We start from the raw sequence: 54,892 nt of genomic DNA on the forward strand, positions 1-54,892 counted from the left end.
CGAGCGCGCAACCACCCTCACGGCCGCGAGGTGCCCGCAGGCGCGAGGACGAGGAGACGCCCCACCGGGACACCGCGCAGAACCCGCACAGCCAGCACCCCGCCCGGGCAAAACCCGGACCCGCGCAGGACCCGAAGGGTCAGAAGCCCGCCCGGGCAAAACCCAGCCCCGCCGGCGATTGAGGCGCGGGGTCCGGGGCAGCGCCCCGGCAGCGCAGCCGCCCCGCGCAACGGCGGAACCCGGGCAAAACCCAGCCCCGCCGGCGATTGAGGCGCGGGGTCCGGGGCAGCGCCCCGGCAGCGCGGCCGCCCACACAGCGGCGGGACGCCCAGGGCGTCAGCCCTGTTCGCGGTAGGCCGCCGCCTCCTCCAGGTCCAGCCGCCGCAGCAACGCCCTCAGCATCTCGTCGTCGATCCGCCGAAGGTCCCGCAGCGACACGAACACCTCCCGCTCGGCCTCGATCATCTCGCCCGCGAGCCGCCGGTAGATGTCGTCCGCCGACTCCCCCGTCTCCGGGTTGACCTCCCCCAGCCGCTCCCACACCGCGTTGCGCCGCCGTTCCAGCACCGTCCGCAGCCGGTCCGCGAGCGGCGGCGGCAGGGTGCTGTTCTCCGGCTGTTCCAGGAGCTCCGCCAGGCGTTCCTCCGCCGCCCGCGAGGCCTCGCTCTGCGCCTGCGCCTCCGCCAGGGTCTCCGCCTGCACGTCCTTCGGCGGCAGCTTCAGCAGTCTGATCAGCGGCGGGAGGGTGAGGCCCTGGACGACCAGGGTGCCGATGACCGTCGTGAAGGTCAGGAAGAGGATCAGGTTGCGGTGCGGGACGGTGATCGGGATGGAGAACGCGATGGCCAGCGAGACCACCCCGCGCATCCCGGCCCAGCCCACGATCACCGGCGCCTTCCAGTCGGTGTCGGGCTCCCGGCTGCGGATCCGCTCGGAGAGCCTCGGCAGGAAGGTCGCCGGGAACACCCACACGAACCGGGCGACGACCACCGCGAGGAACACCGCGACCGCGTACCAGGCCGCGCTCAGGCCCTCGTACTCCGTCAGCCCCTTGAGGACCACCGGCAGCTGGAGCCCGATCAGCGCGAAGACCACCGACTCCAGCACGAAGGCGATCACCTTCCACACCGCCTCCTCCTGGAGCCGGGTCGCGAAGTCGACCTGCCAGTTGCGGTGCCCGAGGTACAGCGCGACGACGACCACCGCGAGCACCCCCGAGGCGTGCACCCGCTCGGCCGCCGCGTACGCCACGAAGGGGATCAGCAGCGACAGGGTGTTCTGGAGCAGCGGCTCCTTCAACCGGGTGCGCAGCTGGTGGATCGGCACCATCAGCAGCAGGCCGACCCCGACGCCGCCGACCGAGGCCACCAGGAACTCCGCGATCCCGCCCGCCCAGCCGGCGCTCGTGCCGATCACGGCCGCCACGGCGACGTTGTACGCGGTGATCGCGGTGGCGTCGTTGACCAGGGACTCGCCCTGCAGGATGGTCGTGATCCGGTTCGGCAGGCCGAGCTTGCGTGCGATCGCGGTGGCGGCGACGGCGTCGGGCGGCGCGATGACCGCGCCGAGCACCAGGGCGACCGGCAGCGAGAGCGCGGGCATGACCAGGTACGCGGCGTAGCCGACGGCGAGCGTCGCGAAGAGCACGTAGCCGACCGACAGCAGTGCGACGGGGCGGATGTTCGCCCGCAGGTCCAGGTAGGAGCTGTCGACGGCGGCCGTGTACAGCAGCGGCGGCAGCAGCAGCGGCAGCACGATGTGCGGGTCGAGGGCGTACGAGGGGACGCCCGGGACGTACGCGGCCACCAGCCCCACCGCGACCAGCAACAGCGGCGCCGGCACCGGCGTGCGGCGGGCCGCCCCGGCTACGGCGGCGCTGGCCGCGATCAGCGCCACCAGCGGCAATACCTCCATCGAAGATCCATCCTCATCCGTCGTGCGGCCGCGCCCTGGTCGTACGCTGGCCATCATGAGCGAGTGCACCCACGTTGCCGAACTGCCGCGCCCCGAGCCCATCCCCTCTGCCCTGACCTGCCCGGAATGTCTGGCGCTCGGCAGCCACCCCGTCCAGCTGCGGATGTGCCTGGCGTGCGGACACGTGGCCTGCTGCGACTCCTCGCCCCACCGTCACGCGACGGCGCACCACCAGCAGACCGGCCATCCGGTCATGCGGAGCTTCGAGCCGGGCGAGACCTGGCGGTGGTGTTTTGTGGACGGTTCGATCGTCTGAGGCGGGGTAGGTCAACCCTCCGCCGGTTCCCTTGATTTGGACCCCGCAGACCCCTAGCCACTGTGTGTACCCATGGGCTTACCATCAGTCACTGGGCAGCGGCATGTCGGCCGGGGTGTTCCAGCGGGGCCACAGGGGTGCCGCGACACGATCGCCCGGATCGCGATAGCGTCACCGGCGAACAGAGCTCGTACCACCTTGGAGGTGAGGGTGTCCCAGATCGCAGGCGAGCCCGGGACCCAGGACTTCGTGGAAGTCCGGCTGCCCGCTGCGGGTGCCTACCTGTCGGTGCTGCGAACGGCCACGGCCGGTCTCGCGGCACGTTTGGACTTCACCCTCGACGAGATCGAGGACCTCCGCATCGCGGTGGACGAGGCCTGCGCGATCCTGCTCCAGCAGGCCGTGCCCGGCTCCGTCCTCAGCTGCGTCTTCCGCCTCATCGGGGATTCGCTGGAGGTGACCGTTTCCGCGCCGACCACCGACGGTCGCGCGCCGGAGCGCGACACGTTCGCGTGGACGGTCCTGTCGGCCCTGGCCGGCAAGGTCGAGGCCACGGTCGAGGAGAACCGGACGGTGAGCATCAGCCTCTACAAACAGCGCGGCGCGGGACCAGGCCCGGCGTGAGCGGCGGGGAGATCCCGGTGCGGGGCGGGGATCGGCCCCGGGTACGGCACGAGGTCGACGGCGGCATCCCGGAACAGCAGCACGCCCGGCCGCACCCGGCTGAAGCGGATGCGGAAGACGGCTTTTTGGACTCGGCGGAGCGACGGGCGGGCCCTATGAGCGAGAACCAGCACGATCAAGTACAGCCGCCGGAGGCCGCTGCCGAGCCCCCGGAGGCCTTCCCCGGCGCCCCGGAGGGCATCGGGGCGCCGGCGCCGCCGGGGCTCCCGGTGCCGCCGGCCCTGCCGGACCCGCGCGACCGCAGCGGTGCGCGGGCCCTCTTCATCGAGCTGCGGGCGCTGCCCGACGGCTCGCCGGAGAAGGCGGAGCTGCGCAACCGCCTCGTGCGGATGCACCTGCCGCTGGTGGAGCACCTGGCGCGGCGGTTCCGCAACCGCGGTGAGCCGCTGGACGACCTGACGCAGGTCGCGACGATCGGCCTGATCAAGTCGGTGGACCGGTTCGACCCGGACCGCGGGGTCGAGTTCTCCACGTACGCCACGCCCACGGTGGTCGGCGAGATCAAGCGCCACTTCCGGGACAAGGGCTGGGCGGTACGGGTTCCCCGGCGCCTCCAGGAGCTGCGGCTCTCGCTGACGACGGCGACCGCGGAACTGTCCCAGCAGCACGGCCGCTCCCCCACCGTGCACGAGCTGGCCGAGCGGCTGGGGATCTCCGAGGAGGAGGTGCTGGAGGGGCTCGAATCGGCCAATGCCTACAGCACGCTCTCGCTGGACGTCCCGGACACCGACGACGAGTCGCCGGCGGTCGCCGACACCCTGGGCGCGGAGGACGAGGCCCTGGAGGGCGTCGAGTACCGCGAGTCCCTCAAGCCGCTGCTGGAGGGACTGCCTCCCCGAGAGAAGCGGATCCTGCTGCTCCGGTTCTTCGGGAACATGACCCAGTCGCAGATCGCGCAGGAGGTCGGCATCTCCCAGATGCACGTCTCGCGCCTGCTGGCCCGCACCCTGGCCCAGCTCCGCGAGAAGCTCCTCGTGGAGGAGTAGGAGGTACGAGGGCTATCGGGCCTGCTCGCCGGGCCCGATGCCGAGCGCTTCGGTCGCCGTGGGGTTCACCAGGAGCACCAGGACGGCCACCGCCGCCACGGCCAGCGCCACGGCGGCCGCGATCATCGCACCGCCCGTGCTGTACAGGGTGTACGCCACCGGCAGTGCCATCAGCTGCGTGATCAGTGCCGGGCCGCGGCTCCAACGGCGGCCCAGGCGCAGGCCGCGCGCGCCGATCAGCGGCAGCGCGGCGAGGACGAGGAGGGTGATCCCGCCGGTCTCGGCCTGCTGCGGGGAATCGGGGTCTCCCGCGATGCCCACGAAGAGCATGTAGACGCCGAGTCCGGCCAGCGCCAGCCCCTCCAGGGCGGTGAGCGCGGCGGCGGCGGTCAGCCGCCGGGGCAGCGCGGAGACGGTGACGGGTGCGGCGGCGGGTGCGGCGGCGGGGGCCTTCTCGGGCTGCTTCTTACTCACCCCAGCAGGGTAGCCGCGCACCCCGGGCCGCCGAGGGGACGGGCAGTAGGGTCGGCATATGCGGGGGTGGGTAGGCTGGCGCTCATGCGTGCACTTCTCGTGGCCAACCCAGCAGCGACGACCACCAGTGCGCGCACGCGCGACGTCCTGACCCACGCCCTGGCCAGCGAGATGAAGCTGGAGGCGGTGACCACCGAGTACCGGGGGCACGCCCGGGACCTGGGGCGCAAGGCCGCACACGAGGGGCTCGACCTCGTGGTGGCGCTGGGCGGTGACGGCACGGTCAACGAGGTGGTCAACGGGCTGCTGCACGACGGGCCGGATCCGGACCACCTGCCCCGGCTGGCGGTGGTGCCCGGCGGGTCGACCAATGTGTTCGCACGTGCACTCGGCCTGCCCAACGACGCGGTCGAGGCGACCGGCGCCCTGCTGGACGCGCTGCGGGAGCAGCGCGAGCGGACGATCGGCCTGGGCCTGGCGGCCGGCGCCCCAGGCACGGAGGACGAGTCGGTTCCGGCGCGCTGGTTCACGTTCTGCGCCGGCTTCGGATTCGACGCGGGCGTGGTCGGCCGGGTCGAACAGCAGAGGGAGCGCGGCAAGCGTTCGACGCATGCGCTCTACGTACGACAGCTGATGCGCCAGTTCTGGGAGGAGCCCAACCGGCGGCACGGCACGGTCACGCTGGAGCGCCCCGGAGCCGATCCTGTGACGGATCTGGTGCTGTCGATAGTGTGCAACACCTCACCGTGGACATATCTGGGGAATCGTCCGCTTTACGCCTCTCCGGAGGCCTCGTTCGATACTGCGCTTGACGTATTGGCACTGGACCGTTTGTCAACTCCAGCGGTCGCGCGGTACGCGACACAGCTCCTGACCTCGACTCCTGAGCGGGGTCCACACGGCAAGCACGCGGTGTCTCTGCACGATCTGACCGACTTCACCTTGCATTCGAAGGTTCCGCTCCCGTTCCAGATGGATGGCGATCACCTGGGCCTGCGCACCAGCGTTCGGTTCGCAGGCGTTCGGCGAGCACTGCGTGTGATTGTGTGAGTAGAAGGGCCCAAAGTCCTTTCACTCGAACGTTTACACGCCGGTCCACCCTCACGATGTAGGGCTGTGACCTAGTAGACACCGACGAATCAAAAAAAACTTTCCGGAAGGGGTTGTATCCCCGTCCGAGGTTTGCGAATCTCTTCATGGCGATCGGGACAGCCCGCAGAACCCGGCACCCACACAGAGCGCCAGAACCCCTCCACGAATCTTTGACTGATCACCCGGGAAACCAGGCGGTCGACCTTCCCTCACGGGGGGATTCGTGAAAGCGTTCACATTCACAAGCAACCTGCCCGCAATACAAGGAGATGGAGCAGCCATGGACTGGCGTCACAACGCCGTTTGTCGTGAGGAAGACCCGGAACTCTTCTTCCCCATCGGCAACACCGGTCCTGCGCTGCTGCAGATCGAGGAAGCCAAGGCCGTCTGCCGCCGTTGCCCCGTCATGGAGCAGTGCCTGCAGTGGGCGCTCGAGTCCGGTCAGGACTCCGGCGTCTGGGGCGGTCTCAGCGAGGACGAGCGCCGCGCGATGAAGCGCCGCGCCGCTCGCAACCGGGCGCGCAACGCCAGCGCCTGACAACGACTTTCGAGCCTCGACGTGCAGCGCGTAGTACCCGAATAAGCGCTTGGCAACGTGCTCTTGAACCCCGGACCGATCACCCTCGGTCCGGGGTTCAGTGCTGTCCGGGGCGTGCGGCGTCACATTGCGTGACGGACCGAGCGCTACTTCTGCGGGCTGGACGGGATGTCGAGGACGACCTTCGTGCCGTGCGGCTCGGCCGGGACCATGTCGAAGGTGCCGCCCAGCTCGCCCTCCACGAGGGTCCGTACGATCTGCAGCCCGAGGTTGCCGGCCCGCTGGGGGTCGAACCCCTCGGGCAGGCCGCGGCCGTCGTCGACCACGGTGATGAGCAGCCGGCCGTCCGCCCGGCCGGTGCCGGAGCGGACCGCCGAGACCTCCACCGTGCCCCGTTCGGCCGGGGCGAAGGCGTGTTCCAGGGCGTTCTGCAGGATCTCGGTCAGCACCATCGACAGCGGAGTGGCGACCTCCGCGTCCAGGATCCCGAAGCGGCCGGTGCGCCGGCAGTCGACCTTGCCCGGGGAGATCTCCGAGACCATCGCGATCACCCGGTCGGCGATCTCGTCGAACTCGACCCGCTCGTCCAGGTTCTGCGACAGCGTCTCGTGCACGATCGCGATCGAACCGACCCGGCGCACGGCCTCGTTGAGCGCCTCCCGGCCCTGCGGGGAATCCATCCGGCGGGACTGGAGCCGCAGCAGTGCGGCCACGGTCTGGAGGTTGTTCTTCACCCGGTGGTGGATCTCCCGGATGGTCGCGTCCTTGGTGATCAATTCACGTTCGCGACGGCGCAGTTCCGTGACGTCGCGGCAGAGCACCAGGGATCCGATGCGGGTCCCCTTGGGCTTCAGCGGGATCGCGCGCAGCTGGATGACCCCGCCGTTGCCCTCGACCTCGGTCTCCCGGGGGGCCCAGCCGCTGGCGAGCTTGACGAGCGCCTCGTCCACCGGGCCCCGGGAGGGGGCGAGTTCGGTGGTGGTGGTGCCCAGGTGCTGGCCGACCAGGTCGGAGGCGAGGCCGAGCCGGTGGTACGCGGAGAGGGCGTTCGGGGAGGCGTAGGTGACCACGCCGTCGGCGTCGAGTCGGATCAGGCCGTCACCGACGCGCGGGGAGGCGTCCATGTCGACCTGCTGGCCGGGGAACGGGAAGGAGCCCGCCGCGATCATCTGGGCCAGGTCGGAGGCGGACTGGAGGTACGTCAGCTCCAGCCGGCTCGGTGTACGCACAGTGAGCAGGTTGGTGTTGCGGGCGATCACTCCGAGTACCCGGCCTTCGCGGCGGACGGGGATCGATTCGACGCGGACGGGCACCTCCTCACGCCACTCCGGGTCGCCCTCGCGCACGATGCGGCCCTCGTCGAGCGCGGCGTCGAGCAGCGGGCGGCGGCCGCGCGGCACCAGGTGGCCGACCATGTCGTCCTGGTACGAGGTCGGGCCGGTGTTCGGGCGCATCTGCGCGACCGAGACGTACCGGCTGCCGTCGAGGGTGGGCACCCACAGCACGAGGTCGGCGAAGGAGAGGTCGGAGAGCAGCTGCCACTCGGAGACCAGCAGGTGGAGCCACTCCAGGTCGGTTTCACCGAGAGCGGTGTGCTGGCGTACGAGGTCGTTCATGGAGGGCACGTGGCGAGCGTACCCCGGGTACGCCGCATGACTTTCCCCACGACGGTACTCAGGAGTATCCAGAATGCCCGGGGGCCGCGTACTGTTGGAGGAACTGACGGGATTCATCCCCCCGTCATTGGATGGACAGAACAGAATGGTCTAGTCCACAATTGCCTTCAAGCTTCCGCCCTCCCCGCACAGGAGGACGGATCGAGGTAAGCCGCGTGATCTGCCCTGACCGCGCCGGCACCTCTCCACGGCCGCGGGAACCGCACACCCGTCGGCCGTAAGTACTCCGGGCTACGGTGCCGGGCGGGTTGAGGGTCCCGTCAGGCACCGTGGCCCAGAGGAATGACGCGGCGGCCCCGAGGAACGAACCGGTGGCCGCGGACTACTCCGGCCAGGCCAGCAGGGCCCGGGCCGCCACCGCCTCCAGCTCCTCCCGGCTCGCCCCGTCGCGCGACTGCTGGGACATCCCCTGAAGCACGGCTCCGGCGTACCGGGCCAGCGCCCGCGCGTCCGTGTCGGCGGGCAGCACGCCGGCGGCCACGTCGGCCCGGATCCGGCGCTCGAACATGTCCAGGTTGGCGTTGCGCCGTTCGCGCAGCGCCTCGGCCACCTCTTCCGACGTCGTGTTGACCGCCGCGCTGATGACCATGCAGCCGGGCGGGTGCGCCGGGTCGGTGTAGATCTCGGCGGCCTCGCGCAGGATGCGGCCGACCGCCGCGCGGGCGGTGGGCTCCTCGGCCAGGGCCACGCCCGCGAAGTCCGCGTACCGCCCGCCGTAGACCGCCACGACCTCGTCGAAGAGCGTGCGCTTGTCCCCGAAGGCCGCATAGAGGCTGGGCGCGCCGATGCCGAGCGAGGCGGTCAGGTCGGAGATCGAGGTCGCCTCGTAGCCGCGCTCCCAGAAGGCGAGCATGGCCTTGTCGAGGGCCGCTTCCCGGTCGAAGGAGCGGGGTCTGCCGCGCTGTCCTGTCACCATGCGCCGATTCTATAGCGGTCGCTATCGAATCTGATACGGTCCTTTCTGTAGCGACCACTAGCGAATTGCGAAGGGGGGCGCGTCATGGGCGTGCTCAAGGGGAAGACGGCGCTGGTCACGGGCGGCAGCCGGGGTATCGGACGGGCCGTCGCGGAGCGGCTGGCGCGGGACGGCGCGCTGGTCGCGGTGCACTACGGACGCGACGCGGCGGCGGCGCAGGAGACGGTGGCCGCGATCGAGGCGGCCGGCGGGGCGGCCTTCGCGATCCGGGCGGAGCTCGGCGTGCCGGGCGACGCGCAGGCGCTGTGGGCGGCGTACGAGGCCCATCCCGCGCACACGGAGGGCGTGGACATCCTGGTCAACAACGCGGGGGCGGCGGCCTTCGCCGGCATCGGGGAGATCGACGAGGAGACGTACGACCGGACGCTGGCCCTCAACGCGAAGGCCCCGCTCTTCGTGATCAAGTACGGGCTGGCGCGGCTGCGGGACGGCGGCCGGATCGTGAACGTGACCGGCACCCCGGACCTGGCCCTGCCCGCGATCCTGGCCACGGTCACGGCGAAGGGCGCGACGAACGCGCTGACCCGCTCGCTGGCCGCGGAGCTCGCGCCGCGCGGGATCACGGTGAACTCGGTCGGCCCCGGCATCACGGAGACCGACCTGAACGCGGGCCTCCTCGCGGACCCCGCGACCCGGGCGCACCTGGCGTCCCGGTCGGTCTTCCACCGCGTCGGCACGGCGGAGGAGGTCGCCGACGTGGTGGCGTTCCTGTCCTCCCCGGACTCCCGCTGGCTGACGGGCCAGCACCTGAACGCCACGGGCGGCCTCCAACTGGCCCTGATCTAGCCCCCGGTCTCCCCGCGCCCCAAGCACCGGCGGGGCCGATTTCGGGCCGGGGCCGCCCGCCCGTGCGGCTCAAAGATCGGGGCGCCGCGCCTGACATCCGGCGGCAGCCGAATCCAGCCCCTCCGGCGTGCGAGGAGCGGGTCTGGGCGGAGCCCAGGGTGCCGCGCAGCGGCACCTCGGTGCCGCCGGCGTCCGGGGCCCGGCCCGGGAGGCCGGACGGGGTCGGGCGGATCACCATGGGACTGGGCGGAGCCCAGCGGGGAGGGGCACCCTTCTGGTAGATTGGTCTATACCACCACCCGCACTCGAGATCGGCAGGCCCCGCGTGGAAGTTGTCATCGTCCCGAACGCCAAGGCAGGCGGCGAGCTCATCGCGGAGGCCATGGCCGCCCTGGTCCGCCGCAAGCCCGACGCCCTCCTCGGCGTGGCGACCGGCTCCACCCCGCTGCCCGTCTACGAGGCCCTCGCCGCCAAGGTCAGGGCCGGCGAGGTGGACGCCTCCAGGGCCCGCATCTGCCAGCTCGACGAGTACGTCGGCCTGCCGGCCGGGCACCCGGAGTCCTACCGGGCCGTCGTGCTGCGCGAGGTCGTGGAGCCCCTCGGCCTGTCCGAGGCCTCCTTCATGGGCCCCGACGGCTCCGCCGAGGACATCGTCGCGGCCTGCGAGGCGTACGACCGGGCGCTCGCCGCGGCCGGCGGCGTCGACCTCCAGCTGCTGGGCATCGGCACCGACGGGCACATCGGCTTCAACGAGCCCTGCTCCTCCCTCGCCTCCCGTACCCGGATCAAGACGCTGACCGAGCAGACCCGCGTGGACAACGCGCGCTTCTTCGACGACGACCTCGACCAGGTGCCCCACCACGTCATCACCCAGGGCATCGGCACCATCCTCGACGCCCGCCACCTGGTCCTGCTGGCCACCGGCGAGGGCAAGGCCGAGGCGGTCGCGCAGACCGTGGAGGGCCCGCTGTCCGCGCTGGTCCCGGCCTCCGCCCTGCAGCTGCACCGGCACGCCACCGTCATCGTGGACGAGGCGGCCGCGTCGAAGCTGAAGCTGGCCGACTACTTCCGCCACACGTACGCGAACAAGCCGGCCTGGCAGGGGCTGTAGCCCCACGAAGGTCTCACGAACGCGGACGGCCGGACCCCCACAGGCGGTGGGGCCCGGCCGTCCGTCACATACGGCCGGGGCCGGGCTTCCCAGAGGGGAGGCCCGGCCCCGGCCGTACCCGCAGCGCCGGCGCTCAGGCCCCCTCGACGGCCCCCGCGATGACCTCCGCCGCCGCCCGCCCGCAGACGCGGGAGGCGCCGTGGGTGGCGATGTGCAGCGCCCCGCGGGGCTCCGCGCGCGGCAGGCCCATCTCGACCACCACCGTGTCCGGCCGGGCGGCGACCAGCGCGTCCAGGGCCCGCGTCATCCACGGGTGCCGGTGCGCGTCGCGGACCACGGCGACGACCGTACGGTCCCCCGCCGCCGCCAGGACGTCCGCGGCCGTGGCGCCCTGCGGGTAGACGCCCGCCTCCGTGCCCGGCAGCAGCGAGGCCAGCTCCGCGGCGACCCCCCACGGGGTCTCGTCCCCCACCGCGATGTTCGCGACGGGCGCGAGCGTGGCGACGTACGGGGTGTCGAGCGGCTTGGGTGCGCCGGTGACGACCAGGGCGCGGCGGGCGGCCGTCAGCCCGATGCCGGACGCGCGGCTCCCCTCCTGCCGCGCGTCCGGCCTGGCCCGGCGGGTCCACTCGGCGAGCGCGCGCACCCGGGCCGCGGCGTCGGCGAGCCGCTCCTCGGCGAGCGTGCCCTCGCGGACGGCCGTGACCAGCGCGTCCCGCAGCCGCAGGACGGTCGCCTCGTCGGCGAGTCCCCCGCCGACGCAGATGGCGTCCGCGCCGGCCGCGATGGCGAGCACGGAGCCGCGTTCGATCCCGTACGTCCCGGCGATGGCGTTCATCTCCATGCCGTCGGTGACGATGAGGCCCTCGTAGCCGAGCTCCCCGCGCAGCAGGCCGGTGAGGATCTGCGGGCTGAGCGTGGCCGGGCGGGTCGGGTCGAGGGCGGGCACCAGGATGTGCGCGCTCATCACGGCCTTGGTGCCGGCCTCCATCGCGGCCTTGAACGGGACCAGCTCGCGCGCTGCCAGAGTGTCGAGGTCGACGTCGATGCGCGGCAGCGCGTGGTGCGAGTCGACGCTGGTGTCGCCGTGGCCCGGGAAGTGCTTGGTGCAGGCGGCGACTCCGGCGGCCTGGAGCCCCTCGACGTAGGCGGCGGTGTGCCGGGCGGCGAGGTGGGTGTCGGCGCCGAAGGACCGTACGCCGATCACCGGGTTGTCCGGGTTGGAGTTGACGTCCGCGGACGGGGCCCAGTTGAGGTTGACCCCGCACTCGGCGAGCCGGCGGCCGAGCTCGCGGGCCACCTCGCGGGTCAGCGCGGTGTCGTCGACGGCGCCGAGGGCCAGGTTGCCGGGGAAGGAGGAGCCGGCCCGCACTTCGAGGCGGGTGACGTCGCCGCCCTCCTCGTCGATGGCGACGAGGACGTCGTCGCGCTCGGCGCGCAGCTGCGCGGTGAGTGCGGCGAGCTGCTCGGGCGAGGCGATGTTGCGGCCGAAGAGGCCCACGGCGGTGAGGCCTTCGCCGACCTGGCGCAGGAGCCAGGCGGGGGCGGTGGTGCCCTCGAAGCCGGGCTGGAGGACGGCGAGGGCGTCCCTGGTCAGCCCTCCGTCTCCATTGGACGCAGTCGTGTGGTGCGCAAGGACAGTCATGGTGCCGTTATCCCTTCACGGCGCCGGAGGTCATGCCGCCGACGGCCTTGCGCTGGAGGAAGATGAAGATCAGCAGGACGGGGACCGCGAAGAGCGAGGACGCGGCCATGGTGGCGCCCCAGTCGTTGCCGAAGGCCGTCATGAACTCGGTCAGCCACAGCGGCAGGGTCTGGGCGGCCTTGTCCTTGTTGAGGATCAGGACCATCGCGAACTCGTTCCAGGCGGTGATGAACCCGAAGAGCGAGGTGGACATCAGGCCGGGGGCGAGCAGCGGGAAGATCACCTTGCGGAAGGCCTGGCCGCGGGTGCAGCCGTCGATCTGGGCGGCCTCCTCCAGGGTCACCGGGACGGCGGCGATGAAGCCGCGCAGGGTCCAGATGGTGAAGGGGAGGATCATCACGAAGTAGATCGCGGTGAGCAGCGGCAGGCTGTTCAGCATCTCGCTGTCGCGGGCGATCATGTACATCGCGATGACCATGACCTCCCAGGGGGCCATCTGGGCCATCATCACCGTGAGGACGAGCCCCTTGCGGCCCCTGAACTTCATCCGGGCGATGGCGAAGCTCGCGGCGAGGGCGACGAGCAGGGCCAGCAGGACGGCGCCGACGGTGACCAGGACGCTGTTGGTGACGTACGTCCAGAAGTTCTGGACCCCGGTGGCCTTGGCGAAGTTGTCCAGCGTCGGCGTGAAGACGAAGACGGGGTCCTTCGTGAGCATCTGGTCGGCGGGCTTGAGCGCCGAGGAGAACATCCAGTAGACGGGGAAGACGAAGACCACGGCCAGCAGGAGCGCGCCGAGGTTCTTGGCGACGGCTCCGGGGCGCAGCGGTCGGCGGGTGCGGAGCTTCTGCGCGGGCTGCGGGGCGGCGGGCCGGGAGTCGGTGGCCTTCGGGGCGGTGGTCGTGCTCACTGCTCCTCCTCCTGCTTCAGGATCAGGCGGAAGTAGAAGGACATGACGATCACGAGGATGAGGATCGTCAGGACGGAGATCGCGGCGGCGAGGCCGTAGTGGGCCTGGCTCTGGCCCTCGACGTAGGCGAAGACCGGCAGGATCTCGGAGGCGCGGTCGGGGCCGCCCTTGTTCATCGCGTAGACCTGGGTGAAGGCCTTGAAGACCCAGATCACCTCGAGGAACGTGGTGATGAGGAAGAAGGGCTTGAGGTTCGGGAAGACGATCTTCCAGAAGGTCTGCCAGCCGTTGGCGCCGTCCATCCGCGCGGCCTCGTACAGCTCGGCGCCGACCGTGGTCAGTCCGGCGTACATGTTGAGGGCGACGAAGGGGATGGAGCCCCAGACGACCAGGATGGTGACGATCACCAGGGTGGAGAGGCCGGTCGCCATCCAGTTGTGCTGTTCGTAGCCGGAGAATCCGGCGGTGCGCATGACCCAGTTCATGACGCCGAACTGCTCGTCGAACAGCCACTTGAAGACCTGTACGGAGGCGACGATCGGCATGGCCCAGGCCATCACCAGCGCCATCGACAGGACCAGCCGCATCCACGTGCCGAGCTTGTTCAGCAGGATGCCGATGAGGCTGCCGAGCACCATGATCAGTGCGACGTTGGCGAGGGTGAAGGCGAAGCTGCGGACCACGACGGTCCAGAAGTTCGAGTCGCCGAGCAGTTCCGTGTAGTTGGCGAAGCCGGCGAAGGGGTACTTCCGCTGGATGAACTCGATCTTGTTGATGTCCTGGAAGGACAGGATCACGTTCTTGATCAGCGGGTACAGCAGGAGGGTCGCGAGGCTGAGCACCGCGGGCCCGATCAGCAGGTAGGGCAGCCATCCCGAGGGGATCGGCTTTCTGCCCCCGCGAGGAGACGTGCCCCCGGCTGGACTGGGGCCGGTTCCGGTGGCGTGCGCCTTGGGCCGTCCGGCGGACTCGAGTGGTGCGTCCTCTGGAGCGCTGGTCGCCGCTCCCTGGGAGTGCACGGTCATGGCTGGCTTCCTCGCGGTTGACTGTGGAGTCAAATGCGCGACCGGGGGCACGGCAGGCGTCTGGGCGCCTGCCGTGCCCCCCGGTGCGTTCGCACTGCTGGGTGGTGCTTGCGGCGGTGGTGCGGGGTGTTACCGGTGCGGGGTGTTACTTGTTGATGCGCTTCGCGATCTCCGCGTCGGCGGCCGCACCCGCCTTGGCGGCGTCCTCACCGTTCAGGACCTTGGTCATGAACTCCTTGATGGGGTTCGGCTCGGTCTCGACGTTCGCCCAGCCCGCGGTGACCGGGGTGATCTTGCCGTTGGCGCCGGCCTTGGCCATCGACTCGGCGAAGGAGCCCGCGGCGGGAGCGAAGTTCGCACCGGCCTGGTTCGGGAGCAGCGCGCCCTTGGTCTCGGCGGCGTACTTGGTCATCTGGTCCTTGCCGGCGGCGAGGGCCAGCCACTCCTTGGCGAGCTCCTTGTTCTTGGAGCGCTCGGCCACGGCGAGGTTGGAGCCGCCGAGGAAGACGGTGCCGGGCTTGTCGGCGGTCTTGCCCGGGATCGGGAAGTAGCCGAAGTCGGCTTCCTTGCCCGCGTCCTTCAGGGCCTTCTCCGCTCCGGAGGCCTCCCAGCCGAGACCGATCCAGGAGGCGACGCCGCCCTTGGGGATGATGTCGGTGGACTGCTGCGGGGTGGCCTCGTCCTTGTCCTTGGGGGCGGTGGAGAAGGACTGGAGCTTCTTGTAGAAGTCCATCGCGGAGGCGGCCTGCGGGGTGCTCAGCTGGCCCTTCCACTTGCCGCCGTCCTTGACGGCCAGGTCGCCGCCCTCGTCCCAGACGAAGCCGGCGAGGACGTACCAGCTCTGGCCGGGGAGGTAGATCGGCTGCGTGGCCGGGTCGGCGGCCTTCAGCTTCTCCAGGCCGGCCACCCACTCGTCGCGGGTCTTCGGCGCGGTGACGCCGGCCTTCTCGAAGGCCTTCTTGTCGTAGACGACGACGCGGTTGGCCGCGTACCAGGGGGCGGAGTAGAGCTTGCCGTCGATCTCGGACGAGGCCATCATGCCCTTCGCCCAGGCGTCGGCGCCGAGCTTGGCCTTGTCCTTCGTCAGGTCGGCGAGGCCGCCGGTGACCGCGTAGCCGGCGGTCTGGGTGTTGCCGAGCTCAAGGACGTCCGGCGGGTTGTTCTCGGAGAGGGCCGTGGTGACCTTCTCCTGGATGCCGGTCCACTTCTGCTCCTCGACCTTGACCGTGACACCGGGGTGCTTGGCCGAGAACTCCTTGTTGACCTCGTCGAGCCAGGCCTTGGGCGCGGAACCGTCCATCACCCAGACGGTGATCTCCTTGGCGCCACCCGCGTCGGTCTTCCCCTTGTCGTCGCCGCCGTTGCCGCACGCCGCGACTCCGACCATCATGCCCGCGACACCGACCGCCGCTATGAGCTTGCGCTTCACGCCACCCTCCTCAGGGATGCTGCCTGCAACTTCCCTCGCCCACCGCGGTGACGTACCAAGTACTGCCCGTGGGGCCGGGATCTGATCCATATTGGTGTAGACCAGTAGCTGGAGCTTGGCCTAGACCTTTAGGGGTGTCAAGGGTCTAATGAGCGGGTGTCCGGTCCGTTATCGGACCGACACCTGGGGAGAGAGAAGGCCTGTCCCCCCGCACGTGTCACGATGTGACCGCACATATCGGAGGAGCCGGTGACGGCAGCGAAACTGGAGTCGGGAAGGCGGGCGGCGATGGCCACCGAAGGGGCGATGGCGGAGCCGGAAGGCGGGGCGGCCACTCGCACGGCGCGTGTACCCAAGTACTACCGACTCAAGCGGCACTTGCTCGACATGACCGAGACACTGCCGCCCGGCACCCCGGTCCCGCCGGAGCGCACGCTCGCGGCCGAATTCGACACCTCGCGGACCACCGTCCGGCAGGCCCTGCAAGAACTGGTCGTAGAGGGACGACTCGAGCGGATCCAGGGCAAAGGCACCTTCGTCGCCAAGCCCAAGGTCTCCCAGGCGCTGCAACTCACCTCGTACACGGAGGACATGCGGGCCCAGGGACTGGAACCGACCTCGCAGCTCCTGGACATCGGCTACGTGACGGCCGACGACACCCTCGCCGGGCTGTTGAAGATCAACACCGGCGGGCGGGTGCTGCGCATCGAGCGGCTGCGCCTGGCCAGCGGCGAGCCGATGGCCATCGAGACCACCCACCTCTCGGCCAAGCGCTTCCCCGCGCTGCGCCGTTCGCTCGCCAAGTACACCTCGCTCTACACCGCCCTGGCCGAGGTGTACGACGTGCACCTGGCCGAGGCCGAGGAGACCATCGAGACCTCGCTGGCCACCCCGCGCGAGGCCGGCCTGCTCGGCACCGACGTCGGCCTGCCGATGCTGATGCTCTCCCGGCACTCCCTGGACGCCGACGGCGAGCCGGTGGAGTGGGTGCGGTCCGTGTACCGCGGGGACCGCTACAAGTTCGTCGCCAGGCTGAAGCGCCCCGCGGTCTGACCACGGCCGTCCGGCAGACGGCTCCTCCGTACCGTTATGCGGACGGGGTCTTACGCCGACCGGTCAATTCCCCGTAGATTCCCTGCGCTTACGCAGATGATCGACGAGGGGACGAGGGTCATGCCTGAACCGGAAGCAACAGGGACACAACGGGGCGTGGCGAGTCCGGGCACCACGCCCGGCTCGCCCTCTCCGAAGTCCATCGCCGCATGGGTGCTCGTCGCACTCGTCGGCGCCATCGGCTGGGGCGTGCTCGCCCTCTCCCGCGGCGAGGAGATCTCCGCCGCCTGGCTGCTCGCGGCCGCGATCGGCTCGTACGCGATCGGCTACCGCTTCTACGCCCGCTTCATCACGAACCGCGTGCTGAAGGTGGACCCCACCCGGGCCACCCCCGCCGAACGCCTTGACAACGGTGTCGACTTCCACCCCACCGACCGGCGTGTGCTCTTCGGCCACCACTTCGCCGCCGTCGCCGGCGCCGGCCCGCTCGTCGGCCCCGTGCTCGCCGCCCAGATGGGCTACCTGCCGGGCACGATCTGGATCGTCGCGGGCGTCATCTTCGCCGGCGCCGTCCAGGACATGGTCACGCTGTTCTTCTCCACCCGCCGCGACGGCCGCTCGCTCGGCCAGATGGCCCGTGACGAGATCGGCCCGGTCGGCGGAGCCGCCGCCCTGGTCGCCGTGTTCACCATCATGATCATCCTTCTGGCGGTGCTCGGCCTGGTCATCGTGAACGCCCTGGCGCACTCCCCGTGGGGCGTCTTCTCCATCGGCATGACCATCCCGATCGCCCTCTTCATGGGCTTCTACCTGCGCGTGCTGCGCCCGGGCCGGGTCACCGAGGTCTCCGTCATCGGCGTCGCGCTGCTGCTCCTCGCCATCGTCGCGGGCGGCTGGGTCGCCGAGTCCTCGCTGGCGTCCGCCTTCACCCTGGAGAAGGAGACGCTGGTCATCTGGATGATCGGCTACGGCTTCATCGCCTCGGTGCTGCCGGTGTGGATGCTGCTCGCGCCCCGCGACTACCTCTCCACCTTCATGAAGGTCGGCACCATCGCCCTGATGGCACTGGGCGTGGTCATCGCCATGCCGACCCTGAAGATGCCCGCGGTCACCGACTTCGCGGCCCGCGGCGACGGCCCGGTCTTCGCCGGGTCGATGTTCCCCTTCGTCTTCATCACCATCGCGTGCGGCGCCCTGTCCGGCTTCCACGCGCTGGTCTCCTCGGGCACCACCCCGAAGATGATCCAGAAGGAGACCCAGGTCCGGGTCATCGGCTACGGCGCGATGCTCACCGAGTCGTTCGTCGCCATCATGGCGATGATCGCGGCCACCATCATCGATCCGGGCCTGTTCTTCGCGGTGAACTCCCCCGGCGGCGTCATCGGCACCACGGTCCAGAGCGCCTCGGAGGCGGTGACGCACTTCGGCTTCGCCATCAGCCCGGAGGCCCTCGCGCAGGCCGCGAAGGACGTCGAGGAAGCCAGCCTGCTCTCCCGTACGGGTGGCGCACCGACCTTCGCACTCGGAATGTCGGAGATCTTCTCGTCCGTGATCGGCGGCGCGGGGATGAAGGCCTTCTGGTACCACTTCGCCATCATGTTCGAGGCGCTGTTCATCCTGACGACCGTCGACGCGGGCACCCGCGTGGGGCGCTTCATGCTCCAGGACACCCTCGGCAACGTGCACAAGTCCTTCAAGGACGTCAGCTGGAAGCCCGGCGTGTGGATCGCGAGCGCCGTCGTCGTCGGCGGCTGGGGCTACTTCCTGTGGGTCGGCGTCAAGGACCCGCTGGGCGGCATCAACCAGCTCTTCCCGCTGTTCGGCATCGCGAACCAGCTGCTCGCGGCCGTCGCCCTGGCCGTCTGCACCACGCTGCTGGTCAAGTCCGGCCGGCTCAAGTGGGCCTGGGTGACCGGCGTTCCGCTGGCGTGGGACGTGGCCGTGACGCTCACCGCGAGCTACCAGAAGGTCTTCTCGGACGACGTGAAGGTCGGCTTCTTCGCGCAGCGCGACAAGTACCAGGGCGGCATCGACGCGGGGAAGGTGCTCCCGCCCGCCAAGACCATGGACGACATGCACACCGTGGTCACCAACGCCACCGTCGACGGCGTGCTGTCGGCGCTGTTCGCGGTGCTGATCATCATCGTGCTGGCCGACGCCGCCCGGACCTGCCTCAAGGCCATCGCCGACCCGGAGTCGGTGCGGCTGGCCGAGGTCCCCTGGACCGAGTCGAAGATCATCGCCCCGGCCGGGCTGATCCCGACCGCGGCCGAGCGGGCCGAGCTCGCCGCGGCGGGCCTGGACTCGGGCGGCGGACGGGCCAAGGAACCGGCGGCGTCATGAGCCTGCGCGACGCGCTGGCCCGCGCCCGGTACTTCGTACGGGAGTTCTCGGGCGAAGCGGCGTACGACCGGTACGTCGCCCACGCCCGCTCGCACGACCCGGACGCGGACGTCCTGACCAGGCGCGCCTTCGAGCGGGCCCGCACGGACTCGCGCGAGGCGGACCCGCGGGAGGGCTTCCGCTGCTGCTGAGCGCACACGAAGGGCCCTGCCGTGCCTGGCGGGGCCCTTCGCCGTTCGTCAGCGCACCCAGTCCTTGAGGCGCTCGGTCTGGAGAGTGATCCCGACGGGGTCGGGGAGCGTTACCTCCCTGCCGAAGGGAACGGTGCGTACGGTCTCGTAGCCGCTGCCATCCGGCTCGCTGTGGACGACGACCTGGCACTTGAGCCGGTCGATGAGCAGGTAGACCGGGATACCCGTCTCCGCGTAGGCACGTGGCTTTTCGATCCGGTCGCGCCGCTCGGTGTCGGAGTCCCACGAGGTCACCTCGACGGCCATCAGGATCGGGCCCGGATCGACCCAGTCGCCTTGTCCCACGAAAGCGTCCTCGTGCGCCAGAACCCCGTCCGGAATGGCGCGACCCTCCCGGTACTGCTCCGCCTTGATCCCCTGTCCCGGGTGCAGCCAGAGGTCCGGGTGATGCTGCATGCAGATCCGCGTCAGCCACTGGATGATCCGCCCGTGGTCCCCGTCAGGCATGGCCTTGCTCCTCAGCACCCCACCGATGAACTCCAGTCGCAGCCCCTCCTCCTCGCGGGCGGCTATGCGGGCCAGGTGTTCGAAGCGCTCGGTCGACATGTGGGGACGTTCGGTCATGACGCTCATGCCTCGCTCGCCTTCCTCGACGGTGCTGATTCCGACCATAGCGCCGGGCACCGACGGCCGTGGCGCACACTCGTCCACATGGACATCGTCATCAGGGCGGCCCGACCCGCCGAATACGAAGAGCTGGGCGAGATCACCGCGCAGGCCTACGTGGGCGACGGGCTCCTCGGCTCCGGTGAGGCGTTCTACGCGGGCGTGCTGCGCGACGTCGCCGGGCGGGCCGCCCACGGCGAGGTGCTCGTGGCCGTCCACGAGGGGGCCGTGCTCGGCGGGGTGACCTTCGCGCCGCCCGGGAGCCCGCTCGCCGACATCGCCGGGCCCGGCGAGGCGGAGTTCCGGATGCTGGCCGTCTCCCGCGAGGCGCGCGGCCGGGGCGCCGGCGAGGCCCTGGTGCGGGCCTGCACGGCCCGGGCCCGGGAGCTGGAGGGCGTCACGCACCTGGTGCTCTCGACCCAGCAGGGCATGAAGGGCGCCCAACGGATCTACGAACGGCTCGGTTTCGTCCGCACGCCGGAGCGGGACTGGGCGCCCGTTCCCGGGCTGACCCTGCTCACCTACCGCCTGGAGCTGTAGCCGCGCCGACACAACATGTGGGGGGTCGCGCATCCGCGGCCCCCCACATGTATGCTCATCCTCGCTGTCGCCGCAGGGGAATCCGGTGCGAATCCGGAACTGTCCCGCAACGGTATGAAAAGTCCGAGGACCTGCCGACGGTGCATCCGGGTCGACCGAACCGGGTGCCGATACGTCCGGGCCTCGAGGTTGGGCCGGTGGACGCCGTGCGGTGTTACGCGTACTTGCCACGCCCGCATTGCGCTCCCCGTGCCCGCCCGCCGTCGACCGGGCCGAGCGAGGGAGAGCTCCCGCCGTGACCATCGCGCCTTCCGCACCGCGCGCCGAGTCCGTTTCTGGCGACAACACCGAGGGCCCGGGGGCCGCGCTGCTGCGTACCCTCACCGAACTGACCGCGGACCTCCCCGACACCGACCCCGGCCGGGTCGCCGCTGCCGCGCTGCGCGGCCGCAGCTCCGGCGCCGACGAGGCCGAGCTGCGCGGTCTGGCCACCGAGGCCGCCGCGGGCCTGATCTCCGAGGACCCGGCGTACTCGAAGCTCGCCGCCCGGCTGCTGACGCTGGCCGTCCGCGACGAGGCCGTCGGCCAGGGCTCCACCTCCTTCTCCGTCTCCGTCGAGGTCGGCCACCGCGAGGGGCTGATCGCCGACCGCACCGCCGAGTTCGTGCGCACCCACGCGGCCCGGCTGGACGCGCTGGTCGAGCACTCCCTCGCCGAGGGCGCGGACGACCGCTTCGGCTTCTTCGGCCTGCGCACGCTGCACAGCCGCTACCTGCTGCGCCACCCCATCACCCGCCAGGTGATCGAGACCCCGCAGTACTTCATGCTGCGCGTGGCCTGCGGTCTCGCCGCGGACACTGCGTTTGATTCGAACACTGCGGTCCAGGCCGTGGAGGAGGTCACCTCCCTCTACCGGCTGATGAGCCGCCTCGACTACCTGCCGTCCTCCCCCACGCTCTTCAACTCGGGCACCCGGCACCCGCAGATGTCCTCCTGCTACCTGCTGGACTCCCCGCTGGACGAGCTCGACTCGATCTACGACCGCTACCACCAGGTCGCCCGCCTCTCGAAGCACGCCGGCGGCATCGGCCTGTCGTACTCCCGCATCCGCGCCCGCGGTTCGCTGATCCGCGGCACCAACGGCCACTCCAACGGCATCGTGCCGTTCCTGAAGACGCTGGACGCCTCCGTCGCCGCCGTGAACCAGGGCGGCCGCCGCAAGGGCGCCGCCGCCGTCTACCTGGAGACCTGGCACGCGGACATCGAGGAGTTCCTGGAGCTCCGCGACAACACCGGCGAGGACCAGCGCCGCACCCACAACCTGAACCTCGCCCACTGGGTGCCGGACGAGTTCATGCGCCGCGTGAACGCCGACGCCGACTGGTCGCTGTTCTCCCCGGCCGACGTCCCCGAGCTGGTCGACCTGTGGGGCGACGAGTTCGACGCCGCCTACCGCAAGGCCGAGGAGTCGGGCCTGGCCCGCAAGACCATGCCCGCCCGCGACCTGTACGGCCGGATGATGCGCACCCTCGCGCAGACCGGCCAGGGCTGGATGACCTTCAAGGACGCCTCCAACCGCACGGCGAACCAGACCGCCGAGCCGGGCACGGTCGTCCACTCCTCCAACCTCTGCACCGAGATCATCGAGGTCACGAACGACGGCGAGACCGCCGTCTGCAACCTCGGCTCGGTCAACCTCGGCGCCTTCGTCGTGGACGGCGGCATCGACTGGGAGCGGATCGACGAGACCGTCCGCACCGCCGTCACCTTCCTCGACCGCGTGGTGGACATCAACTTCTACCCGACCGAGCAGGCGGGCCGCTCCAACGCCCGCTGGCGTCCGGTGGGCCTGGGCGCCATGGGCCTCCAGGACGTCTTCTTCAAGCTGAAGCTGCCCTTCGACTCGGCCGAGGCGAAGGCCCTGTCCACCAAGCTCTCCGAGCGGATCATGCTGGCCGCGTACGAGGCCTCCTGCGACCTCGCCGAGCGCAGCGGCCCGCTGCCGGCCTGGGAGCAGACCCGCACCGCGCGCGGCGTCCTGCACCCGGACCACTACGAGGTCGAGCTGAACTGGCCGGAGCGCTGGGAGGCGCTGCGCGCCCGCGTCGCGCAGACCGGCATGCGCAACTCGCTGCTCCTCGCGATCGCGCCGACGGCGACGATCGCCTCGATCGCCGGCGTGTACGAGTGCATCGAGCCGCAGGTCTCCAACCTCTTCAAGCGCGAGACCCTGTCGGGCGAGTTCCTCCAGGTCAACGGCTACCTGGTGGAGGAGCTGAAGCAGCTCGGCGTGTGGGACGCCCAGACCCGCGAGGCCCTGCGCGACTCCTCCGGCTCGGTCCAGGGCTTCGGCTGGATCCCGGCGGAGGTCCGCGAGCTGTACCGCACGGCCTGGGAGATCCCGCAGCGCGGCCTGATCGACATGGCGGCGGCCCGTACGCCGTTCCTCGACCAGTCCCAGTCGCTGAACCTGTTCCTGGAGACGCCCACCATCGGCAAGCTCAGCTCGATGTACGCGTACGCCTGGAAGCAGGGCCTGAAGACCACGTACTACCTGCGCTCGCGCCCGGCGACGAAGATCGCCCGCGCCGCGCAGGCCGCCACCGCCGCCCCGGTGGCGCTCCCGCAGGCCGTCGACGCCGACGCGCTGGCCTGCTCCCTTGAGAACCCCGAGTCCTGCGAGGCCTGCCAGTAATGAGCACCACCCAGTCCGACAAGAACCTCCTGGACCCGGGCTTCGAGCTCACGCTCCGCCCGATGCGCTACCCCGACTTCTACGAGCGCTACCGGGACGCGATCAAGAACACCTGGACCGTCGAGGAGGTCGACCTCCACTCGGACGTCGCCGACCTCGCGAAGCTGACCCCGGCCGAGCAGCACATGATCGGCCGTCTGGTCGCGTTCTTCGCGACGGGCGACTCGATCGTCTCGAACAACCTGGTCCTGACCCTCTACAAGCACATCAACTCCCCGGAGGCGCGCCTGTACCTGTCGCGCCAGCTGTTCGAGGAGGCCGTGCACGTCCAGTTCTACCTGACGCTGCTCGACACCTACCTGCCCGACCCGGACGACCGCGCCGCGGCCTTCGACGCGGTCGAGGAGATCCCCTCCATCCGCGAGAAGGCGCAGTTCTGCTTCAAGTGGATGGACTCGGTCGAGAAGATCGAGCGGCTGGAGAACGCCGCCGACCGCCGCCGTTTCCTGCTGAACCTGATCTGCTTCGCCGCGTGCATCGAGGGCCTGTTCTTCTACGGCGCCTTCGCGTACGTGTACTGGTTCCGCTCCCGCGGTCTGCTGCACGGCCTGGCCACCGGCACCAACTGGGTGTTCCGTGACGAGAGCTGCCACATGGACTTCGCCTTCGCGGTCATCGACACCGTCCGCAAGGAGGAGCCGGAGCTCTTCGACGACGAGCTCCAGCAGCAGGTCACCGACATGCTGAAGGAGGCCGTCGAGGCGGAGCTCCAGTTCGGCCGGGACCTGTGCGGCGATGGCCTGCCGGGCATGAACACCGAGTCGATGCGCGAGTACCTGGAGTGCGTCGCCGACCAGCGCCTGGTCCGCCTCGGCTTCCCGCCGGTGTACGGCTCGCAGAACCCGTTCTCCTTCATGGAGCTGCAGGGCGTCCAGGAGCTGACGAACTTCTTCGAGCGCCGCCCGTCCGCCTACCAGGTCGCGGTCGAGGGCACCGTCGACCTGGACGAGGACTTCTGAGTCCTCCGGACCTTCTCCCGTGATCGGCCGGCGGCTGCTTCGTGCAGCTGCCGGCCGATCCTGCGTTCCCGGGCCGCTCCGTACAGGGCGGGGCCGGCGAGGAGGGCTGCGACGGTGAGGACGACGAGGTAGTTCACGATCGTGGTCATGGCTCCACTTTCGCGAGTGCGGCGAAAACCGGACAGTGGCAGGACTGTCATGAAAGAGCGAATTACTGCCACACTGGAGCCATGCCTCTGAACAATGTCGCCGTGGCCGTGGTCAACGGGGTCGCCCCCTTCGAACTGGGCATCTTCTGCGAGGTCTTCGGGATCGACCGCAGCGCGATGGGCCTGCCGGTCTACGACTTCGCCGTCTGCGCGGTCGAGGCCAATCCGCTGCCCGTCGGCGACGGCCACTTCAGCCTCACCCTCCCCCACGGGCCCGAGCGGCTGGAGGAGGCGGACCTGATCTGCCTGCCCGCCGACCGGGAGGCGCCCACCCGGGAGTACCCGCAGGCCCTGCTGGGCGCCCTCCACCGGGCCGTGGAACGGGGTGCGCGGGTACTGAGCGTGTGCAGCGGCGCCTTCATGCTGGGCGCGGCCGGGCTGCTCGACGGGCGGCGCTGCACCACGCACTGGATGCACGCGCCCGCCCTGATGCGCCGCTACCCGCACGCCCTGGTCGACCCCGACGTGCTGTACGTGGACGAGGGCCAGGTCATCACCGCGGCCGGCACCGCCTCCGGGATCGACGCGTGCCTGCACGTCGTGCGGCAGGAGCAGGGCGCCGAGGTGGCCAACACCATCGCGCGGCGGATGGTCGTACCGCCCCACCGGGACGGCGGCCAGGCCCAGTTCATCCAGCGGCCGCTGCCGCGCACGGGCTGCGACACGGTGGGCGGGGTGATCGCGTGGATGGGCCGCCACCTGGAGGAGGAGATCACCGTCGAGCAGCTGGCCGAGCGCGCGCACATGTCGCCGCGCACCTTCGCCCGCCGCTTCCTCCAGGAGACCGGCACCACCCCCTACCAGTGGGTGCTGCGCCAGCGGGTGCTGTTCGCCCAGGAGCTGCTGGAGACCACCGACGAGACCGTCGACGCGATCGCCGGCCGCTGCGGCTTCGGCAACGCGGCCGCCCTGCGCCACCACTTCCTGCGCACGCTCGGCACCACCCCGAACTCCTTCAGGCGTGCCTTCCGCGGCCCGCGGGCCGTCGCCTGACCCGATTCCGGCGGCCCCGAGTTGGCTTGAACCAGACCCGTGCGTAGCCGGGCGGCGGCGTACGGTGATTGCCCCCGGCCCGGCCGCCCCGTGCGGCGCTCCGGGCCCCGTTTCCCACACAGCCCTGGGGGGCCGCCATGTCCCGCATCGCCCGCACGATCACCGCAGCCCCGGCCTCCGACACCGGCTGGGGCCGGCGAAGCGTCAGTCGTTCGGGACGGTCTCGTAGCGCGGGGTGCCCTCCGCCATCTGCTTCAGGGCGTCCTTGCGGTCCCGCTTCGAGAGCCGGTCGATGTAGAGGTAGCCGTACAGGTGGTCGGTCTCGTGCTGGAGGCAGCGCGCGAAGTAGCCGGTGCCGCGCACCTTGATCGGGTTGCCCTGGGCGTCCTGGCCCTCGACCTCGGCGTAGTCCGGGCGGGCCAGCGAGGCGTAGGCGGTCGGGACCGACAGGCAGCCCTCGTTGGAGTCGTCCAGGACCCGGGCGCCGGCCGGCAGCTCGACGAGCTTGGGGTTGACCACGACACCGGTGTGGCGCACGCCGTCGTCGTCGGGGCAGTCGTAGACGAAGACCTTGGCGTCCACGCCGATCTGGTTCGCGGCCAGGCCCACGCCCTCGGCGGCCTTCTGGCTGGCGAACATGTCGTCGATCAGCTGCGCCAGTTCGTCGCCGAACTCGGTGACGTCCTTGCACTCGCGGTGCAGGACCGGGTTGCCGACGACGGTGATCGGGCGGGCGGTTCCGCGCTCACGGTGGGCGAGCTCGCGCTCGGCACAGTCCTCCGTGTCCACGACGTACCCGTCGTTCACGATCTCGACAACCTCGTTCTCCTGCTGCGACATGTCCGCCGTACGCCTTCCGTAAGTCCAAGTCACCGGTGGTCGCCGATGGCCACCGATGTGCCCGTACAGCCTACGGCCCCGGTTCAGCAGACTTCTTCGAGATCCCGCCACTCCCGGGTGTCCGGGCTGTCCGCGACCCAGCCGTCGAGCAGGCCGCGCACCAGGCCGGGCGGGGCCGCGATCCCGCATTCCCGCTCGGGCACCCACAGCGAGCCGGAACCGGCCGTACGGTGCCCCAGCGGACCGGGGTGCCCCGGCTCGCTGTGGTCGTGCGGATCCAGGTGTTCGCCGTCGCCCTCGTCGCTCGGCATCTCGCTCTCCGAGCAGGTCCGGCACAGCAGCCGCACCGACGAGGACCAGTCCTCGGCGGCGAAGCCGGCGTCCGCGGCGAGCTGCTCCAGCGCGTCCCGGTCGGTCTCGCTCGCCGCTTCCAGGAGCACCACCCAGGTGGGCACCGGCGACGGCGCCCACAGCTCGATCTCGTCGAAGACGGGGTACGAAGGTCCGGCCGCGGTGATCCGCTCGCCGTGCGGGACCCCGTCGTGGAGCACGACCTCGCCCCAGCGCCGCCCCGAGGAGGGCAGCGGGATGGAGAGGACCTCCAGCCGGGCCGGGTCCAGCCTGCGGCCCCAGACCACCTCGGCCTCGCCCTCGGGCGAGAGGCGGACCGCGGCGCTGCCGAGCTCCATGCCGACCGGTTCTCCGCCGTGCTTGCCGCTGCCCGTGCTGCCGTGGGGGTCGCCGGGCACCTTCAGCCCGTACGCCTGCCAGGCCCGCCGGGCCAGCGGCCAGTCCTGGAGCGCGGTGGCGGCGATGCCGACGTTCCACCAGTCCGGGGCGCCCGTCTCGCGGTCCAGCAGGGCCACGGCGCGCAGCCCGGCGGCCCGGGCCTGCTCCCAGTCGTGCCGGAACTTGTGCAGCAGGGCCAGGTTGAACCAGGACTCGGACAGCCAGGGTTCCAGGTCCGCCGCCCTGGTCAGGAGCGCACCCGCGTCCTCGTACCGACCGTCGCCGATCAGCGTGAACGCGCGGTCGGTGGCCTGCCGCCACGAGGCGGAGGGCCTATGCCGTACCTTCCCGAAGATCCTCACGATTCCCGCCTGCCTGGGGGCACCTCCCAGCGGGTGGCTGGGGTCTCTGGTGCAGCCTTGCGGACACTCTCACGGTCACTCTTACTGGCATCCAACCATGCCCACTCGGACGGCCGCTCATTACCCATGGGTTACCCCGGTGGTACGGGAACAACTCTGTCACGTCCACCCCTGGCCAGAACCCTCGCCAGGCACTCCACGACCTCGGGCTGGTAGTCCCGCCCGGTGCCCAGCCTCAGCTGCTCCAGGGCGGCCAGTGAGCCGCCCGGGTGACGGCTCCCGCCGGCGGCGCCGGTGAGGTCCTCGTACGCGTTCACCGCGCGCACGATCCGCGCGGCGACGGGCTGCTCCCGGTACGGGTCGGCCTGCCGTTCCACCACCACGGCGACCTCCGCGGGCACCCCGGTCTGCCGGGCCACCTCCCCGCCCAGCTCGGCGATGCGGCGGGCCTCGTCGGCGGGCAGTTCCGCGGTGGCCCCGGCGGGGACCGGGTCGACCAGGGAGAGCTGCCCGATGTCGTGCATGAGCGCGGCGTACTCCAGCACCGTGAGCTCCCGCTCCGACAGGCCCAGCTCCCGGCCCACGGCGCAGCTCAGGGCGGCGACCCGGCGGGAGTGGCCGGGCCGGGTGTAGCCGGCGATCTCGGTGGCGCGGGCCAGGGAGGTGATGGTCTGGCGGTAGGTGGTGCGGATCGCGGCGATCCGGTGGAAGGACAGCTGCGTGAGCAGCAGGGGCACGCTGAAGACGGGGACGGCCCACAGCCCCGCGACGGCCACGCCGAGGGCCACCACGACGCCGGTGGCGCAGATCGCGGCGCCGATGCCCAGCTGGGCCCTGAGCTCGTCGCGCAGCAGGGGCCCGTACGGCCAGCCGGTCCGGGCCCCTGCGAGCGCCGCGGCGAGCACGGCGTCGCACAGGGCGGTGAGGCCCAGGAGGCAGAGCAGGAAGAGGACGAGGTACGGTCCCTGGCCGCCCCACTCCCCCAGTCGGCCGGAGTTGTAGAGCGGCTGGAAACAGACGGCCGCGAAGGCGACGGTGAGGACCCGCCGGGAGAGGTGGTCGAGGGCGGGGCCGCGGCCGCGGGCGACGTGCGGGACGATCCCGGCGAGTGCGGCCGCCACGACCACGGCGACGGTCTGGAGCACCCCGTGGTGGGTGGGCTGCCCGGCGTTCTGGCCGAGCAGGGCGTACGCGAGGGCCCCGGCGGAGGCGAGGGGCGCGGGCCGGTCCCCCACGCCCTCGTCCGGCCGGCCGGCCCACTGGTCCCTGCGGGCGAGCTCACCGACGGCGATCACGATGCCGAAGGCCAGGGCGGCGCCCGGCTCGTGGACGCCGTTCCACAGCGTGTGTCCGAGGGCGACGGCGGTGAGCACGCCCGCGGCCCCCCGCACGGCCCACACGGCCCCCGCCCTCACCGGTCCCCCTCGGCCCGGAAGCCGTCCGGGCCGGCCGCGGCGTCGCCGGGGGGCGGGGCAGCGCCCCGGACGCCCCTTCCTGCGCCCGCTCCCCGTTTCCCCGCGACGGCGGCCGCGTGCCGGTGCAGGGAGCCCCGCAGCGCGGCCCCCGCCGGGCCCGCCGGGGCCGCACCCGGGGTCCCCGTCCCGCCGGGCGGCAGTACCGCGCCCTGCGCCGGGAGGGCGGCCAGGGACCCCGGGCCCCGGTCCGCCCCTGCCGCGGGAGCACCGGCGGCGGGAGCACCGGCAACGGCGCCGACAGGAATCACCTGGAGGTCGTCGTCGGAGGTGACCACGGGGTGCCAGCCGTGGCGGCCGATGGCTTCGGCGAGGGCGTGGACCATCTCCGCGTCGAACTGGGCCCCCGCGCACCGCTCCAGCTCGGCGAGGGCGGTCGCCACCGGCCGGGCGCGGCTGTAGGACCGGGTGGAGGTCATCGCGTCGAAGGCGTCGGCCACCGCCACCACCCGGGCCAGCACCGGGATCTGCTCGCCGGTCAGCCCGTACGGGTAGCCGGAGCCGTCGACCCGTTCGTGGTGGTGCAGGATCGCCGCCCTGGCCTCGCCGAGGAACCCGATGCCGCGCACCATCTCGTGTCCGTACTCGGGATGGAGTTCGATGATCCGGCGCTCCTCCGGGGTGAGCGGCCCGTCCTTGCGCAGCAGCCTGGTGGGGACGCCGAGCTTGCCGACGTCGTGCAGGATCCCGGCGATGCGGACGACTTCGAGGCGGTCCTCGGCCATGCCCAGCTCGCGGGCGATCATCGCCGAGGCCTGGCCGACCCGCTCGCTGTGGCCGCGGGTGTAGCGGTCCTTGATGTCGACGGCCTGGACGAGGGCGCGGATGGTGGCCCGGTGGGCGGCGCGCTCGCGGTGGTACTGGGCGAAGACCCAGCAGGAGATGTACATCGGCAGCAGCACGAGCAGCGCGGCCGGGAGCCCGTAGGGGCTGCGCCACATGACGGCCATCATCAGTCCGGCGAGGCCGTGGACGCAGTGCGGGGCGAGGGACCGGGTGAGCAGTCCCCGCCAGGCCGTGGCGGCCCGCCGGCGTTCCGCGGCGGCCAGGATGGCCCCGTCGAGGGCGGTGAGCACCAGGCAGAAGGCGGCGGCCGCGGCCGCCGCGGGAAGCAGCACGTACGGGAAGTCGGCGACCCAGCCGGGCGGGCCGGAGCCCGCGGCGACCGGGTCCGTCCGCGTCGGCCCGCCCAGGGCGGCGGGGCCGCGCAGCAGCCCGTACGCCTGCCCGGCGGTCCAGGCGGCCACCGCGTGCTGCGCCCCGTGCCAGACGCGGCGCACCCAGGCGGGCCGCTGGACCACGGTGCCCGCGAGTCCGCCGGGCAGCGCCACGAGCGCGGCGGCGGCGGGCGGGAGCAGGAAGACGGCGGCCAGCAGCACGGGGAAGAAGGCGCCGATCCCCTCGGGTACGCGGCTGCCCAGCAGCGGGCAGACCTTGACGAGTTCGCAGCCGAGGTAGAGGACGGCGAGCGTGGCCACGGCGGGCCAGGGCGTACCGGAATCCGTGAAGGCGGGCACGAAGCACGCGACGGCGGCGAGGACGGCGCAGAGGATGCATGCGCGCGCGGTCGGCGGAAGTACCCGCATGGCGCTCTCCTCCCCTGTGCCCTGCACGCCCGGCACCAAATAGAACCAGTACCGATGGGGGAGAATAGGTGGGGCCCCGCGGGACGTGGGCCACATTTTCTGATTGCGCCGAGCGGGCGCCCCCGGATTAACACCTTCGGGTGAACGAAGTTGCCTTCCGGGGGCGGGTGTTCAAACGGCGGACGGCTCGGTCAGCCGGTGACGGGATTCTCTGCCGTGACGTCGTGTTCGGGCACGGCCTGCCCCGATCTGATCAGCTCGATCCGGCCCATCACCTTCGACCGCAGGTCGGTCGGCACGTCGTCCGACCCGCAGCAGCGCTTGACCAGCTTCTTCACGGCCTGCTCGAGGCCGTACTTCTCCAGACAGGGATTGCACTCGCCGAAGTGTGTTTCGAACTTCGTGCAGTCACTGTCGGGCATCTCGTGGTCGAGGAACTCATAAAGGTGGTCAAGCACCTCAGAGCAGTCCGTCTCGTGCGGCTCTCCGCAGCTCATGAGCCCGAGCCTTTCCGGTCGTTCGACTCTCCCGCGCCGGCGGGTACCAGCCCGCGCTCACGGGCATAGTCCTCCAGCATTCCGCGGAGTTGACGGCGGCCACGGTGCAGTCGCGACATGACCGTACCGATGGGTGTACCCATGATGTCGGCGATCTCCTTGTACGCAAAGCCCTCTACGTCTGCAAGATAGACCGCGATGCGGAACTCCTCCGGAATGGCCTGGAGCGCTTCCTTCACGTCCGAATCGGGCAGGTGGTCGAGTGCCTGCGATTCGGCGGACCGCAAACCGGTCGACATGTGCGACTCGGCGCGCGCCAGCTGCCAGTCCTCGATCTCCTCCGCGGCGCTGCGCTGGGGCTCGCGCTGCTTCTTGCGGTAGGAGTTGATGAACGTGTTGGTCAGAATGCGGTAGAGCCACGCCTTCAGGTTGGTGCCCTCGCGGAACTGGTGGAAGGACGCGTATGCCTTCGCGTACGTCTCCTGGACCAGGTCCTCGGCGTCGGCCGGGTTGCGCGTCATGCGCAGCGCGGCCGAGTACATCTGGTCGAGGTAACCGAGGGCGTCCCGTTCGAAGCGCGCGTTGCGCTCCGGGGTCGTCTCCTCCGCGTGGCCTTCGTCGGTCCCAGCGACAGGACCCACCTCCTCCGACAGCGTGGCGGCTCCGAAAGCGGATCCGCTCGAATCGGAGAATAGTCGACCTTCCCGGCCCTCCGCCGCCCGAAGCTCACTGCGCTTGGGCCCCGGCAGAACCGTCCAGTCCAGGTCAACGGCATGCGTCCGGCTCTGGCTGATGACCTGGGTCATGCGCTCCCTCTCCTCCGACGATTTCCCGTACGTACCGACATCCGGCACAACAGGTGGGCCGGGCGCCGCATTCCCGCGTACGGGAGGGGTTTCCGGCGGATCTCACACGGGGAGCGCGAGAAGCCATTCCGAGACCGCCCCGGTGATCATCGCGAGGGCCTCGTCCTGGGTGAGGTCCGCTTTCTTCGGCACGGCGAAGCCGTGGTCGGCGGCGGGAATCTCCACCAGCGCGTGGTCCCCCGCCGGGAATTCCTCCGGCTTCCCGAAGGGGTCCCGGCCGCCCTGGACCACCAGGGCGGGCCGCCCGGCCCCGGTGAGCTCCGCGGCGCGGGACTTCTCCGGCCGGCCCGGCGGGTGCAGCGGGAAGGCCAGCGCCAGCACGGCGGCCGCGCCCAGTTCGGCGGCGGTGCGGCAGGCCACCCGGGCCCCGGCGCTGCGGCCGCCCGCGACCACCGGCAGCCCGGGCCGCGCGAGGACCGGCCACAGCCCGCGCCAGCCCTCGTCCAGCACCTTGGGCGCGGCGGCGACCTTCTTGCCGGCGACCCGCCAGGGCTGTTCCACGAGCGCCACGGTGATGCCCAGGGCGGGCAGGGCGGCGGCGAGCGCCCGGAGGTCACGGGCCTCGATGCCGCCGCCCGCGCCGTGGCTGACGGCGAGCACGAGCTTCGGCTTCGCGGCGGTGTGCCAGGTGACGCGGGCCTCGCCCGCGGGGGTGTCCACGCTCTCGGTACGGGTGCTCATGGCTCCCATCCTGCCCGCCGGCCCGCCCGGGTCAGAAGAGCGTGCCCTCCTCCGGCGCGGCCAGCTCCACCAGCAGCTCCGGCCCGTTGTTCCGCACGTTGCTCGCGGCGGTGGAGACCGGGTAGGCCCGCATCAGGCCGCCCGGCGGGGGCGCGAGGAGCTGCTGCAGCGAGCCCTCGGTGTCGGTGTTCGCCGGGTCCAGCCAGGCGTCCCAGCGGTCCGGGGTGAGCATGAGCGGCATCCGCGGGTGGATCTCGGAGAGCGAGCGCGGCCCGTCGGCGGGCGCGACGCCCAGCGGCGTGGTCTCGGCCTCGGTGGTGATCACCGAGCAGGTGGCCCACCAGGCGAGGGGGTGCTGGTCGGGCAGGGTCCGGTCGCGCCAGAACTCGTATATCCCGGCCATGGCGAAGACGGAGCCGTCGGCGGGGAGGACGAAGTAGGGCTGCTTGCGGGACCGCTTCTTCTTCCCCTCGACCTCCAGCTGCCGCTCGTCGTGCGCGGTGACCCACTCGTAGTACCCGTCGGCGGGGACGATGCAGCGGCGCTGGGCGAAGGGGCGGCGGAAGGACGGCTTCTCCGCGAGGGTCTCGGAGCGGGCGTTGATCATCCGGGCGGCGCCGTCGGGGTTCTGGGCCCAGGAGGGGACCAGGCCCCATTTCAGGACGCGCAGCTGGCGAACCGGACCGCGCTCGGGTGCGTCCTTCAGAGGACGGTCGAGGACGACGTGGACCTCTTTCGTCGGCGCCACGTTCCAGTCGGGGGCCAGGGTCTCGGCCGGCTCCCACCGCTCGATGCCGAACGCCTCCACCAGCTCCTCGGGCGCCCGCCCGGCTGCATACCTTCCGCACATGGCTGCCACACTGCCATGTCGCTCGAACAAGACCACGAGGAGTCCGCCACTTCATGGACAGCAGCACGATGGCCGGTCTGTGGGACCGGCTCACGGGTATACAGACGGCCCCCGACCGGTGGCTGGTCATCGCGACCGGGGTGGTGGCACTGGCCGCCGTGGGCTACGGCCCGGTGTGGCGGGTGCTGCGCAACGCCGTGACCATCGCCCACGAGGGCGGCCACGGGCTGCTGGCCAAGCTGACCGGGCGCCGCCTCGACGGGATACGGCTGCACTCCGACACCAGCGGGGTCACCCTCAGCTACGGCAAGCCGACCGGTGTCGGCATGGTCCTGACCGCCGCGAGCGGGTACACGGCGCCTTCACTGCTCGGGCTCGGCGGGGCGCTGCTGCTGTCCGCGCACCGGATCACGCTGCTGCTGTGGGTGGCGACCGCCCTGCTGGCGGTGATGCTGATCAAGATCCGGAACGCCTACGGGGTGCTGACGGTGGTGCTGACCGGCGGCACGTTCGTGCTGGTGTCCTGGCTGGCCCCGGCCGAGGTGCAGGCCGTGTTCGCGTACGGGGTGGTGTGGTTCCTGCTGATGGGCGGGGTCCGGCCGGTGTTCGAGCTGGGGGCCAAGCGCCGGAACGGTGGCGCGCCCGATTCGGACGCGGACCAGCTGGGCCGGCTGACGCATCTGCACCCCGTGGTGTGGCTGCTGTTCTTCCACGTCGTCGCGCTGACCTCGCTCACCGGTGGCGGGCGCTGGCTTCTCGGCCTCTGAGACGGTCCGGCCATGGGGCCGTGATCAAGATCCGGGGGCCTCGCGAGCCACTAAAGTGGGGGCCATGACCGAGACCCCCGCGCTTCCCGCCCTCTGGCCCGCTCCGTTCGCGGAAGCGGCCGTCCACGCCACCGTCACGGTGCCGGGGTCCAAATCGGTCACCAACCGTGCCCTGGTCCTGGCCTCGCTGGCCGCCGAGCCGGGCTGGGTGCGCCGCCCGCTGCGCTCGCGCGACTCCCAGCTGATGTCGGACGCGCTGCGCGCCATGGGCGTGGGCATCGAGGAGACGGTCTCCTCCAGCTCCGCGGGCGACGGCGAGAGCGGCGAGGCCTGGCGGATCATCCCGGCGGCCCTGCACGGCCCGACGACCGTGGACGTCGGCAACGCGGGCACGGTCATGCGCTTCCTGCCGCCGGTCGCGACCCTCGCCGACGGGGACATCCGCTTCGACGGCGACCCGCGCTCCTACGAGCGTCCGCTCGGCCAGGTCATCACCGCCCTGCGCACGCTCGGCGCCCGGATCGACGACGACGGCCGCGGCGCGCTGCCCATGACCGTCCAGGGCGGCGGGGCCCTGGAGGGCGGAACGGTCGAGATCGACGCCTCCAACTCCTCGCAGTTCGTCTCCGCGCTGCTGCTCTCCGCCCCGCGCTTCAACCAGGGCGTCGAGGTCCGGCACGTGGGCGGCAACCTGCCGTCGATGCCGCACATCCGGATGACCGTGGAGATGCTGCGCGCGGCGGGCGCCCAGGTCGACACCCCCGAGGCCGGCGGCGAGAAGGACGTGTGGCGGGTCTCCCCCGGCGCGCTCCTGGGCCGCGACATGGTCGTCGAGCCGGACCTGTCCAACGCCCAGCCCTTCATGGCCGCGGCCCTGATCACGGGCGGCACGGTCACCATCCCGGACTGGCCGCGCCGCACCACGCAGCCCGGCGACGAGCTGCGCCGCATCTTCACGGAGATGGGCGGCTCCTGCGAGCTGACCGACGAGGGCCTGGTCTTCACCGGCAGCGGCAAGATCCACGGCATCGACGTGGACCTGAGCGAGGTCGGCGAGCTCACCCCGGGCATCGCGGCGGTCGCCGCGCTGGCGGACTCGGAGTCGGTGCTGCGCGGGGTCGCGCACCTGCGGCTGCACGAGACGGACCGGCTGGCCGCGCTGACCAAGGAGATCAACGGGCTCGGCGGCGACGTCACCGAGACCGAGGACGGTCTGCACATCCGCCCGCGCAAGCTGCGCGGCGGCGTCTTCCACACGTACGACGACCACCGGATGGCCACCGCGGGCGCGGTGATCGGCCTGGCCGTGGAGGGCGTGCAGATCGAGAACGTGGCGACGACCGCGAAGACCCTGCCGGACTTCCCGAAGATGTGGGCCGACATGCTCGGTCAAACTCCGCGAGGCACGACGGGAGCGGGAGCGTAGGGGCCCCGTCATGCGCAGGTACGGCAAGCACACCGACGAGGACGACATCCGCCAGCGCCCGAACCCCAAGGGCAACCGGGCCAGGACGAACATCCGGCCCAAGCACGAGGACGCCTCCGAGGGCTTCGTCCTCACCGTGGACCGCGGCCGGCTGACCTGCCTGGTCGAGGACCGCACGGTCACCGCCATGAAGGCCCGCGAGCTGGGCCGCAAGGCGGCGGTGGTCGGCGACCGGGTGTCCCTCGTCGGCGATCTGTCCGGCAAGAAGGACACCCTCGCGCGGATCGTCCGGATCCAGGAGCGCAAGTCCGTCCTGCGGCGCACCGCCGACGACGACGACCCGTACGAGCGGGTGGTCGTCGCCAATGCCGACCAGCTGGCCATCGTCACGGCCCTGGCCGATCCGGAGCCGCGGCCCCGGATGATCGACCGCTGCCTGGTGGCGGCGTACGACGCGGGGCTGGAGCCGCTGCTGGTGCTCACCAAGTCCGACCTGACCTCCGCGGACAAGATCCTGGAGATCTACTCGACGCTCGGCCTGAACTACGTCGTCACCAACCGCGAGGAGCTGGCGACGGGCGATGCCGCCGAGCGGGTCCGCGAGCGGCTGGCCGGCCGGATCACCGCGTTCGTCGGCCACTCGGGCGTCGGCAAGACCACCCTGGTCAACTCGCTGGTCGCCGAGGGCCGCCAGCGTGCCACCGGCCACGTCAACGCGGTGACCGGCCGCGGCCGGCACACCACCACCTCCGCGCTCGCGCTGCCGCTCCCCTCCGGGGACGGCTGGGTCATCGACACCCCCGGCGTGCGTTCCTTCGGCCTGCACCACGTGGACCCGTCCCGGGTGATCCTGGCCTTCCCGGACCTGGTTCCGGGTACGGAGGAGTGCCCGCGCGCGTGCAGCCACGACGAGCAGGACTGCGCGCTGGACAAGTGGGTGGAGGACGGCCACGCGGATCCGGCGCGGCTGTATTCGCTGCGGCGGCTGCTGGAGACGCGGGAGCGCCGCGAGGGCGACTGATCCGGCGGGGCGGCGGGGTCTGCTGTGTTTCTCGAACGACCTGTCTGGATAAATGCATAATCGCACCAAGTGACAGGTCGTCACGTGACGCGAGGAGGCATTCGCCATGGCGTGGCTGCTGGTCGTGGTCGCCGGACTACTGGAGACCGGTTTCGCGGTCTGCCTCAAGCTGTCCCACGGGTTCACCCGGCTGTGGCCCACGATCGCCTTCGCCTGTTTCGCGCTCGGCAGCTTCGGCCTGCTGACCCTCGCACTGAAGAAGCTGGACGTGGGGCCGGCGTACGCGGTGTGGACGGGCATCGGCGCGGCCGGCACCGCCATCTACGGCATGGTCTTCCTCGGCGACCTGGTCTCCACCCTCAAGCTCGTCTCGATCACCCTGGTCATCCTCGGGGTCATCGGGCTGCAGCTCTCCGGCTCCGCTCACTGAGCAGGGCGAGCAGTTCGGCCGCCCCCGGCTCCTCCCCCGGGGCCACCACGTAGGAGAGGGCGAGGCGCACGGCGAGCTCGCACCTGCGGACGTCCTCGGCGGGCATGAGCGCCGCCGCGGCCCGGTCGCGCACCGCCCGGGTCAGCTCGCCGGGCCCGGGCGCCCGGCCCGGCGCAGGGAGGTCCGGGTCCCAGAACCCGGTCAGCAGGGCCCGTACGAGGGGATGCGCACGGGCCGCCCGTAAGGTCCACTCCGCGACGGCGGCGAGCCGCTCGCCCGTCCTGCCCGGGGCGGCGAGGGCCCGGTCCACCCCGTCGAGGTACCGGTCGACCTCCAGCCTGACCAGGGCCCGGCCCAGACCGCCCTTGCCGCCGAACTCGTTGTAGAGGCTCTGCCGGGACACCCCGGCCGCCGCCGCGACGTCCACCATCTTCACGGCCGGCCAGGGGCGCGCGGCGAGGGCCGCTCCCGCCGCCTCCAGCAGGGACTCCCGGGCTGCCGGCATCGTCGCCTCCCCCGTTTGGCTTCACGGCCAGAGTTGACGGGCCGACAGATCCTGTCAAGGGCGCCTCCCGGCCGCACCGTGGACGTCGTTCGCCGGGCCGCGGCGGTCTCGATACTGTTCGGGCATGCCCGAGTATGACGATGACCTGCGCCTTGCCCTTGAGCTCGCCGACGCGGCGGACGCCACCACGATGGAGCGGTTCCGCGCGCTCGACCTGGTGGTCGAGACGAAGCCGGACATGACTCCGGTGAGCGAGGCGGACAAGGCGGCCGAGGAGGTCGTCCGGGCCGGCATCGAGGCCGCGCGGCCCGCCGACGCGATCCTGGGCGAGGAGTACGGGCTCGAGGGCAGCGGCCCGCGCCGCTGGGTCGTGGACCCGATCGACGGTACGAAGAACTACGTCCGCGGGGTACCCGTCTGGGCGACCCTGATCTCCCTGATGGAGGAGGGCGCCGACGGGGTGTTCCGCCCGGTCGTCGGCGTGGTGTCCGCACCGGCGCTGGGACGCCGCTGGTGGGCCTCGAAGGGCGGCGGCGCCTTCGCGGGCGGCGCGCTCGGCGAGACCACCCGGATCGGCGTGTCCAGGGTGGCGGAGCTCGGCGACGCCTCGTTCGCGTACTCCTCGCTGAGCGGCTGGGAGGAGCAGGGCCGGCTCCCGGGCTTCCTGGACCTGACCCGGGCGTGCTGGCGCACGCGTGCCTACGGCGACTTCTGGCCGTACATGATGGTCGCGGAGGGTTCGCTGGACCTGTGCGCCGAGCCCGAGCTGAACCTGTGGGACATGGCCGCCATCGCCGCGGTGGTCGAGGAGGCCGGCGGCCGCTTCACCAGCCTGGACGGCGTGGACGGGGTGCACGGCGGGAACGCCGTGGCGTCGAACGGGCTGCTCCACGACGAGATGCTGGACATGCTGCGCCCGCGCGCCTGAGCGCGCCCTCTTGATGACCCTGCGTTGTCGTGGGAATGTGAGAATCCTCCGCTTGTGCGCTTGTGAACCCTTTCTCTAGGGTTCCGGCCGCACCCCACCCAGGCGGAGGGACTCACCAGGAGGTGGCTCTCTTCATGCTCGTCCGTGACGCCATGAGCACCGTGATCCTCACCCTCGGACCCGCCCACACCCTCCGGCAGGCGGCCTGCCTGATGTCCGGCCGGCGCGTCGGCGCGGCCGTCGTCCTCGACCCCGACCACAGCGGAATCGGCATCCTGACCGAACGCGACATCCTCAACTCGATCGGCGCGGGCCACGACCCCGACCGGGAGACCGTGAGCGCGCACACCACCAACAACGTGGTGTTCTGCACCCCCGACGCCACCCTGCAGGAAGCCGCCGAGGCCATGGCCCACGGCGGCTTCCGTCATCTGATCGTGCTGGAACACGGCGGCCCGGTGGGCATCGTGTCCGTGCGCGACGTCATCAGGTGCTGGACGCCCGCGCGGCGTACGGTTCCCGCCTGACGCGACGACGCCGGGCCGGGGCCCGAGAGGGGTTCCGGCCCGGCGTCCCGCCCGGCAAGCAGCCCGTCCGGCCGCGGAGGGCCTGGACCGCGGCCCCGATCCACTCGCCGAGGCAGCCCGTTCCGCATCCGATCCCATGATGGACATGGTCCAAATCGAGAGCCAATACAAGATCGCAACCCTTCGGTAGTTACACCGGGTCACCCCACTGTTAGGCTGGCGTCCATGAGTGACCTGCTGGAACGACTTCGCGGACGCGGCTGGCGCATGACGGCGCAGCGGCGTGTCGTCGCCGAGGTGCTCGACGGTGACCACGTGCACCTGACGGCAGACGAGGTGCACGCACGTGCCGTGGCCAAGCTGCCCGAGATCTCCCGGGCGACCGTCTACAACACGCTGGGCGAGCTCGTCACCCTCGGCGAAGTACTGGAAGTCGCCACGGACCGCCGTGCCAAGCGGTACGACCCGAACGCCCACCGGCCGCACCAGCACCTGGTCTGCGCCCAGTGCGGCGCGATCCGCGACGTCCACCCGGCGGGCGACCCGCTGGCCGACCTGCCCGACACGGAGCGCTTCGGCTTCGTCGTGTCGACGGTCGAGGTGACGTACCGCGGGATCTGCCCGAACTGCGCGGGCGCCTGAACGACACGGGGAAGGGCCCGGACCCACGGGGTCCGGGCCCTTCCCCGTTCCCCCGCCCCTCTCGCTTGGCATACGGAAACGACTCAGGGCCCGGATCCATTGGATCCGGGCCCTGAGCCTTCAGTAGCGGGGACAGGATTTGAACCTGCGACCTCTGGGTTATGAGCCCAGCGAGCTACCGAGCTGCTCCACCCCGCGTCGGTAAACCCAACGTTACGTGAGAGCCCCCGGCAGATGCAAATCGTTGAACCGGTCGGCCGAAACCGGCCCCGTCGGCGTTTGAGGCGCGGGGGTCCGGGGGGAGGCGGCGCCCCCGGCAACGGCGCCGCACCCGCGCAGCACCCGCCGAGCCCCCGCAGGGGATCAGGCCGAGAGCTCCTCCGCCAGCGCCTCCCGCAGCCGCGCCGCCCGCTCCGAGACCTCCGCCGGGCCCAGCTCCATCGCGCGGACGCACCACTTCTGGGCCTCCGCGAGGTCACCGTGCCGGGCCGCCAGCAGGCCCAGCCGCAGCGCGGCCCGGCCGTGGCCCGCCACCGCGGCCCGGGTCCACCACAGGGCGGCCTCCGGCTCGTTCCCCTCACGGGCCAGCAGCAGCCCGAGGTTGAACGCCCCGTTGCGGGAGCCGGCTTCGGCCGCCTCCCGGTACCACCGCGCGGCCACGTCCGCGTCACCGCGGGCGGAGGCCAGCATGCCGACCCGCACCTGCGCCCGGCGGTGGCCCAGCTCGGCGGCCCGCTCGTACCAGTCCTCGCTCTCGGTGCGGGCGGCCCCGCCCACCGGCTCGCCCAGCGCCACCGGCTCCGGCGGCGGAGCCAGCGATTCGAGCAGCGCGGCCAGCCGGAAGGCGGCCTCCGCGCTGCCGCCGCCCGCCGCGCACCGCAGGTGCCGCTCGGCTGCCCGTTCCTCGCCGTCGCGCACCAGCGCGATGCCGACCTGGAGCGCCGCGTCCGTGTGACCGGCCGATGCGGCCCGCTCGTACCACTTCAGCGCCGTGCGGTCCTCGTCCCGGCTGGCGAAGAGGATCCCGAGGTTGAAGGCGGCGTCGACGCTGCCCGCTTCGGCCGCCTTCGAGAACCACGGCTCCGCGCCCGCCGCGTCGCCGCCCTGGAGCAGCAGGATGGCGAGCGCGTTGGCGGCCTCGCGGTGCCCGGCGTAGGCCGCGCGCCGGTACCACTGCTCGGCCTGCGCGGTCCGGTCCTGCGCCACGCACAGCAGAGCAAGGTTGTACGCCCCGTTCTGGTCGCCCGCGTCCATGGCCGTCCGGTACCAGCGCTCGGCGGTCTCGGTCTCCCCGCGGGCGGCGTGCAGCGCCCCCAGCGCGTTGGCGGCGTTGCCGTCGCCGTCCTGCGCGGCGCGGTGCCACCACGCGGCCGCGCTGTCCTCGTCGCCGGCGTCGCGCAGCAGGAAGCCGAGCGCGCACGCGGCCCGCGCCTCGCCCTGCTTGGCGGAGGTCAAGTACCAGCGGCCGGCCTCCTTGAGCTCCCCGCGGGCCTCCAGCAGCGCGCCCAGGTGCAGCGCGGCACGGCGGTGTCCGCGCGCGGCGGCCTGCCGGTACCACTGCTCGGCCTCGGCGGGGTCGCCCTTGCGCAGGTGCCTGGCCAGCCGGTACGCGGCCTCGCGGTGGCCCTGTTCGGCGGCGGCGCGGAACCACCGCTCGACTCCCTTGTCGCCGCGGTGCTCCAGCAGGTCGGCCAGGCCGTACGCGCCCAGCGCGTGGCCGGACTCCGCCGCCTGCCGCATCCAGTACTCGGCGGCGGGCTCGTCGCCGCGCTCGCGGAAGTGGCGGCCCAGAGCGTGCGCGGCGGGTGCGGATCCGGCCACGGCGGCGACCCGCCACCAGCCGGCGGCCTCGTCCGGGTAGCCCCGCTGGTGCAGCAGCACGCCGAGGTTGTTCGCGGCGGCGCGGTCCCCCTCGCCGGTGGCACCGCGCAGGTAGGGTTCGGCCCCGTCCAGGTCGCCTCGGCGCAGCAGCAGCGCCCCGAGCACGCTCATGGCGCCCGGGTCCCCCTTGTCGGCGGCGACCCGGTGCCGGGCCTCCAGCTCCGCGTCGCTCGCGGCGTCACCTTCCCCGAACACGTCCTCCGCACCGTGCTTGTCCAAGAAATCCGCATGGGTCCGGGCGGTCCGGGCGTCGGCGGCCCGAGCCGCCCCCTTGGCCCCCGTGGCCGGTTCGGCTTCCGCCCTCGCAATCCGCCCTGTCTCCAGCAGAGTTGGCCTGTCCCCCATGAATCCCATCGTCGCATCACCTGCTACCCGCGTACACCTGGTATGTCGCAGCCAGTGAGGTCACTACAGCGTTTTGTCGACATGCCCACAGACCGCTAAGTCAAACACGGTCTTGCCCCAACTCACCCGCCCCAGTTACCGCGTGTCCATCCCCGTACATATCCGGGGCATATCCCGGACATGACGAAGGCCCGGATCCATGGGATCCGGGCCTTCGTCTTCAGTAGCGGGGACAGGATTTGAACCTGCGACCTCTGGGTTATGAGCCCAGCGAGCTACCGAGCTGCTCCACCCCGCGTCGGTGAAACCACAGTATCACGACGCGGGACGAAGCCATTACTCCTCGATCACAGACCGCTCACCGGAGCGGCCCGCACCGCCCGGTCACTGGCCGGCCGGCTTCGGTGCCGTCAGCTTCGCCTCCGCGTCGATCGCCCGCTTCAGCGCCGCCTTGATCTCGTCCTGCGCCTTGCCGAAGGCAGCCCAGTCGCCTGCCTGCCGGGCCTTCTCGGCGTCGTCGATCGCCTTCTGGGCGTCGGCGAGCGCCGCCTTGACCGTCGGGTCCTGGCTGACCGGCGGCGGGTTATTGGTGCCCTCGCCCGGCGGCTGCGCCGGCGGGACGGGCGTGGTCGGGGCCTCCGCTCCGAAGACCACGTTCAGCGCCTTCTCCAGCGTGTCCTCGAAGGCCGTCTGGTTGCCGTAGGTCACCAGCACCTTGCGCAGCAGCGGGTACTTCAGGCCGGAGCTGCGGACGTACACCGGCTCGACGTAGAGCATCCCGTCGTCGAGCGGCACCGCGAGCAGGTTCCCGTACTCGATCTCCGAGTCACCACCGCGCAGCAGGCGGATCGACTCGGCGATCTTCGGTTCGGACTGGAACTTGCTCTGTACCTGGCCGGGACCGTCCGGCGGCTTGCTCGTCGGCATCTTCAGGATTCTGATCTTGCCGTAGTCCGGGGTGGCCGGATCGGCGTTGACCGACATGAAGGCGCTCAGGTTGGGCCGCTCGTTCGGCGTGAACGTCGTGGTGAGGGAGAAGACCTGGTCCTTCTCCTTCTGGCCCGGAGTCTTCATCGACAGGTAGTACGGCGGAACCGCCGTGCCGGCCTTGGTCGTCGGGTCGTCCGGGACCGCCCACGCCTCACTGCCGCTGAGGAAGGTCTGCGGGTCGGTGACGTGGTAGCGGGTCAGCAGCTCGCGCTGGACCTTGAAGAGGTCCTGCGGGTAGCGCAGGTGGTCCAGGAGCGGCTTGGAGATCTCGCTCTTGGACTTCACGGTGCCCGGGAACGCCTTCATCCAGGTCTTCAGGACCGGGTCCTCGGTGTCCCACTGGTACAGGTTGACCGTGCCGTCGTACGCGTCGACGGTGGCCTTCACCGAGTTGCGGATGTAGTTGACCTGGTTCTCCTGGGCCACCACCGCGCGCTGGCTGTTGGTCAGCGAGTCCGCGGTGCTCTGGCCCAGCGTGGTGCGCGAGGCGTACGGGTAGCCGTTGGTGGTCGTGTAGGCGTCGACGATCCAGACGACCCGCTTGCCGATGACGGCCGGGTAGGGCGCGCCGTCGATGGTCAGCCACGGGGCGACGGCCTCGACGCGGTCCTTCGGCGTGCGGTTGTAGAGGATCCGCGATCCCTCGCCGATGGCCCCCGAGTAGAGGATCTGCGGCTCGCTGAAGGTCAGCGCGTACGCAGCCCGGTTGACCGGGTTGTCGAGGTTGACGCCGGAGTCGCCCTCGTAGCTCGTCTCCTTCTCGCCCTTGTCGTCCGAGTAGTCGAGCTCCTTCTGCGGACCGCCGACGATCGAGTACTGCTTCGTCTGCTCGCCGTAGTAGATGCGCTGCTCGAAGTCCGTGCCGAACATCCCCTTGGAGGGGAGGTCGGACTGGGTGAAGTCCGGGGCGCCCTGGTCGCCGACGGTGGTGCCCTTGGCCGCGACCACGCCGTAGCCGTGCGTGTACTTGAAGTGGTCGTTGATCCAGTTGTTCTTCGGGATGCCGCCGATGTTCAGCTCGCGCAGCCCGATGACCGTGTCCTGCGCGCTGTACCGGTCCACGGCGAGCGTGGACGGGAAGGCGTAGTAGCCCTTGACCTGCTGGAGCTGCTGGAAGGCGGGCGAGACGATGTTCGGGTCGAGGAGCCGGATGCTGGCCGTCGTGTCGGCCTGCTGGCGCAGGACGTTCTTGTCCGTCTTCGGGTTCGGCACGCCCGCGTAGTCCGTGACCTCCGAGCCGGCGACCCCGTAGGCGTCGCGCGTGGCCTTGATGTTCTTCTGGACGTACGGGGATTCCTTGGCCTGCTCGTTCGGCTGGACCTGGAACTTCTGCACGATCGCCGGGTAGAGCCCGCCGATCAGGATCGCCGAGAGCACCATCAGGCCGAAGCCGATCACCGGCAGCTGCCAGGTGCGGCGCCACAGCGTAGCGAAGAACAGCAGGGCGCAGATCGCGGCGATGGCGACGAGGATCGTCTTCGCCGGCAGGTACGCGTTGGCGTCGACGTACCGCAGGCCCGTCCAGTTGTCGGCGGCCTTGAAGTCACTGGACTTCACGGCCAGCCCGTACCGGTCGAGCCAGTACGCGACGGCCTTGAGGCTGACGAAGAGGCCGAGCAGCACCGACAGGTGCCCGGTCGCCGCGGCGGTGGCCCGGGCGCCCGGGCTCGTCACGCGCAGTCCGCCGTACAGGTAGTGCACGACGGCCGCGGCGATCACCGACAGCACGACCGCGGCGAAGCCGAAGCCGAGCAGGAAGCGGTACCAGGGCAGGTCGAAGGTGTAGAAGGACACGTCCATGTGGAACTGGGGGTCCTTCGTGCCGAAGGCCACCCCGTTCACGTACATGAGCCAGGTCTTCCACTGGCCGGCCGCCGAGGCGCCCGCGATCAGGCCGACGAGCACGGCGATGCCGAGGAGCAGCCACTTCTTGTACGGGGCGATGCTCATCCGGTAGCGGTCGAGGCTCTGCTGCTCCATCGACATCGCGCTGAGCGGCGGCCGCAGCCGGTGCGCCAGCCAGATGTTGAAGCCCACGGCCCCCGCCATCAGCAGGCCGAAGACGGCGAACAGGCCGATCTTGGTCCACAGGGTGGTGGTGAAGACCGTCGAGTACTTCACGGAGCGGAACCAGAGCCAGTCCGTCCAGAAGCCCGCGAACATGATGAAGAGCATGGCGAGGACGGCCAGCACGCCCAGGGTCATGAGCAGAGTGCGGGCTCGCCGGGAGGGGCGGCCGACTCTCATCCGTGGCCCGGAAGGGCCTCCGCCGCGGTCCGGCATCTGGAAAGCCAAGGTCCACACCTCGAAAGTCGCTGAGTCTGGTATTAACGGGGCCCCCGATCGTAGGGCCCACTCTTGCAACTTACTGAGGCTTTAGTCAGTTCCCGGTATCCGCCGGAAAGGAGGCAGGATGTTGTCCATGTCCAACGTTTCGCCTTCCCCCGGCACGCCGATGGCGGCCAGCCCGCTCACCCGGGCCTGTCTCGAGATCGACGAGTACGCCGCCGGCCTCGGCTGGGACCAGCCCGCACGGCTGTTCGCCCTCGTCGACACCGCCAAGCTCAAGAAGCAGGAGCCCCGCCTGGCGAGCCAGCTCGGCCTCGACCAGGACGACGCCGGCAAGAGCTCCCTCACCCCGATCGAGCAGGACAAGCTGCCGGCCGGGACCCCGCTCGACAAGTTCCTGGGCACCGTCGCCTGGCCCGACGCGGTCGTCGGCTGCGCCCTGACCGTGGAACGCCTGATGCTGCCGCCGTCCGCGGAGGCCTCCGTACCGGAAGGGCTGAGCGACAAGCAGCTCTCGAAGTGGGTCGCCGGTCACCCGGAGCGGCAGGAGGTGCGCCTCACGGTGGCCGTGCTGCGCGACGGCTCGCGCGAGTCGGCCGTACGCCTGCGGGAGAAGGACTCCTCGACCGAGGTCCTCACCGGCGGCGGCCTGGTGCCCGGGCTGGCGGAGGCGCTGGCGGCGACCTTCTCCTGAGCCGTGGGGGGGTCAGGACCCGGCGACGCTGCACTGCGGCAGCCCGGCCTTGTCCCCCTTGCGGATCTTCTCCAGCGCCTTCGTGGCGTCGTCGATGGTGGACACCTTCACCAGGGTCAGGCCGTCGGGCACGTTCTTGGCGGCCGACGCGCAGTTCTCGGCGGGCGTCAGGAAGTACTGGGCGCCCGCCTTGCGGGCCCCGATGGTCTTCATCTGGATGCCGCCGATCGGGCCGACCTTGCCCGTGTCGTCGATGGTGCCGGTGCCCGCGACGAACTTGCCGCCGGTGAGGTCCTCCGGGGTCAGCTTGTCGACGATGCCGAGGGCGAACATCAGACCGGCGCTCGGGCCGCCGACGTCGGCGAGCTTGATGTCGATCGTGAACGGGAAGGTGTGGTCGGTCCCGGCCCGGATGCCGACGATGGCGTGGCCGTCGCCCTCCGCCTTGCCGGCCGTGATGACGATCTTGGTGGAACCGGTGGCCTCACGGTTCGCCTTGGCGGCCTCGGCCGCTTCCGCGGCGGGCACGATGGTGAACTCGACCGGGTCGCCGGGCTTGTGCTTGGTGACGAACTTGGCCACGTCCTCGGGCGCGGTGACCGGGGTGCCGTCGACGGCCTTGATCACGTCGCCGGCGTGCAGCTTGCCGTCGGAGGGGCTGTCCTTGACCACCGAGGCGACGATCACGCGGGCGGTGACCGGGATGCCGAGCTGCCTCAGGGCCGCCACCTTGGCGCTCTGCTGCGACTGGCTGAACTCCTCGGCGTTCTCCTGGGTGGACTGCTCGTCCGTCTTGCCGTCCGGGTACAGGTTCTCGTGCGGCACGACGATGTTGTCGCCGGCCAGCCAGCCGTAGACCGCTTCCAGCAGGTTCATGTCGTAGTCCGCGCCCGTGACGCGGACCGTCGTCATGTTGAGGTGGCCGCTGGTCGGGTACGTCTTGCGCCCCGAGATGTTGAGTACGGGCTCGCCGTGCGAGTCGCCGAGCGTGTTCACGGTGGGTCCGGGGCTCATCTCCGAGTACGGGACCTTGATGAACACCCCTGCGCAGAGCAGCGCGAACAGCACGAGCGTGGAGGCGAGCATCGTCGCGGTGCGGCGTGGCATGGATCCGACAGTACGGGACGCCCCTGTGAAGCGGCTGCCGGGGCCGGTCCGTGAGGGGCCCGGGCACTCGCGGGACGCGTCAGACGGCGTCGGAACCGGAGTGCGCTTCCGCCTTCACCTTGACCTGGTCGGCCTTGCCCATGGCCTCGCGGAACCTCGCGTAGCCGGCGAGCTCGGATATGTCGCCTTGCGTACGGTCGCGTGCCGCCCAGCTGCCCCATATGCCCGCGCCGATCGCGGCGAACAGCGGAATCAGCAACCACGCCAGAGATGCCATGGGCGTGTCTCCCTACCCCGAAAGTACGTGCCGTTGTGGTGGCTTCAACGCTCGTGCCCGTGGGGGGGTTACGCAAATCGAGGGCGTGTTGCGCGGCCGAACGGGTGCGAGGCTACCCCCTTCCGGGGGCGGCCCTTCCGCCGGGGGTCAGCAGGCGCCGACCCACTCCTCCGAGCCGTCCGCGAACGTCTGGTGCTTCCAGATCGGGACCTCGTGCTTGAGGTCGTCGATGAGCATCCGGCAGGCGTCGAAGGCTTCGCCGCGGTGCGGGCAGGACACGGCGACGACGACGGCGAGGTCGCCGACGGACAGGTCGCCGACCCGGTGCACGGCCGCCAGGGCGCGGACCGGGTACTTGGCCACGACGCGCTCGGCGATGCGGCGCATCTCGGCCTGGGCGGTGGGGTGGCAGGAGTAGCCGAGGGATTCGACGTCCGCTCCGCCGTCGTGGTTGCGCACCGTGCCGACGAAGAGCGTCGTACCGCCGGTCGCGTCGTCGCCGACGGCCCGGAAGACCTCGTCGATCGAGAGCGGGGTTTCACGGATGTCGAGCAGCCGGATGGGGTCCGAAGCGGCCTGCTCGCCGGGGTGGTCGAAGTGCGGTGCCATGCCTTCATCGTGCCCTAGCCGCCGACGCGGCGGAATAGCCGAATCGCCCGTCCCCCGCCCCCCGCCTTGGGAGCCTCCTACAGAAACGCGCTGGTGACGGCCGGGGGCGGAAATCCAGCCCCGGCGGCGCATGTCCAGCCCCGCCGGCGCTCGAGGCGCGGGGTCCGGGAAATCCAGCCCAACCGGCGCTCGAGACGCGGGGCCCGGGAAACCCAGCCCCGCCGGCGCTCGAGACGCGGAGTCCGGGAAACCCAGCCCCGCCGGCGCTCGAGACGCGGGGCCCGGGAAACCCAGCCCCGCCGGCGTTTGAGGCGCGGGGTCCGGGGCGGAGCCCCGGAAGCCCGGGCGCAGCCCGGGGCCCCGCCACCCGGCCCGGGAGGGCAGCGGCAGCCGGCCTCAGAGCCCGCGGCGCCTCCGCGCCGCACGGACCACCGCGGCCGCACCCAGCAGCGCGACCGTCGCACCCGCGGCACCGGCGGCCGTGGCGTCCTTGCGGCCCAGCCGGCGCCCCGCGACGGTGTGGCGTCCCGCCACCTCCTGGAGCAGCTCGGCCAGCACCTCCTCGTTCGTCCACCGCGGCCGCCACCCCGCCGCGTGCAGCCCGCTGACGCTGACCACCCACGGGTGCATCGTGTACGCGAGGTCACCCGCCGGGGACGGCGTGAGCCCGATCCGGTGCAGCCTGGCCGCCGCGCCCAGCGCGACCGCGGACGGGAGCTCCATGCGGCGGATGCCGCTCAGCTCCTCGACCTCCTCCTGCTCCAGCCAGCCCTCGCAGCCCACCGCCAGCTCGCCCTCGACCTTCTCCAGGGCGGCGTACTCCAGCGCGCTGACCAGGTCCTCCACGTGGCAGAACTGCCACGTCGGCCGGGAGCCGGCCACCACCAGCAGGCGCGGCGACTCGAAGTACCGGGTCAGCGCGGTGTCCGTACCGCCGACGAGGACCGCCGGGCGGACCACGGTCACGTTCAGTCCGGGGTGCGCGCGCGGCGCCCGGCGGCCCAGCCGCTCGATCTCCAGCAGGTCGCCGACGCCGGTCGCCTCGGCGGTGGCCCGCAGCTCGGAGTCCTCCGAGAGCGGGATGTCGTTGTCCGGCAGGGCCCCGTAGACCATCGCCGAGGTGCACAGCACGACCCGGTGCACCCCGGCCGCGGCGGCGGCCGTCAGCACGGTCTGCGTCCCGCGCACGTTGTACGCGGTGCGGGCCGCCGGGTCGGTCTCGAGGTCGAGGTCCAGGGCGAGGTGGACGACCACGTCCGCGCCGCGCAGCTTCTCGGCGATCGCGGGGTCCCGTACGTCCAGGACGTGCCACTGGGCGGCCGCGCACTCGCCCCGCCGCTCGTCGATCGCGACGACCTGCTTGACCTCGTCGGACTCGGCCAGCCGGCTCACCAGGGCGGCGCCCACCCCGGTCGCGGCACCGGTCACCGCGATCACCGGGCCGCGCAGGGCCGGGTTACGCGGCTGGCGAACACCATCGGTGCTGTCGGCCTGCTCGGGGCGATTTTCCGGGCTGAGCTTGTCCAAAGCGTGCGGATCCGGGGAACTCACCAGGCGTCTCCAGCGGTTGTCTTCAGTAGGGACGCGCAGCGACGCGTACCTACCAGGTGATGTCCATCCTGCCGCAGCCCAGGAGTCGGCGGAGCACCGAGCCCGCAAGCGGCTCGGGTGTCTACGCTGGGTGGTGTTGTCGGACCATTGCCCGTCGGCACCCGCCGACGGCCCTACGAGCCGAGGAAACCCGTGAGTGACACCCCATTCGGATTCGGCCTTCCGCCGGAGGAGCCGGACAACGGCGACGAGGGCAAGAAGAAGGGCAATCAGGGCGGTCAGGGCGGCCCGAATCCGTTCGGGTTTCCGGGCATGGGCCTGCCCGGCGCCGGCGGCCAGGGCGGTGCGGACAATCCGTTCGCCGCGATGTTCGGTTCGATGAACCCCAACGACCTGGGCGCGGCCTTCCAGCAGCTCGGTCAGATGCTGAGCTACGAGGGCGGTCCCGTGAACTGGGACATGGCCAAGGACATCGCCCGCCAGACCGTCTCGCAGGGCACGTCGGACGGTGTGAAGGACGTGAGCGTCGGCGTCGCCGAGAAGTCGGCCGTCGAGGAGGCCGTGCGCCTCGCCGACCACTGGCTGGACGGGGTGACCTCGCTGCCCTCGGGCGCCACCACGGCCGTGGCGTGGAGCCGCGCCGAGTGGGTCGAGGCGACCCTCCCGGTGTGGAAGGAGCTCGTGGACCCGGTCGCCGAGCGGGTCGGCGCGGCCATGGGCAGCGTGCTGCCCGAGGAGATGCAGGCCATGGCGGGCCCGCTGCTCGGGATGATGCGCTCCATGGGCGGCGCCATGTTCGGCCAGCAGATCGGCCAGGCCGTGGGCGTGCTCGCGGGCGAGGTCGTCGGCTCCACCGACATCGGGCTGCCCCTGGGACCGGCCGGCAAGGCCGCGCTGCTGCCGCTGAACATCGAGGGCTTCGGCAAGGACCTGGGCGTCCCGTCGGACGAGGTGCGGCTGTACCTGGCCCTGCGCGAGGCGGCGCACTCCCGGCTGTTCGCGCACGTGCCGTGGCTGCGCTCGCACCTCTTCGGTGCGATCGAGGGCTACGCCCGCGGCATCAAGGTCGACACCTCCAAGATGGAGGAAATGGTCGGTCAGCTGGACCCGTCGAATCCGGAGCAGCTCCAGGAAGCGCTCCAGGGCGGCATGTTCCAGCCGCAGGACACCCCGGAGCAGAAGGCCTCCCTGGCCCGCCTGGAGACGGCGCTCGCGCTGGTCGAGGGCTGGGTCGACGCGGTGGTGCACGAGGCGGCCAAGCCCCGGCTGACCTCGGCGGACGCGATGCGCGAGACCATGCGCCGGCGGCGTGCCTCGGGCGGTCCGGCGGAGCAGACCTTCGCGACGCTGATCGGCCTGGAGCTGCGTCCGCGCCGGCTGCGGGACGCCTCGCGGCTGTGGGCCTCGCTCACCGACGCCCGCGGGGTGGACGGCCGCGACGGGCTGTGGGAGCACCCGGACATGCTGCCGACGGCCTCCGACCTGGACGACCCGGACGGGTTCGTGCACCGCGAGCAGATGGACTTCTCGGAGATCGACAAGATGCTCGGCGAGGCCGCGGAGAAGCGCGACGAGGACGGCGGCGAGAAGTGAGCCTGCACGAAGACGCGGTGCTCGTGCTGAAGGAGTACGAGGGCCAGCCCGAGCTGCGCGACGTCTACCTGGAGCACCTCGCCGCCCACGAGGACGGGGTCTACAAGCCCTGCCGGGCCGGACACGTCACGGGCAGCGCCCTGGTGATCGACCCGGTCGGCGGCCGGGTGCTGCTCACGCTGCACAAGAAGCTGGGCATGTGGCTGCAGATGGGCGGCCACTGCGAGCCCGGCGACGAGACCCTGGCCGGGGTGGCGCTGCGCGAGGCCGCCGAGGAGTCGGGCATCCCGTCGGGGCTGAGCCTGCTGCCCGGCGGGCCGGTGCGGCTGGACCGGCATCCGATCCCGGAGCCCTGCAACTGGCACCTGGACGTGCAGTACGCGGCGCTGGCCCCGGCCGGTGCGGAGGCGGAGATCAGCGACGAGTCGCTGGACCTGCGCTGGTTCCCGTACGAGGAGGTGGCGGCGGTGGCCGACGCCTCGGTCGTGCGGCTGCTGGAGGCGACGCTGGCGCGGCTCGGCGGCTGATCCGCGGGGCGTGACGAAGACGGAAGGGGCGGTCCCGAGGTGGGACCGCCCCTTCGTCGTGGCCGTCGGCCTGCGACTAGTTCCAGGCGTTGTTCTGGTTCTGCGCGTGCGCGCCGTGCTGGCCCATGCCGAACTGGGCCGCCATGCCCTGGCCGAGCACGGCGTTCTGCGGCGGGAGCACCTCGCTGGGCTGGACCAGCGCGAAGCCGGTGCCCAGGAAGCTGAGCTCCCAGCCCTCGCCGGTGTTGCCGCGGCGCCGCCAGACACCGGTGGAGTGCGTCTGGGCCTGCATCTGCACGCGCAGCGAGGTGGACCAGGCGACGATGGCGTCGGCGTCGGCGTTGACGTACTTGTCCGGGGTGACCTGCATCATCAGCGGCTGGCCGGAGGTCATCAGGGCGACCTTGCCGCGGCCGGTGATGTTGAGCTGGTACTTGCCGGTGCCGGAGACCCCGTACTGGCTGTCGACCGCGATAGCCTCGGTGTGCAGCGTGGAGTCCATGGCGAGGACGTAGCTGCTGTCGACGGTGAGGCCGTCCTGGTCCACGTCGATGACGTGGACGTACTGGGCGAGGTTGGCCAGGTAGACCGTGCCCTGCCCGGAGCAGCGCATCAGGTCGAGGCCCTCGCCGGTGCGGGCACGGGCGGTGCGCTGCGTGGTGCTCTGGTACTCGCCGTCGAAGTCGACGATGCCCTGGTAGGCGACCATCGCTCCCTTGCGGGCGAGCACGTCGTCGTGGCCGGTCAGCGTGACCCGCAGGAGCTGCGGGTTCTGGACGGCGTACCGCTCCTGGGACTGCGCCTCGGCGTGGGCGAAAAGTGAGCTCTGCATGATGTGCCTTCTCCCCCTCAGCCCCGGGCCCGGAGCCGGTCGGTGCTGTCCTCGCTGGGCTGTACGACGACGATGCCCTGACCGGAGAAGGCCATCTGGTAGGCCTCCCCGCTGCCCCGGCCGATCAGGGACGAGGCCTTGAAGCTGCGCTTGCCCTTGACCTTGAGGTTCGGGGACCAGGCGACGAGCGCGTCGGGGTCGACGTAGGTCTCGTCCTCGCCTCGGCCGCAGTCGACGACGATCGGGGTGCCGCGGGAGGTGATGGCGACCCAGCCGGTGCCGGAGATCCCCACGTTGAACAGGCCCTGGCCGGCGAACTTCGCCATGCCCTTGACCCGCTCGACGCCCCACTGGAGGTGGGCGTCGAAGGCCAGCAGGTTGGTGCCGTTGACCGAGAGGGCGTCGTTGTTGAGGTTGATGACGACGACGTCCGCGCCGTAGTCGGCGAGGTAGAGCAGGCCGTCGCCGGTGCACTTCATGAGCGGTGCGCCTTCGCCGGTGAGCCACTGCGAGGCCATCTGGCGGACGGCCGGCGGGTTGGGCTCGTACTGGACGAAGCCCTCGTAGGCGACCATCGAGCCCGTGCGGGCGAAGAGGTCCTGGCCGCTCTGCATGGCGACCTTGAGCATGGCCCGGCCATGGTTCTCCATGCGGGCCGTGACGGGGGTCGGGGCGTAGCCCGCGAGCTGCTGGTTCATTGCGTTCATGTCGGGCTCCCTCAGACCTCGTACGGCTGGACGACGATGAAGTTGCCGGGAGCACCGCGGAACTGGAGGTTCACGGTCTCCCCGCTGTGGCCGGGGTAGGCGTTGCGCCGGAGCCGGACCTGGCTGGACAGGATCACCTGGGAGGCGGCCGACCACGCCACGATGGCGTTGCTGTCCGCGAAGGTGGTCGGGGTGACGGGCAGGACGACGGGGACGCCGTGCGTCTTGACGATCACGGTGCCGGTGCCCTGGAACTGCATGGTGAACAGGGCGCCGCCGGGGATGCCGTGGCCCTCGATGCGGCGGACCTCGTGCTGGAGCGACTCGTCGAAGGCGAGGACGGCTTCGGCGGAGACGCAGATCGCGTCGCCCTGGAGTTCGATGGCGTGCAGGTGCGCGCCGTTCTCCGCGAGGAAGACCTGGCCGCGGCCGGTGCAGCGCATGAGCTGCATCTCCTGGCCGGTGGCGTTGCCGACGATGCGGCCTGCGAAGCCCGCGCCCTTGTAGCTGAAGTCGACCTTGCCCTGGTACAGGACCATGCTGCCCTGGCGGGCGAGGACGGGCTGGCCGCCCATGGCGAGGTCGACCCGCATGAGCTGCTGGTTCTGCGGGGTCCAGCGGGAGCCCGTGGGGGCTTCCTTGTACGGCTGGAGGGCGGCGGCGAGGCCTGCGCCCGCGGCGGGGGCGGCCTGCTGGGGGTAGCCGGGCTGCTGGCCGTACGCCGGGGGCTGCTGGCCGTACGCGGGGGGCTGCTGGCCGGGGACCTGGCCGTACGACGGCTGCTGGCCGTAGCCCGGCTGGGGCTGCTGGCCGTAGGGCGCGGGGGCCGGGGCGGGCGGCGGCGGGACCTGGCCGTAGGGCTGCTGCTGGGGCGGCTGGGCGTAGGACTGCGGCGGCATGGCCAGCGGCGCGGCCATCGTCGGCGCGCTGTGCTGCGGGTACGCCTGAGGCTGCGGGGCGGGGGCCGGCGCGGCCGGGACCTGGCCGCCGTAGGAGGGCGCCGGGGCCTGAGGGACCTGCGCCTGCGGGGCGGGCGCTCCGAAGGCGGGGGCCGGGGCGGGGGCCTGCGGCGGCGCGGCGAAGCCGGGCGAGGCGGCGGCCTGGGCCGGGACCTGCTGCTGCGGCTCCTCCTCGGCGACCTCGCCGCCGAAGTTCTTCAGCAGCGCCTCGAGTCCGCCGTCGAAGCCCTGGCCGACGGCCGCGAAGCGCCAGACGTCCTTCAGGTAGAAGTCGCCGAGCATGACGGCGCGCTCGGTGCTGAACTCCGAGCCGTTGAACGAGTACCGGACGACTTCCTCGCCGCCGGCCACGATCCGGATGTAGCCCGGGCCGATCTGCGACATCTGTCCGGCGCCGTCGATGGTGGCGGTGAAGGACAGCTTGTGGATGTTCGCCGGGATGCGGTCCAGGGTCACGCGGAAGGACTCCGCGTCGCCGGACTGCGCGCCGAGGAGCTGGATGGACTCCTCCGGCGACTTCGGCTGGTTGAAGAAGACGAAGTAACGGTCGTCCGACAGCTGTTCATTGGCGTCGAGGCCGAAGCAGCTGATGTCGAAGGTGAGTCCGGGTCCGGAGATCTGGACGCCTACGTACAGATCCGTGCCCGCCGTCAGATCACTGATCTTGGCCTTGTGGCCTCGTTGGAATTCCCTGGCCATACGTAACGACCGTCCCCCATCCCGACTGTGAATACGTGCCGCTCAGGCTAACGGCAACTTCCGACATCCGGCCAAGCCGGTACCGACCCGGTACATATCACGCTGCGCTGCTCCGGACCTATTCGTCGCGGGCCGCGGGGACCTTCGGCAGCCGCTCGGCCGCGACGACGCCCTCCAGGTATCCGCGGGCCCGTTCGGTCTTCGGGTAGGCCTCCAGCAGCCCCCAGAAGCGGGGGCCGTGGCCGGGGACCAGGAGGTGCGCGAGCTCGTGCAGGAGCACGTAGTCGACGACGTACTCCGGCATTCCCTGGAGCCGGTGGGAGAGCCGGATGCTGCCCTCGGCCGGAGTGCAGGAGCCCCAGCGGGTGTTCTGGTTGGTGACCCAGCGGACCGATCGGGGGCGGGCGCGGCCTCCGAAGTACTGCTCGGACA

52 protein-coding genes, 2 tRNA genes, 1 pseudogene and 1 riboswitch (1 of these 56 cut by a window edge) are annotated in these 54,892 nt (G+C 71.4%); of the genes and pseudogenes, 24 read left to right on the forward strand and 31 right to left on the reverse strand.

The features are described 5' to 3' along the window. Positions 1-336 precede the first annotated feature (336 nt). Entirely contained in the window at positions 337-1,914 is a 1,578-nt protein-coding gene (locus ACIGFK_RS04895; protein ID WP_376661045.1) for a Na+/H+ antiporter, read from the reverse strand. 55 nt (positions 1,915-1,969) lie between these two features. Between ACIGFK_RS04895 and ACIGFK_RS04900 the strand changes: the two genes are divergently transcribed. From ACIGFK_RS04900 to ACIGFK_RS04910, 3 genes are all read left to right on the forward strand, one after another. Then, entirely contained in the window at positions 1,970-2,230 is a 261-nt protein-coding gene (locus ACIGFK_RS04900; RefSeq protein ID WP_376661046.1) for a UBP-type zinc finger domain-containing protein, read from the forward strand. Positions 2,231-2,440: 210 nt separating this feature from the next. Further along, positions 2,441-2,854, forward strand: coding sequence for an anti-sigma regulatory factor (locus tag ACIGFK_RS04905; protein ID WP_365165629.1), 414 nt, complete (start codon positions 2,441-2,443; stop codon positions 2,852-2,854). Beyond that, positions 2,851-3,900, forward strand: coding sequence for an RNA polymerase sigma factor SigF (locus tag ACIGFK_RS04910; protein ID WP_376661047.1), 1,050 nt, complete (start codon positions 2,851-2,853; stop codon positions 3,898-3,900). The genes ACIGFK_RS04905 and ACIGFK_RS04910 overlap by 4 nt, the downstream gene beginning before the upstream one ends. A gap of 12 nt (positions 3,901-3,912) precedes the next feature. Here the strand turns inward: ACIGFK_RS04910 and ACIGFK_RS04915 are convergent, their stop codons facing one another. Then, complete coding sequence (locus tag ACIGFK_RS04915) at positions 3,913-4,374, reverse strand: hypothetical protein (RefSeq protein WP_376661048.1); 462 nt, start codon at positions 4,372-4,374, stop codon at positions 3,913-3,915. Between the two features lie 84 nt (positions 4,375-4,458). Between ACIGFK_RS04915 and ACIGFK_RS04920 the strand changes: the two genes are divergently transcribed. Together ACIGFK_RS04920 and ACIGFK_RS04925 are read left to right on the forward strand one after the other, a co-directional pair. Next, positions 4,459-5,424 carry a diacylglycerol/lipid kinase family protein gene (locus tag ACIGFK_RS04920; RefSeq protein WP_376661049.1) on the forward strand — a complete coding sequence of 322 codons (966 nt, stop codon included), beginning with the start codon at positions 4,459-4,461 and terminating at the stop codon, positions 5,422-5,424. 322 nt (positions 5,425-5,746) lie between these two features. Then, complete coding sequence (locus tag ACIGFK_RS04925; RefSeq protein WP_003953983.1) at positions 5,747-6,004, forward strand: WhiB family transcriptional regulator; 258 nt, start codon at positions 5,747-5,749, stop codon at positions 6,002-6,004. A gap of 146 nt (positions 6,005-6,150) precedes the next feature. Here ACIGFK_RS04925 and ACIGFK_RS04930 read toward each other — a convergent pair whose 3' ends face one another. Both ACIGFK_RS04930 and ACIGFK_RS04935 read right to left on the reverse strand, forming a co-directional pair. After that, positions 6,151-7,620, reverse strand: coding sequence for a sensor histidine kinase (locus ACIGFK_RS04930; protein WP_376661056.1), 1,470 nt, complete (start codon positions 7,618-7,620; stop codon positions 6,151-6,153). Between the two features lie 382 nt (positions 7,621-8,002). After that, on the reverse strand, positions 8,003-8,596 hold the full coding sequence (locus ACIGFK_RS04935; protein ID WP_400050605.1) for a TetR/AcrR family transcriptional regulator: 594 nt from the start codon (positions 8,594-8,596) through the stop codon (positions 8,003-8,005). Between the two features lie 84 nt (positions 8,597-8,680). On the opposite strand from ACIGFK_RS04935, the gene ACIGFK_RS04940 reads away from it, so the two are divergent. Continuing rightward, on the forward strand, positions 8,681-9,442 hold the full coding sequence (locus ACIGFK_RS04940; RefSeq protein ID WP_376661051.1) for an SDR family oxidoreductase: 762 nt from the start codon (positions 8,681-8,683) through the stop codon (positions 9,440-9,442). A gap of 325 nt (positions 9,443-9,767) precedes the next feature. Beyond that, entirely contained in the window at positions 9,768-10,553 is a 786-nt protein-coding gene (gene nagB, locus ACIGFK_RS04945; RefSeq protein WP_386470527.1) for a glucosamine-6-phosphate deaminase, read from the forward strand. A gap of 133 nt (positions 10,554-10,686) precedes the next feature. Here nagB and ACIGFK_RS04950 read toward each other — a convergent pair whose 3' ends face one another. From ACIGFK_RS04950 to ACIGFK_RS04965, 4 genes are all read right to left on the reverse strand, one after another. Then, a complete protein-coding gene (locus tag ACIGFK_RS04950) occupies positions 10,687-12,198 on the reverse strand; it encodes a glycoside hydrolase family 3 protein (RefSeq protein WP_376661053.1) in 1,512 nt (503 codons plus the stop codon). 7 nt (positions 12,199-12,205) lie between these two features. Next, positions 12,206-13,108, reverse strand: coding sequence for a carbohydrate ABC transporter permease (locus tag ACIGFK_RS04955; RefSeq protein WP_376661054.1), 903 nt, complete (start codon positions 13,106-13,108; stop codon positions 12,206-12,208). Then, positions 13,105-14,133, reverse strand: a complete 1,029-nt coding sequence (locus ACIGFK_RS04960; protein WP_376661055.1) for a carbohydrate ABC transporter permease — start codon at positions 14,131-14,133, stop codon at positions 13,105-13,107. Before ACIGFK_RS04960 ends, ACIGFK_RS04955 begins: the two co-directional genes overlap by 4 nt. Positions 14,134-14,278: 145 nt before the next feature. Beyond that, positions 14,279-15,562 (reverse strand): extracellular solute-binding protein, encoded by a 1,284-nt coding sequence (locus ACIGFK_RS04965; RefSeq protein WP_376659111.1) that lies wholly within the window; start codon positions 15,560-15,562, stop codon positions 14,279-14,281. Positions 15,563-15,850: 288 nt separating this feature from the next. On the opposite strand from ACIGFK_RS04965, the gene ACIGFK_RS04970 reads away from it, so the two are divergent. The 3 genes from ACIGFK_RS04970 to ACIGFK_RS04980 all read left to right on the forward strand — a co-directional run bounded on the left by ACIGFK_RS04970 (position 15,851) and on the right by ACIGFK_RS04980 (position 19,149). Further along, complete coding sequence (locus ACIGFK_RS04970) at positions 15,851-16,615, forward strand: GntR family transcriptional regulator (RefSeq protein ID WP_376659134.1); 765 nt, start codon at positions 15,851-15,853, stop codon at positions 16,613-16,615. A 96-nt stretch (positions 16,616-16,711) separates the two neighbouring features. Then, the gene (locus ACIGFK_RS04975; RefSeq protein WP_376659112.1) at positions 16,712-18,958 is read left to right on the forward strand and encodes a carbon starvation CstA family protein; all 2,247 of its coding nucleotides are present in this window, start codon (positions 16,712-16,714) and stop codon (positions 18,956-18,958) included. Continuing rightward, positions 18,955-19,149 (forward strand): CstA-like transporter-associated (seleno)protein, encoded by a 195-nt coding sequence (locus tag ACIGFK_RS04980; protein WP_376659113.1) that lies wholly within the window; start codon positions 18,955-18,957, stop codon positions 19,147-19,149. The genes ACIGFK_RS04975 and ACIGFK_RS04980 overlap by 4 nt, the downstream gene beginning before the upstream one ends. Before the next feature lie 48 nt (positions 19,150-19,197). On the opposite strand, the gene ACIGFK_RS04985 is transcribed toward ACIGFK_RS04980, so the two are convergent. Beyond that, positions 19,198-19,782 carry a Uma2 family endonuclease gene (locus tag ACIGFK_RS04985; RefSeq protein ID WP_376659114.1) on the reverse strand — a complete coding sequence of 195 codons (585 nt, stop codon included), beginning with the start codon at positions 19,780-19,782 and terminating at the stop codon, positions 19,198-19,200. A gap of 78 nt (positions 19,783-19,860) precedes the next feature. Between ACIGFK_RS04985 and ACIGFK_RS04990 the strand changes: the two genes are divergently transcribed. The 3 genes from ACIGFK_RS04990 to ACIGFK_RS05000 all read left to right on the forward strand — a co-directional run bounded on the left by ACIGFK_RS04990 (position 19,861) and on the right by ACIGFK_RS05000 (position 24,069). After that, complete coding sequence (locus tag ACIGFK_RS04990; RefSeq protein ID WP_386470535.1) at positions 19,861-20,355, forward strand: GNAT family N-acetyltransferase; 495 nt, start codon at positions 19,861-19,863, stop codon at positions 20,353-20,355. A gap of 76 nt (positions 20,356-20,431) precedes the next feature. Beyond that, a riboswitch (cobalamin riboswitch) is annotated at positions 20,432-20,487 on the forward strand. A gap of 163 nt (positions 20,488-20,650) precedes the next feature. Then, positions 20,651-23,050 (forward strand): ribonucleoside-diphosphate reductase subunit alpha, encoded by a 2,400-nt coding sequence (locus tag ACIGFK_RS04995; RefSeq protein ID WP_376659116.1) that lies wholly within the window; start codon positions 20,651-20,653, stop codon positions 23,048-23,050. Further along, entirely contained in the window at positions 23,050-24,069 is a 1,020-nt protein-coding gene (locus ACIGFK_RS05000) for a ribonucleotide-diphosphate reductase subunit beta (protein ID WP_376659117.1), read from the forward strand. The genes ACIGFK_RS04995 and ACIGFK_RS05000 overlap by 1 nt, the downstream gene beginning before the upstream one ends. On the opposite strand, the gene ACIGFK_RS05005 is transcribed toward ACIGFK_RS05000, so the two are convergent. Continuing rightward, positions 24,021-24,218: a hypothetical protein gene (locus tag ACIGFK_RS05005; RefSeq protein ID WP_376659118.1), complete on the reverse strand. Its 198-nt coding sequence runs from the start codon at positions 24,216-24,218 to the stop codon at positions 24,021-24,023. The genes ACIGFK_RS05000 and ACIGFK_RS05005 overlap by 49 nt on opposite strands. A gap of 81 nt (positions 24,219-24,299) precedes the next feature. On the opposite strand from ACIGFK_RS05005, the gene ACIGFK_RS05010 reads away from it, so the two are divergent. Beyond that, entirely contained in the window at positions 24,300-25,271 is a 972-nt protein-coding gene (locus tag ACIGFK_RS05010; RefSeq protein WP_376659119.1) for a helix-turn-helix domain-containing protein, read from the forward strand. A gap of 204 nt (positions 25,272-25,475) precedes the next feature. Here ACIGFK_RS05010 and def read toward each other — a convergent pair whose 3' ends face one another. The 8 genes and pseudogenes from def to ACIGFK_RS05050 form a co-directional block, all read right to left on the reverse strand. Beyond that, complete coding sequence (gene def, locus ACIGFK_RS05015; protein WP_376659120.1) at positions 25,476-26,111, reverse strand: peptide deformylase; 636 nt, start codon at positions 26,109-26,111, stop codon at positions 25,476-25,478. Between the two features lie 83 nt (positions 26,112-26,194). Continuing rightward, positions 26,195-27,202, reverse strand: a complete 1,008-nt coding sequence (locus ACIGFK_RS05020) for a tetratricopeptide repeat protein (protein ID WP_376659121.1) — start codon at positions 27,200-27,202, stop codon at positions 26,195-26,197. A 131-nt stretch (positions 27,203-27,333) separates the two neighbouring features. Beyond that, positions 27,334-28,617, reverse strand: a complete 1,284-nt coding sequence (locus ACIGFK_RS05025) for an HD-GYP domain-containing protein (RefSeq protein ID WP_376659122.1) — start codon at positions 28,615-28,617, stop codon at positions 27,334-27,336. A gap of 248 nt (positions 28,618-28,865) precedes the next feature. Beyond that, positions 28,866-30,260: pseudogene (locus tag ACIGFK_RS05030) on the reverse strand (HD-GYP domain-containing protein); the annotation flags it as partial. A 191-nt stretch (positions 30,261-30,451) separates the two neighbouring features. Continuing rightward, positions 30,452-30,757, reverse strand: coding sequence for a mycothiol system anti-sigma-R factor (rsrA, locus tag ACIGFK_RS05035; RefSeq protein ID WP_376659124.1), 306 nt, complete (start codon positions 30,755-30,757; stop codon positions 30,452-30,454). After that, positions 30,754-31,398, reverse strand: a complete 645-nt coding sequence (locus ACIGFK_RS05040; RefSeq protein WP_030709911.1) for a sigma-70 family RNA polymerase sigma factor — start codon at positions 31,396-31,398, stop codon at positions 30,754-30,756. Before ACIGFK_RS05040 ends, rsrA begins: the two co-directional genes overlap by 4 nt. 267 nt (positions 31,399-31,665) lie before the next feature. Continuing rightward, positions 31,666-32,304 (reverse strand): alpha/beta family hydrolase, encoded by a 639-nt coding sequence (locus ACIGFK_RS05045; RefSeq protein ID WP_376659125.1) that lies wholly within the window; start codon positions 32,302-32,304, stop codon positions 31,666-31,668. A gap of 31 nt (positions 32,305-32,335) precedes the next feature. Next, entirely contained in the window at positions 32,336-33,154 is an 819-nt protein-coding gene (locus ACIGFK_RS05050) for an SOS response-associated peptidase (protein ID WP_376659126.1), read from the reverse strand. Positions 33,155-33,207: 53 nt separating this feature from the next. Between ACIGFK_RS05050 and ACIGFK_RS05055 the strand changes: the two genes are divergently transcribed. The 4 genes from ACIGFK_RS05055 (at position 33,208) to ACIGFK_RS05070 (ending at position 36,798) form a co-directional block, all read left to right on the forward strand. Next, complete coding sequence (locus ACIGFK_RS05055) at positions 33,208-33,921, forward strand: M50 family metallopeptidase (protein WP_376659127.1); 714 nt, start codon at positions 33,208-33,210, stop codon at positions 33,919-33,921. A gap of 64 nt (positions 33,922-33,985) precedes the next feature. Then, on the forward strand, positions 33,986-35,347 hold the full coding sequence (gene aroA, locus ACIGFK_RS05060; protein ID WP_376659128.1) for a 3-phosphoshikimate 1-carboxyvinyltransferase: 1,362 nt from the start codon (positions 33,986-33,988) through the stop codon (positions 35,345-35,347). Between the two features lie 10 nt (positions 35,348-35,357). Next, positions 35,358-36,368 (forward strand): ribosome small subunit-dependent GTPase A, encoded by a 1,011-nt coding sequence (gene rsgA, locus ACIGFK_RS05065; protein WP_376659129.1) that lies wholly within the window; start codon positions 35,358-35,360, stop codon positions 36,366-36,368. Positions 36,369-36,474: 106 nt separating this feature from the next. Further along, complete coding sequence (locus ACIGFK_RS05070; protein ID WP_366678933.1) at positions 36,475-36,798, forward strand: multidrug efflux SMR transporter; 324 nt, start codon at positions 36,475-36,477, stop codon at positions 36,796-36,798. On the opposite strand, the gene ACIGFK_RS05075 is transcribed toward ACIGFK_RS05070, so the two are convergent. Continuing rightward, positions 36,764-37,303, reverse strand: a complete 540-nt coding sequence (locus tag ACIGFK_RS05075) for a TetR/AcrR family transcriptional regulator (protein WP_400050613.1) — start codon at positions 37,301-37,303, stop codon at positions 36,764-36,766. The genes ACIGFK_RS05070 and ACIGFK_RS05075 overlap by 35 nt on opposite strands. Positions 37,304-37,427: 124 nt before the next feature. Here ACIGFK_RS05075 and hisN point away from each other — a divergent pair, with 124 nt between their 5' ends. The 3 genes from hisN to ACIGFK_RS05090 all read left to right on the forward strand — a co-directional run bounded on the left by hisN (position 37,428) and on the right by ACIGFK_RS05090 (position 39,400). After that, positions 37,428-38,231: a histidinol-phosphatase gene (gene hisN / locus ACIGFK_RS05080; protein ID WP_400050615.1), complete on the forward strand. Its 804-nt coding sequence runs from the start codon at positions 37,428-37,430 to the stop codon at positions 38,229-38,231. A 134-nt stretch (positions 38,232-38,365) separates the two neighbouring features. Then, a complete protein-coding gene (locus ACIGFK_RS05085; RefSeq protein WP_376659132.1) occupies positions 38,366-38,758 on the forward strand; it encodes a cyclic nucleotide-binding/CBS domain-containing protein in 393 nt (130 codons plus the stop codon). Positions 38,759-38,983: 225 nt separating this feature from the next. Further along, positions 38,984-39,400 carry a Fur family transcriptional regulator gene (locus ACIGFK_RS05090; protein ID WP_376659133.1) on the forward strand — a complete coding sequence of 139 codons (417 nt, stop codon included), beginning with the start codon at positions 38,984-38,986 and terminating at the stop codon, positions 39,398-39,400. Between the two features lie 124 nt (positions 39,401-39,524). Here the strand turns inward: ACIGFK_RS05090 and ACIGFK_RS05095 are convergent. The 4 genes from ACIGFK_RS05095 to ACIGFK_RS05110 all read right to left on the reverse strand — a co-directional run bounded on the left by ACIGFK_RS05095 (position 39,525) and on the right by ACIGFK_RS05110 (position 44,899). After that, a tRNA-Met gene (locus ACIGFK_RS05095) sits at positions 39,525-39,598 on the reverse strand. Between the two features lie 165 nt (positions 39,599-39,763). Beyond that, entirely contained in the window at positions 39,764-41,635 is a 1,872-nt protein-coding gene (locus ACIGFK_RS05100) for a sel1 repeat family protein (RefSeq protein ID WP_376662447.1), read from the reverse strand. A gap of 215 nt (positions 41,636-41,850) precedes the next feature. Next, a tRNA-Met gene (locus ACIGFK_RS05105) sits at positions 41,851-41,924 on the reverse strand. Positions 41,925-42,010: 86 nt separating this feature from the next. Then, positions 42,011-44,899 carry a UPF0182 family protein gene (locus tag ACIGFK_RS05110; protein WP_386470562.1) on the reverse strand — a complete coding sequence of 963 codons (2,889 nt, stop codon included), beginning with the start codon at positions 44,897-44,899 and terminating at the stop codon, positions 42,011-42,013. A gap of 130 nt (positions 44,900-45,029) precedes the next feature. On the opposite strand from ACIGFK_RS05110, the gene ACIGFK_RS05115 reads away from it, so the two are divergent. Then, the gene (locus ACIGFK_RS05115; RefSeq protein WP_376662134.1) at positions 45,030-45,599 is read left to right on the forward strand and encodes a PPA1309 family protein; all 570 of its coding nucleotides are present in this window, start codon (positions 45,030-45,032) and stop codon (positions 45,597-45,599) included. Positions 45,600-45,611: 12 nt separating this feature from the next. Here the strand turns inward: ACIGFK_RS05115 and ACIGFK_RS05120 are convergent, their stop codons facing one another. The 4 genes from ACIGFK_RS05120 to ACIGFK_RS05135 all read right to left on the reverse strand — a co-directional run bounded on the left by ACIGFK_RS05120 (position 45,612) and on the right by ACIGFK_RS05135 (position 49,143). Beyond that, positions 45,612-46,706 carry a PDZ domain-containing protein gene (locus ACIGFK_RS05120; protein WP_400050618.1) on the reverse strand — a complete coding sequence of 365 codons (1,095 nt, stop codon included), beginning with the start codon at positions 46,704-46,706 and terminating at the stop codon, positions 45,612-45,614. 79 nt (positions 46,707-46,785) lie between these two features. Next, the gene (locus ACIGFK_RS05125) at positions 46,786-46,983 is read right to left on the reverse strand and encodes a hypothetical protein (RefSeq protein WP_376662136.1); all 198 of its coding nucleotides are present in this window, start codon (positions 46,981-46,983) and stop codon (positions 46,786-46,788) included. A 147-nt stretch (positions 46,984-47,130) separates the two neighbouring features. Beyond that, complete coding sequence (locus ACIGFK_RS05130; RefSeq protein ID WP_376662137.1) at positions 47,131-47,592, reverse strand: molybdenum cofactor biosynthesis protein MoaE; 462 nt, start codon at positions 47,590-47,592, stop codon at positions 47,131-47,133. 396 nt (positions 47,593-47,988) lie between these two features. Beyond that, positions 47,989-49,143 carry an SDR family oxidoreductase gene (locus tag ACIGFK_RS05135; RefSeq protein ID WP_400050620.1) on the reverse strand — a complete coding sequence of 385 codons (1,155 nt, stop codon included), beginning with the start codon at positions 49,141-49,143 and terminating at the stop codon, positions 47,989-47,991. Between the two features lie 192 nt (positions 49,144-49,335). On the opposite strand from ACIGFK_RS05135, the gene ACIGFK_RS05140 reads away from it, so the two are divergent. Both ACIGFK_RS05140 and ACIGFK_RS05145 read left to right on the forward strand, forming a co-directional pair. Further along, on the forward strand, positions 49,336-50,736 hold the full coding sequence (locus ACIGFK_RS05140) for a zinc-dependent metalloprotease (RefSeq protein WP_400050622.1): 1,401 nt from the start codon (positions 49,336-49,338) through the stop codon (positions 50,734-50,736). Continuing rightward, entirely contained in the window at positions 50,733-51,263 is a 531-nt protein-coding gene (locus ACIGFK_RS05145) for an NUDIX hydrolase (protein ID WP_376659861.1), read from the forward strand. Before ACIGFK_RS05140 ends, ACIGFK_RS05145 begins: the two co-directional genes overlap by 4 nt. Before the next feature lie 76 nt (positions 51,264-51,339). On the opposite strand, the gene ACIGFK_RS05150 is transcribed toward ACIGFK_RS05145, so the two are convergent. The 4 genes from ACIGFK_RS05150 to ACIGFK_RS05165 all read right to left on the reverse strand — a co-directional run. After that, complete coding sequence (locus ACIGFK_RS05150; protein WP_376659862.1) at positions 51,340-52,095, reverse strand: AIM24 family protein; 756 nt, start codon at positions 52,093-52,095, stop codon at positions 51,340-51,342. A 17-nt stretch (positions 52,096-52,112) separates the two neighbouring features. After that, positions 52,113-52,793 (reverse strand): AIM24 family protein, encoded by a 681-nt coding sequence (locus ACIGFK_RS05155; protein ID WP_376659873.1) that lies wholly within the window; start codon positions 52,791-52,793, stop codon positions 52,113-52,115. A 20-nt stretch (positions 52,794-52,813) separates the two neighbouring features. Next, positions 52,814-54,460: a TerD family protein gene (locus ACIGFK_RS05160; protein ID WP_376659863.1), complete on the reverse strand. Its 1,647-nt coding sequence runs from the start codon at positions 54,458-54,460 to the stop codon at positions 52,814-52,816. Positions 54,461-54,578: 118 nt separating this feature from the next. Beyond that, positions 54,579-54,892, reverse strand: the 3' portion of a protein-coding gene (locus ACIGFK_RS05165; RefSeq protein ID WP_376659864.1) for a M48 family metallopeptidase. Its footprint extends 226 nt past the window's final position; only the last 314 of its 540 coding nucleotides appear in the window; its start codon lies off the right edge, out of view; its stop codon occupies positions 54,579-54,581.

Origin of the sequence: Streptomyces sp. NPDC085524, assembly GCF_044541755.1 — a bacterium.
Taxonomy (GTDB): Bacteria; Actinomycetota; Actinomycetes; order Streptomycetales; family Streptomycetaceae; genus Streptomyces.

Coding starts and splice junctions, on each gene's coding strand:
- ACIGFK_RS04990 (WP_386470535.1), top strand. CDS start 19,861: ATGGACATCGTCATCAGGGCGGCCCGACCCGCCGAATACGAAGAGCTG.
- ACIGFK_RS05045 (WP_376659125.1), bottom strand. CDS start 32,304: ATGAGCACCCGTACCGAGAGCGTGGACACCCCCGCGGGCGAGGCCCGC.
- ACIGFK_RS05155 (WP_376659873.1), bottom strand. CDS start 52,793: ATGAACCAGCAGCTCGCGGGCTACGCCCCGACCCCCGTCACGGCCCGC.
- rsrA (WP_376659124.1), bottom strand. CDS start 30,757: ATGAGCTGCGGAGAGCCGCACGAGACGGACTGCTCTGAGGTGCTTGAC.
- ACIGFK_RS04930 (WP_376661056.1), bottom strand. CDS start 7,620: ATGAACGACCTCGTACGCCAGCACACCGCTCTCGGTGAAACCGACCTG.
- ACIGFK_RS05070 (WP_366678933.1), top strand. CDS start 36,475: ATGGCGTGGCTGCTGGTCGTGGTCGCCGGACTACTGGAGACCGGTTTC.
- ACIGFK_RS04950 (WP_376661053.1), bottom strand. CDS start 12,198: ATGACTGTCCTTGCGCACCACACGACTGCGTCCAATGGAGACGGAGGG.
- rsgA (WP_376659129.1), top strand. CDS start 35,358: ATGCGCAGGTACGGCAAGCACACCGACGAGGACGACATCCGCCAGCGC.
- ACIGFK_RS05005 (WP_376659118.1), bottom strand. CDS start 24,218: ATGACCACGATCGTGAACTACCTCGTCGTCCTCACCGTCGCAGCCCTC.
- ACIGFK_RS05055 (WP_376659127.1), top strand. CDS start 33,208: ATGGACAGCAGCACGATGGCCGGTCTGTGGGACCGGCTCACGGGTATA.
- ACIGFK_RS04980 (WP_376659113.1), top strand. CDS start 18,955: ATGAGCCTGCGCGACGCGCTGGCCCGCGCCCGGTACTTCGTACGGGAG.
- hisN (WP_400050615.1), top strand. CDS start 37,428: ATGCCCGAGTATGACGATGACCTGCGCCTTGCCCTTGAGCTCGCCGAC.
- ACIGFK_RS05115 (WP_376662134.1), top strand. CDS start 45,030: ATGTTGTCCATGTCCAACGTTTCGCCTTCCCCCGGCACGCCGATGGCG.
- def (WP_376659120.1), bottom strand. CDS start 26,111: ATGTCGCAGCAGGAGAACGAGGTTGTCGAGATCGTGAACGACGGGTAC.
- ACIGFK_RS05120 (WP_400050618.1), bottom strand. CDS start 46,706: ATGCCACGCCGCACCGCGACGATGCTCGCCTCCACGCTCGTGCTGTTC.
- ACIGFK_RS05090 (WP_376659133.1), top strand. CDS start 38,984: ATGAGTGACCTGCTGGAACGACTTCGCGGACGCGGCTGGCGCATGACG.
- ACIGFK_RS05010 (WP_376659119.1), top strand. CDS start 24,300: ATGCCTCTGAACAATGTCGCCGTGGCCGTGGTCAACGGGGTCGCCCCC.
- ACIGFK_RS04925 (WP_003953983.1), top strand. CDS start 5,747: ATGGACTGGCGTCACAACGCCGTTTGTCGTGAGGAAGACCCGGAACTC.
- ACIGFK_RS05130 (WP_376662137.1), bottom strand. CDS start 47,592: ATGGCACCGCACTTCGACCACCCCGGCGAGCAGGCCGCTTCGGACCCC.
- ACIGFK_RS04935 (WP_400050605.1), bottom strand. CDS start 8,596: ATGGTGACAGGACAGCGCGGCAGACCCCGCTCCTTCGACCGGGAAGCG.
- ACIGFK_RS05085 (WP_376659132.1), top strand. CDS start 38,366: ATGCTCGTCCGTGACGCCATGAGCACCGTGATCCTCACCCTCGGACCC.
- ACIGFK_RS04975 (WP_376659112.1), top strand. CDS start 16,712: ATGATCGACGAGGGGACGAGGGTCATGCCTGAACCGGAAGCAACAGGG.
- ACIGFK_RS04970 (WP_376659134.1), top strand. CDS start 15,851: ATGGCCACCGAAGGGGCGATGGCGGAGCCGGAAGGCGGGGCGGCCACT.
- ACIGFK_RS05125 (WP_376662136.1), bottom strand. CDS start 46,983: ATGGCATCTCTGGCGTGGTTGCTGATTCCGCTGTTCGCCGCGATCGGC.
- ACIGFK_RS04960 (WP_376661055.1), bottom strand. CDS start 14,133: ATGACCGTGCACTCCCAGGGAGCGGCGACCAGCGCTCCAGAGGACGCA.
- ACIGFK_RS04920 (WP_376661049.1), top strand. CDS start 4,459: ATGCGTGCACTTCTCGTGGCCAACCCAGCAGCGACGACCACCAGTGCG.
- ACIGFK_RS04940 (WP_376661051.1), top strand. CDS start 8,681: ATGGGCGTGCTCAAGGGGAAGACGGCGCTGGTCACGGGCGGCAGCCGG.
- ACIGFK_RS05075 (WP_400050613.1), bottom strand. CDS start 37,303: ATGCCGGCAGCCCGGGAGTCCCTGCTGGAGGCGGCGGGAGCGGCCCTC.
- ACIGFK_RS04895 (WP_376661045.1), bottom strand. CDS start 1,914: ATGGAGGTATTGCCGCTGGTGGCGCTGATCGCGGCCAGCGCCGCCGTA.
- ACIGFK_RS05100 (WP_376662447.1), bottom strand. CDS start 41,635: ATGGGATTCATGGGGGACAGGCCAACTCTGCTGGAGACAGGGCGGATT.
- aroA (WP_376659128.1), top strand. CDS start 33,986: ATGACCGAGACCCCCGCGCTTCCCGCCCTCTGGCCCGCTCCGTTCGCG.
- ACIGFK_RS04985 (WP_376659114.1), bottom strand. CDS start 19,782: ATGAGCGTCATGACCGAACGTCCCCACATGTCGACCGAGCGCTTCGAA.
- ACIGFK_RS05160 (WP_376659863.1), bottom strand. CDS start 54,460: ATGGCCAGGGAATTCCAACGAGGCCACAAGGCCAAGATCAGTGATCTG.
- ACIGFK_RS05150 (WP_376659862.1), bottom strand. CDS start 52,095: ATGCAGAGCTCACTTTTCGCCCACGCCGAGGCGCAGTCCCAGGAGCGG.
- ACIGFK_RS05000 (WP_376659117.1), top strand. CDS start 23,050: ATGAGCACCACCCAGTCCGACAAGAACCTCCTGGACCCGGGCTTCGAG.
- ACIGFK_RS05050 (WP_376659126.1), bottom strand. CDS start 33,154: ATGTGCGGAAGGTATGCAGCCGGGCGGGCGCCCGAGGAGCTGGTGGAG.
- ACIGFK_RS04900 (WP_376661046.1), top strand. CDS start 1,970: ATGAGCGAGTGCACCCACGTTGCCGAACTGCCGCGCCCCGAGCCCATC.
- ACIGFK_RS05110 (WP_386470562.1), bottom strand. CDS start 44,899: ATGCCGGACCGCGGCGGAGGCCCTTCCGGGCCACGGATGAGAGTCGGC.